We start from the raw sequence: 54,689 nt of genomic DNA, 5'->3' as shown, positions 1-54,689 counted from the left end.
GCCGGTGGCCCGGGTGGCCGGCGCGGCCTTGGCCGCGGAGGTGGCCTTCCGGCGGGCCGGCGCGGTCTTCCGGGCGGCGGTCTTCTTCGCCGCGGTGGTCTTCTTCGCCGCCGCCGGCCGACCGGCCGGGCCGGTGCTCCGCCGGGCCGCGCCGCCGCGCCCCTCCGCGCGCATGGTGCGCGCGAGCGTCTTCACCAGTTCCGGCTTGCGCAGCGTGGAGGTCCCGGAGACCCCGCGCCGGCGGAGCTGGCCCCGGATGTCGTCGACCTTCATCCGGGAGATCTCGGACTCCGACACCTTCGGGGTGTTCGGCGTCCGGTTACCGGTGTGCCGCTTGGTCCGGGTCGCGGTCGTGCCGCGACCTGAGCTGTTGCGCTGAGCCATGGGACACGCTCCTCGACAGTCCGTCCTCGGCGCGCGGCGGGTCCCGATGCTCCGCACCGCGCGAGGCGGCATACCCGTCAGGCGGGGCCTGAACCTCCGGCGGCCGGGCCGGCCGGGGTCGACGGCTCGAAGAGGTGGGCGAACGCGGCCAGGTTGGCGGTCGACTCACCGCGCTTCACCCGCCACTCCCACTCCCGGCGGATGGCGGTCCCGAAGCCGATCTCCAGCATGCTGTCGAACGACTCGTCGGCATAGGTCAGCACGGAGCCGAACAGGCGGTCCAGCTCGTCGGCGTCGAGCCCGGCCAGGTTGACCCGGCCGGTCAGGTAGACGTCGCCGACCGCGTCGATGGAGAACGAGACGCCGTACATCCGCGCGTTGCGCTGCAACAGCCAGGCCCACAGCTCCTCGCGGCGCTCGTCGGGCTGGCGCATCACGAACGCCTCGATCCGCAACGCGTGCTCGCCGACGATCAGGTTGCAGATCGTCTTGAGCTTGTGCGTGCCCGGCAGGGTCACCGCGTACGACGCCTCGCCGGTGGACTCCCACTCCAGCTCGCGCTCCGCGCAGACGGCCTCGATCAGCGCGGCGACCTCACTCGTACGGCTCATCGCGTCCACTCTACGGTCGGCCGGGCCTCCTCGCCCGACGGGCGGTCACCAGGAGCAGCTCAGCGCCGGGTCGCCGAGCCGGCCGGCCAGCCGGGCCCGGTGCTCGGTGATCGCCTCCCCGTAGACCGCGAGCAGCCCGGAGACGGTCCGGTGCCAGGAGAAGTCGCGGGCGTGCCGCTCGGCGCCCCGGGACAGCACGGCGCGCCGCCTCCGCTCGGGCAGCAGGCGGGCCAGGGCGTCGGCCCAGCCGACCGGGTCGTGCCCGTCGATCAGCATCCCGCTGACGCCGTCGCGTACCGCGGTGACCAGCCCGCCCACGGCGGCGGCCAGCACCGGCGTGCCGCAGGCCTGCGCCTCCAGCGCGACCAGCCCGAACGACTCGTTGTGCGACGGCACCGCGACCAGGTCGGCGGCGCGGTAGAGCGCGGGCAGGTCGTCGCCGGTCCGCGGCGGGAGGAAGCGGACCCGGTCGGCCACGCCGAGCGAGTGGGCCAGCTCGATCAGCGCGGTGGGCCGGTCCAGCCCGCTGCCGCTGGGGCCGCCACAGATCACCACCGTCAGCTCGTCGGCGAGTGCCGGGTCCCGTTCGCGCAGCGCGGCGACGGCGCGGACCAGCACGTCCGGGGCCTTGAGCGGCTGGATACGGCCGACGAACGCGACCACGTAGCCGTCGACCGGCAGATCGAGCCGGCGGCGGGCGGCCCGGGTCGCGGCCTCCCGGTCACCGGCGGCCGGGCGGAACCGGTCCAGGTCCACGCCGGGCTCCACCACGGCCACCCGGTCGGGGTCGGCGGCGTACCTGTCGAGCAGGTCGCGGGCCTCCACCCGGGTGTTGGCGACGAGCCGGTCCGCCTCGGCGACCACCTGCTCCTCGCCGATCACCCGGGCCTTCGGCTCCGGCCGGTCACCGGCGGCGAGCCGGGCGTTCTTGACCTTGGCCAGGGTGTGCGCGGTGTGCACCAGCGGGACGCCCCAGCGCTCCTTGGCCAGCCAGCCGACCTGGCCGGAGAGCCAGTAGTGCGAGTGAATCAGGTCGTAGTGGCCGGGCGGGCGGGCCGCCTCGGCACGCAGCACGCCGGCGGTGAACGCGCAGAGCTGCCCGGGCAGCTCCTCCTTGGTCAGCCCCTCCAACGGCCCGGCGGTGACGTGCCGGACGGTCACCCCGGGCGCCATCTCGACCACCGGGGGCAGGTCACCGGCGGTGGCCCGGGTGAAGATCTCCACCTCGACGTCGGCCTCGGCCAGCCGCCTTGCGACCTCCAGGATGTAGACGTTCATGCCGCCCGCGTCGCCCGTGCCGGGCTGGTGCAGCGGCGAGGTGTGCACCGACAGGGTGGCGATGCGACGTGGCCGGGGCCACGGCAGGGCACCTCGCTGACGACCGACACCGGTGTGCACATCCGCCACGTCCGCTCCCTCTGTCACGGTTGATGCCGTCCCGCACGACCGGCGCCTCTCGGTCAACCCGTACGCCGGGTGTCATCTTCCCCATCGGGGTTCGGAAATGCCTGTCGCGGGTTCCCGGGCGTGACGGACCTCATCACGTCGCGGGCCGCGACGGCGGGAGAGAATGACCGGATGACCTCAGTCGCCATCGTCACCGGAGCGTCCAGCGGGATCGGCGCGGCCACCGCCCGCCGGCTGGCCGCCGAGGGTTTCCACGTGCTGGCCGCGGCGCGGCGTACCGACCGACTGGCCGCGCTGGTCGCCGAGATCGAGGCGGCCGGCGGCGCGGCCACCGCGGTGGCCTGCGACGTGACCTCGGACGAATCCGTCGCCGGCCTGGCCGCCGCCGCGGACGCCGCGCCCGGGCCGGTCACGCTGCTGGTGAACAACGCCGGCGGCGCGCGCGGCCTGGACCCGGTCGAGACCGCCGACGTCGGCGACTGGCAGTGGATGTACGACGTCAACGTGCTCGGCACGCTGCGGGTCACCAAGGCGCTGCTGCCCGCGCTGGAACGCTCCGGCGCCGGCACCGTGGTGATCGTCAGCTCGACCGCCGGGCACGTCGTCTACGAGGGCGGTGGTGGCTACACGGCGGCCAAGCACGCGCAGACCGCGATCGCCGGCACGCTCCGCCTGGAGTTGTGCGGCCGGCCGGTCCGGGTGGTCGAGATCGACCCGGGCATGGTGCGGACCGAGGAGTTCGGCCTGGTGCGGTTCGACGGTGACGCGGAGCGCGCCGAGGCGGTCTACGCCGGCGTGGCCGAGCCGCTTGTCGCCGACGACGTGGCCGACTGCGTCGCCTGGTGTGCCACCCGCCCGCACCACGTCAACGTCGACCGGCTCGTGGTCCGACCGCTGGCCCAGGCCGCGCAGCACAAGGTGCACCGGGTCTAGCGTGAAGCGCGCGGAGTGAGCCGGGTCTGCGAGCCCCGCAGTCGCGAACCGGGGAGGCGCTGATGAAGCCCCTGGGCGTCGTCACCCGCGGCACGACGAACCCGAACCGGCTCCGGCGGGTGGACAACTGGATCGTCGGGGCCTGCGGCGACGCGCTCCGCGCCGCCGCCGACCCGCTCGTGGTGGACCTCGGCTACGGCGCCACCCCGGTCACCCCGGTCGAACTGCGGGCCCGGCTCGCGACCGGCGTCCGCGCGGACGTGCGGGTGGTCGGGCTGGAGATCGATCCGGTACGCGTGGCCGCCGCCCAGCCGGCCGCGGACCCGCCCGGGCTGACGTTCGCCCGGGGCGGCTTCGAGCTGGCCGGGTTGCGTCCCGCCCTGGTGCGGGCGTGCAACGTGCTGCGCCAGTACGACGAGCGCGAGGTCGCCGACGCCTGGCGCACGATCACCGGGCAGCTCGCGCCGGGCGGGCTGCTGGTCGAGGGGACCTGCGACGAGCTGGGCCGGCTCGGTGCCTGGGTGCTGTTGGACGCCACCGGCCCGCGCACGCTCACGCTGGCCGCGAAGCTGACCACGCTGGAGAGCCCGGCGTCGCTCGCCGAGCGGCTGCCGAAGGCGCTGATCCACCGCAACGTGCCGGGTGAGCGCGTGCACGAGTTGTTCGGCGCGCTGGAGCACGCCTGGCGCTCGGCCGCCGGCTACGCCCCGTTCGGCCCCCGCCAGCGCTGGCTGCGCACCGTGGCCGCCCTGAAGGAGGCCGGCTGGCCGGTCCAGGACCGCCCCCGAGCCTGGCGCCACGGCTACCTGACCCTCCCCTGGCCCGCCATCGCCCCCACCTGACCACCCCCGCCCCGCCCCGCCCCTCCCGTCCCTCCCGTCCCCGCCTCTCTCCGCGATCTTGCAGTTGCGGCCCTCGAAATGCGGCATTGACGACGATTGTCCGGGCCGAAAGTGCAAGATCGACGGGCGGGGTGGGACGGGAGGGGTGGGAGGGGTGGGAGGGGTGGGACGGGTGGGGTGGGTTAGAGGGTGCAGTTGATCAGGACGGGCTCGGGGTGGAGGGGGACGCCGAAGCGGGCGTGCACGCCGTCGCGGATCTCCCGGGCCAGCGCCACCAGCGCGGCGGTGCTGGCGGTGCCGGACCGGTTGGTGAGCGCCAGCGTGTGCTTGGTGGAGATGGCGACGCCCTCCGGGCCGGCGTACCCCTTGCCGAAACCGGCCTGCTCGATCAACCAGGCCGCGCTGATCTTCACCACGTCACCGGCGCCCGGCCAGGCCGGCGGCTCACCCACGCCCAGGTCGGCCGCGCGCGCCCGGAGCAGCTCGTACGCCTCGCGGTCGAGCACCGGGTTGGTGAAGAACGAGCCCACCGACCAGGTGTCCGGATCGGCCGCGTCGAGCACCATGCCCTTGCCGGCCCGCAGTCGACGCACGGTGGCCCGGGTGTCGGCCAGTGGCGCCCGGTCCCCCACCTCGACGCCGAGCGCGCGGGCCAGCTCGGCGTAGCGGATCGGGGCGGACAGCGGCGAACGGGTGAGCCGGAAGTCGACCGAGAGCACCACCCAGCGGTCGCTGTACTTGAAGATGCTGCCCCGGTAGGCGAAGCCGCAGTCGGCCGCCGGGATGCGGACCACCTCGCGGTGCGCGCGGTCGTACGCCTCGACCGCGACGATCGTGTCGGCGACCTCCTGGCCGTACGCGCCGACGTTCTGGATCGGCGTCGCGCCGGTCGAGCCGGGGATGCCGGAGAGGCACTCCAGGCCGGCCCAGCCGCGCTCGACGGTGGCCGCGACCAGCTCGTCCCACGGCTCGCCGGCGGCGACGCGTACCGTGACGGTGTCGCCGTCCTCGGCGACGACCGTGAGGCCCCGGGAGCGGACGAGCACGACGGTGCCGGGGAAGCCCTGGTCGCCGATCACCACGTTGCTGCCGCCGGCCAGCACCAGGACGGCCTGGTCGCGGGCCTCTGCCGCGCGCACCTTCGCCACCAGATCGGCGGCGTCGCCGGCGATCTCCAGCCGGCCGGCCGGGCCGCCGAGCCGCAGCGTGGTGTAGCGCGCCAGGCTGGCCGGATCGGTCGGCCCGGCGGCGGTCGTCGGTTCGGCGTAGACGTCTGGCACGCCTTTCACCCTAGGCTGAGGGGTAGCCGTGGCACCCACTGGTGGCCCGGTCACCCCCGGGAGGATGGCGATGAGCAGACTGCACCACACGAAGGACTTCTGGATCGGCGCGTTGCGGACGGAGGGGCCCGCGTTCGCCACGGCGGTGGCGGAGGCGCCTCCCGAGACACCCGTGCTGTCCTGTCCCGGCTGGACGGTCACCGATCTCGCCCATCACCTGAGCCGCGCCTACCTCTGGGTGGGCACGGTGCTGACCGCCGGTGGCACCGGCCGTCCGGAGCGGCACGAGGCGGAGCCGCCGGCCGGTCTCACCCCGGCCCAGTGGTACGCCCAGGAGTACGAGCGGCTGACCGCGCTCCTGGAGGGGCTGGACCCGGAGGCACCGGCGTGGAACTTCGCGCCCCAGCCGAAGAAGGCCGGTTTCTGGCCGCGCCGGGTGGCGCACGAGACGGCGGTGCACCGCTGGGACGCCCAGCTCGCCATCGGTGCGGGCGACCCGATCGAGGCCAAGCTCGCGGCCGACGGCGTGAGCGAGGTGCTGGACACCTGGCTGCCGGCGGGCCGGCGGGTGCGGTCCGGCCAGTGGCACGGGGTGGTCCAGTTGACCGCCACCGACGCCGCGCAGGAGTGGTACCTGCGGTTGCGGGGCGAGGGGGTCGCGCTGCTGGACACCGCGACGATCCTCGACCACGACGACCACCGGGCGCGGGCGCAGGTGACCGGCACGGCAAGTGATCTGCTGCTGGCGCTGATGGGTCGGATCAGCTTCGACACGCTGGGCGTGGCCGGCGACCGCACCCTGTTGGACGGGCTGCGGGTGGGCTGACCGAGGCTGCGATACCGGGCGGAGAGGGGCGGGAACGGCTCCTCTCCGCTTTTTTCGGGCAGCAAGAGAGCGCTCTCTTGACAGGATCGAGGGCATCGACCACGCTCTCGTGAGAGCGCTCTCTGAGTACCGGAACCGCCCTCCACCACCCGTTACGACCCCGAGAGGTCAGGACAGCATGCTCACCTTCACGCGCCGTCGAATGGCGGCGGTGGCCCTCGTCGCCGCCACCGCACTGCTCGGCACCACCGGCTGCGGCGGCGGCGACGAGTCCGCCGCCGACGGGCCGGTCACGCTCACCGTCGATGTCTTCGGCCAGTTCGGCTACGCGGACCTCTACCAGGAGTACATGGCCAGCCACCCCGACGTGAAGATCGTCGAGCGGGGCACCGGCAGCAACCTCGACGAGTACTCGCCGAAGCTCACCCAGTGGCTCGCCGCCGGCAAGGGCGCCGGCGATGTGGTCGCCATCGAGGAGGGGCTGCTGGTCGAGTACAAGGCCAACCCGCAGAACTTCGTGAACCTGCTCGACCACGGCGCGGCCGACCTGAAGGGCAACTTCCTCGACTGGAAGTGGAACCAGGGGCTCACCGCCGACGGCAAGCAGCTCATCGGTCTCGGCACCGACGTCGGCGGCATGGCCATGTGCTACCGCAAGGACCTGTTCGCCAAGGCCGGCCTGCCCACCGACCGGGAGGCCGTGTCCAAGCTGTGGCCCACCTGGCAGGACTACGTCAAGGTCGGCGAGCAGTTCACCGCGAAGAAGACCGGCGCCGCGTTCCTCGACGCCGCGACGAACACGTTCAACACCATCCTGCTCCAGACCGCCGGCAACACCAGCGGCTACAGCTACTACGACACCAGCAACAACCTGGTCGTGGGCAGCAACCCGGCGGTACGGCAGGCGTACGACACCACGATGGACATCATCGACTCCGGCCTCTCCGGCAAGTACGGCTCCTGGTCCGAGGAGTGGGTCTCCGCGTTCAAGCAGTCGAAGTTCGCCACCATCGCCTGCCCGGCGTGGATGACCGGCGTGATCGAGGGCAACGCCGGCCCGGCCGCCAAGGGCAAGTGGGACATCGCCCAGATCCCCGGCAACGGCGGCAACTGGGGCGGCTCCTTCCTCGCCGTGCCGAAGCAGAGCAAGCACCAGGCCGAGGCGATCGAGCTGGCCAAGTTCCTGACCAGCGCCAAGGGTCAGATCGGCGCGTTCAAGCTCAAGGGCCCGCTGCCCTCGTCCCCGCAGGCGCTGGCCGACCCGGCGATCGTCGACTCGAAGAACGCCTACTTCTCCGAGGCCCCGGTCGGCAAGATCTTCGCCGAGGGCGCCAAGAGCCTGAAGCCGGTCTACATGGGCCCGAAGAACCAGGCCGTCCGCACCGAGGTGGAGAACGCCGTGCGCACCGTGGAGCTGGGCAAGCGCTCCCCACAGCAGGGCTGGAGCGACGCCGTCGCCAACGCCGAGAAGGCCGCCGCCAAGTAACCCGAGCAGCGCGTGCGGGCGGTCCCGGCGACGGGTGCCGCCCGCACGGCGGAGAGGAGTTCTCAGGTCATGGCCGTCCAGCTCGACGCCCGCCCGCCGGTCGCACCGGCCCCCCGGCACAGCCGTCCCGTCCGGGGCGCCCGGCTCAGCCGGTTCGACACGAAATACTCGCCGTACCTGTACATCGCCCCGTTCTTCCTGCTCTTCGGCGTCTTCGGGGCGTACCCGCTGGCGTACACGTTCTGGGTCTCGTTGCACGACTGGGACCTGCTCGGCGCGGAGCACCCGTTCATCGGCCTCGACAACTACAGCCAGCTCCTCGCCGACCCGGACTTCTGGCACTCGGTGGTCAACACGCTGGGCATCTTCGTCATCTCCACGGTCCCGCAACTGCTGGCCGCGCTCTGGCTGGCCAACCTGCTCAACCGCCAGCTCCGGGCCCGCACCACCTGGCGGATGGCGGTGCTGGTCCCGAACGTCACCTCGACCGCCGCGGTGGCGATCGTGTTCGCGGTGCTGTTCGGCCGCGAGTTCGGCATGATCAACTGGCTGCTCGACCACGTCGGCGTGAGCGCGATCGACTGGAAGGCGAACAGGTTCGCCGCCTGGGTCGCCATCTCCACCATGGTCGACTGGCGGTGGACCGGCTACAACGCGCTGATCTTCCTGGCCGCCATGCAGGCCATCCCGCGCGACCTGTACGAGTCGGCGTCGATCGACGGCGCCGGCCGGGCCCGCCAGTTCTGGTCCATCACCGTGCCGCTGCTCAAGCCCACCATCATCTTCGCGGTCATCATCTCCACCATCGGCGGCCTGCAACTCTTCACCGAGCCGCGGATGTTCAACTCCGGCACCAACGCGATCCGCGGCGGGCCGCTGCGCGAGTCGCAGACCGTGACCATGTACATGTTCGAGAACGCGTTCGCGCCGCACTACAACTTCGGTTACGGCTCCGCCATCGCCTGGCTGCTCTTCGCGCTGATCGCGGTGGTCGCGGCGATCAACGTCCTGCTCCTGCGCCGGCTCGGCGGCGGCTCCCGCAAGGAGGTCTCCCGATGACCCGCGTCTGGTCGGCCAGCCGGCTCACCTATCTGGCCCTGGGGTTGTCGGCCCTGCTGTCGATCTTCCCGATCTACTGGATGTTCGTGGTGGCCAGCCGCACCAGCGACGCCATGGGCCAGGTCCCACCGCCGCTGACGCCCGGCGGCAACCTCGGCGCCAACATCGCCCGGCTGTTCGACAACACCGACGCGTACTTCCTCACCGGCCTGATCAACTCGACGATCGTGGCCGTCACGGTGACCGTCTCGGTGGTCTTCTTCGCCACGCTGGCCGGGTTCGCGTTCGCTAAACTGCGCTTCCGCGGTCGCAACGCGCTGCTGCTGGTCATCGTCGCCACCATGATGGTGCCCACCCAACTCGGCGTGATCCCGCTCTACCTGCTGATGACGAAGTTGAACTGGAACGACCGGCTGCCCGCCGTGATCGTGCCGGCGCTGGTCACCGGCTTCGGCGTGTTCATGATGCGGCAGTACGCCGGCCAGGCGGTCAGCACCGAGCTGATCGAGGCGGCCCGGATGGACGGCTGCAACACCGCCCGGATCTACTGGAACGTGGTGCTGCCCGCGCTGCGCCCGGCCGCCGCCGTGCTCGGCCTGCTCACGTTCATGACCACCTGGAACGACTTCCTGTGGCCGTACGCGGTGCTCAACGACCCGGAGAACCCCACCGTGCAACTGTCGCTGCGGGCCCTCTCCGACGGTTACTACCAGGACATGTCGCAGGTGTTCACCGGCACGGCCATCGCCACGTTGCCGCTGCTGCTGGTCTTCGTCCTGTTCGGCCGCCAGATCATCGGCGGGATCATGGAAGGTGCGGTCAAGGCATGAGCGCGAGGAGTGAGCCGGTTTTGCGAGCCCCGCAGTCGCGAGTGACAGGCGGCGCAGTAACGGATCTCCGATTTCCCGAGGGCTTCGTCTGGGGCGCGGCCACCGCCGCGTACCAGATCGAGGGCGCTGCCCGCGAGGACGGCCGCGGCCCGTCGGTCTGGGACACCTTCAGCCGTACGCCGGGCGCGGTGCACTCCGGCCACACCGGCGACGTGGCCTGCGACCACTACCACCGGTACGCCGAGGACGTCGCGCTGATGGCCGAGCTGGGGCTGCGCGCGTACCGGTTCTCGGTGGCCTGGCCCCGGATCCAGCCGGACGGCACCGGCCCGGTCGAGCCGCGCGGGCTGGACTTCTACGACCGGCTCACCGACGCGCTGCTGGCGCGGGGCATCGACCCGATCGTCACGCTCTACCACTGGGACCTGCCGCAGTCGCTGGAGGACCGGGGCGGCTGGACCGTCCGGGAGACCGCCGAGCACTTCGCCGACTACGCGGTCGCGGTGCACCGCTGCCTCGGCGACCGGGTCCGCACCTGGACCACGCTCAACGAGCCGTGGTGCTCGGCGTACCTCGGCTACGGCAACGGGGTGCACGCGCCGGGCCGGCAGGACGCCGGGGACGCGTTCCGGGCCGTACACCATCTGCTGCTCGGCCACGGCCTGGCCGCGCGGGCGCTGCGCGCGGCCGGCGCGGAGACGCTCGGGATCACGCTCAACCTGGCCGACGTGCAACCGGCCGACGCCGGCAGCGCCGCCGACGCCGAGGCGGTACGGCTCGTCGACGGGCTGCACAACCGGATCTTCCTGGACCCGCTGACCGGCGCCGGCTACCCGGAGGACGTGCTGGCGCACGTGAGCCGGATCGTGGCGACGGACTTCGTGCGGGACGGCGACGAGAAGATCATCGCCGCGCCGCTGGACCTGCTCGGCCTGAACTACTACTCGCCCACCTACGTCGCCGGGCGGGCGGACGGCGCGGGCGGCAGCGCGTACCCGGGCACCGAAGGCGCGGTCGAGTTCCTGCCGGCGGCCGGGCCGCTCACCGACATGGGCTGGGCCATCGAGCCGGCCGGGCTCACCCGGCTGCTGGAACGGGTGGCCGCCGACCACCCCGGGCTGCCGCTGATGATCACCGAGAACGGCGGCGCGTTCCCGGACGCCGCCCGGGACTCCTCGGGCCGGGTGGCCGACGCCGACCGCACCGCCTACCTCGACGGCCACCTCCGCGCCGCGCACCGGGCCATCGCCCGCGGGGTCGACCTGCGCGGCTATCTCGTATGGTCGTTGCTGGACAACTTCGAATGGGCCGAGGGTTACCGGAAGCGGTTCGGGATCGTCCACGTCGACTACCTGACCCAGCGGCGCACACCCAAGCAGAGCGCCCGCTGGTACCAGGAGGTGATCGCCCGGAACGGGCTGTGACGAGGTGGTGGTAACGGGGATGACGACGGCACAACGGCCGACCCTGGAGGCGGTGGCCCGGCGGGCCGGCGTCTCCCGGGCCACGGTCTCCCGGGTGGTCAACGGCTCGACCACGGTCGCCGAGTCGATCCAACAGGCGGTCCGTCTGGCGGTCGAGGAACTCGGGTACGTCCCGAACCTCGCCGCCCGCAGCCTGGTCACCCAGCGCACCGACTCGGTCGCGCTGGTCATGCCGGAGGCGGCCACCCGGGTCTTCTCCGACGACCAGGTCTTCCCCGGCATCATCCGGGGCGCCGCCCAGGAGCTGGAGGCGGCCGACAAGCAGCTCGTGCTGATGCTGGCCGGCTCGCCGGCCGGGCACGAACGCGTCGAGCGGTACACCACCGGGCGGCACGTCGACGGCGTGCTCTTCGCCTCGCTGCACGGCGAGGACCCGCTGCCCGGCCGGCTCGCCCGGCTCGGCATCCCGGTGGTGTGCAGCGGCCGGCCGCTCGACGGCGCCGACGTGCCCTACGTCGACGTGGACCACGAGGGCGGCGTCACCCGGGCGGTGGAGCACCTGATCGCCACCGGCCGCCGGCGGATCGCCACCATCGCCGGGCCGCAGGACATGGTCGCCGGCATCGAACGGCTGATCGGCTACCGGGCCGCGCTCACCGCCGCCGGGCTGCCGGAGCTGGTCGCGTACGGCGACTTCACCCGGGAGTCCGGCACCGCCGCGATGCGCGCACTGCTCGCCGCCGACCCGGAGCTGGACGCGGTGTTCGCCGCCTCCGACCTGATGGCGCACGCCGCCCTGCGGGCCCTGCGTGAGGCCGGGCGGCGGGTGCCCGAGGACGTCGCGGTGATCGGGTTCGACGACATCGAGACGGCCGCGTACACCGAGCCACCGCTGACCACCGTGCGACAGCCGATAGTGGAGCTGGGCCGGGCGATGACCCGGCAGCTCCTGCGCATCGCCGCCGGCGAGCACGTCGAGCAGGCGCTGATGCTCCCCACCGAGCTCATCCTGCGCGACTCCGCGTAAGGCGGGGCCCCCCGTCAACGCATTCTGCACAGCAGGGGGCCCCGCTCAACAAACCGGTCGCGGTGCCGGCGCGGGGTGGCTAGCGTCGCCCGGATGAGTGAAGCCCTGATCCGGCCCGCCCGCGTCGACGACGCGCCCGCCGTGGTGGCGCTGCGCGCGCTGGTCTTCCCCTACCTGGTACGCGGCGTCGAGTCGACCCGCCGGATGATCGGCCAGCCGCCGCCCGGCGAGGACTGGGCCGCCTGGGTCGCCGAGGCGGACGGGCAGGTGGTCGGCTGGACGTCGGCGTACCGCAACACGCAGACCTCGACGCCCGGGGTCGGTGAGATCTCCACGCTGCACGTCCACCCGGGCCATCGCGGCCGGGGCACCGGCACCGCGCTGCTCGACACCGCGCTCGACCATCTGCGGGCGCTCGGGTCGACCCGGGTCCTCACCCACGCCCGCGCCGAGTCGCTCCCGTTCGCGCAGCGGCACGGCTTCACGCCCAGCCGGGAACTGCGCTACTCCGCGCTCGACCTCGACCCGACCCCACCGGCGCCGGAGCCGCCGCCGGGCGTACGGCTGCTGCCGACCGCCGGGCTCGACCCGCGCCGGGTCCATCGGGTGGACTCCGAGTCGGCCCGCGACGAACCGGGTGACGTGCCGACGGACGCGCTCGGCTACGACCTGTGGCTCCACGAGTGCTGGGAGAACCTCGGGCTGGACCGGGAGGCCAGCACCGTCGCCGAGATCGACGGCGAACTGGTCGCGGTGAGCCTGGTGAAGCGCGACGGCGACCGGATGTGGTCGGACTTCACCGGCACGCTGGCCGCGTACCGGGGTCGGGGGTTGGCCCGGCTGACCAAGCAGGCCGCGCTGCACGCCGCCGCCGCGCGCGGGGTGCGGACCGCGTACACCTCCAACGACGAGGCGAACGCGCCGATGCTGGCGATCAACGCGGCGCTCGGCTACCGGCCGGTCGACAGCCAGTGGTCGTGCCGGCGCACGCTCACCTGAACCGACCGGCGGCCCGGTGGACGTGCCGGTGCGCACTCGGCGTCGTGCCGGTGCACGCTCAGCTCAGCGCCCGGCGGCGACCCGCACCGCGGTCGCGTACGCGTCGGCGCCGAACAGCACCAGCCGGGCCTCGACCAGGTGCGCCGGGTCGGCCGCGTGCAGCACGGTCAGCGCCTGCGCCACCGCGTCCTCGACCGGCCAGCCGTAGATCCCGGCGGAGATCAGCGGGAACGCGACGGTCAGCGCGCCCAGCTCGTCGGCGACGCGCAGGCTGTTGGCGTAGCAGTCACGCAGCAACGCCGAGCGGTCCTCGCGCGGCGAGAAGACCGGCCCGACGGTGTGCACCACCCAGCGCGCCGGCAGGTCGCCGGCCGTGGTGGCGACCGCCTGCCCGGTCGGCAGCCCTCGCCCGTAGCGGGACGCGCGCAGCGCCCGGCACTCCGCCAGGATCGCCGGCCCGCCGCGCCGGTGGATCGCGCCGTCCACGCCCCCGCCGCCGAGCAACGACGAGTTCGCCGCGTTGACGATCGCGTCGACCTGCTGGGCGGTGATGTCGCCCTGGATCAGCACCGTGTCCATGGTGTCAGCGCTCCTCGTCCATGGCGTCAGCGCTCCTCGACGTGCTGGCCGAGTGACCGGCGGGTCAGCAGGGCGGCCCCGGCGACGGCGGCCGGCATGACCAGCACCGCGCCGAGCGGGATCAGGAAACACAGGAAGACCGCCACCCCGAAGCCCAGCGCGGTCGGCCGGTCCGCCCGTAGCTTCGACCGCCGGTCCGGCAGCCGCATCCCGCGCCGCTGGAACGGCGCGCCGACCAGCTCCAGCGCCAGGAACCAGCCGCCGACCAGGGCGCCGACCACCGGCACCACCGTCTGCCCCACCAGCGGGATGAAACCGGCCACGAACAGGGGTACGCCGACCAGCGCGGAGATGGCCACCAGGCGCAACGAGTCGGCGATGCTGCGCCGCATCGAGGCCCAGAACGGCACCTCCACCATGCCCGGGGTGCCGCCGAGCCGGTCCTCGACCCGCTCGGAGATGGCCTCGTAGAACGGGTCGCCGACGGCCAGCGTGACAGCGGTGAACGTGAGCACCCCGACCAGTGCGGCCACCCCGACGACGGCCAGCCCGGCGGCGACCCGCAGCAGCCCGCGCGCGGTCGACGACCAGTCGTCGGCGAACGGGGTGAGCCAGGCGGCCAGGTCGTCCACGAAGTAGAGCAGGGTGGCGAAGAGGGCCAGGTAGAGCACGCCGGAGATGAGCGCCGGCACCACGCCGAGCAGCATCATTTTCGGACTGCGGACGTACATGCCGAAGCCACGCAGCAGCAGGCCGGCGCCGCCGAGGAAGCGGGTCGCCGCGCCGGTGACGGGCGCGACGGTACGGGAGGCGTTCACGACGGCACAGCCTAGTGGGCTCACGCACGCACAATGGGTGGGTGCGTGCGTCGCGGCTGATCTCGTTGGTGCTGCTGCTCCAGTCCCGGGAGACGATGACGGCGGCCGAGCTGGCCCGCGAGCTGGAGGTCTCGGAACGCACCGTCTACCGGGACGTGCTGGCGCTCTCCGCCGCCGGGGTGCCGGTCTACGCCGACCGGGGCCGGGCCGGCGGCTACCGGCTGCTCGGCGGCTACCGGACCCGGCTGACCGGGTTGAGCCGCGACGAGGCCGAGGCGTTGTTCCTGGCCGGGCTGCCCGGGCCGGCCGGCGACATGGGACTGGCCGACGCGGTGGCCGCCGCCGAGTTGAAGGTGCTGGCCGCGCTGCCGCCGAGCCTGCGGGACGCGCCCGCGCGTACCGGTCAGCGGTTCCACCTAGACGTGCCGGGCTGGTTCCGGGAGAGCACGCCGCCACCCCGGCTGGCCGAGCTGGCCGGGGCGGTCTGGCGGGACCGGGCCGTCGAGCTGCGCTATCGGCGCGGTGACCGGGAGGTGACCCGCACGCTGGCGCCGTACGGGCTGGTGCTGAAGAACGGCGTCTGGTATCTCGTCGGCCGCGTCGGCGACGGGTGGCGGACGTACCGGGTGGACCGGGTGGTCGACGTCGAGGTGGGCGCGGAACGCTTCGACCGGGACGAACGCTTCGACCTCGGCGCGTACTGGCGGGAGCAGGCCGCGGCGTTCCTGCGCGACCTGCTGCGGGACCGGGTCACCGTGCGGCTCGGGCCGGCCGGGCTGCGGGTGCTGCGGCACCTGGTGGACGCGCCGTTCGTGTACGAGGAGGCGGTCGCCGCGGCCGGCCGGCCCGACGGGCAGGGCCGGCTGGTGCTCCGGCTGCCCGTCGAGTCGGTCGACGTGGCGTACGCCCAACTGCTGGCGCTCGGGCCCGAGGTGGAGGTGCTGGCGCCGGTGGAGCTGCGGGCCCGGTTCGCCGAGGCGGCCCGCCGCGCGGCGGCGCTCTACGCCGACCCGCCGCAGGACGCCGGCCCACCCCGGGGCGCGGACCCGTCACCGGACGCCGGACCGCCCGGAGACGGACCGTCCGGGGACGCCGGTCAGCGGTAGCCGGTGTCGTCGGCCGGTTTGCCCGGCGCGACCACCTCGTCGTGGTAGCGGGCCCAGTGCGGGCGGGTGCCGTCGAGGTCGGTGAAGCCGTACACCTGGGCCAGCCCGCCGCTGTCCAGCGACTGCCCGTTCCAGCGGTGCCGGTCCGGGTCGGCGGCCAGCGCGACCACGGCCCGGCCCACGAACGCCGGCGTCTCGGACATGACGAAGTGCCTGTCGGTCTTCGCACCGTCGCGCCAGTTCGCCTCCGTGACGCCGAAGTGCTCCAGCATCGCCTCGGAACGCAGCCAACCGGGGGTGAGCGCGACCGCGGTGCCGCCGTGCGGGGCCAGCTCGTGCGCCTGGGTGAAGCCGAGCCGGTTCACCGACACCTTGGCCAGGTCGTAGAAGACGGAGAGGCGGTACGTCGTGTCGTTGTACGCCTTCGTGCCGTCGCCGATCTCGACGACCAGCCCGCCCGGGTTGCGGATCAGCAGCGGCAGCGCGAAGTGGCTGGTGATGATGTGGGTGTCGACGGCCAGCCGCAGCGTCCGGAAGCCGGCGTCGAGCGGCTGCTCCCAGACCGGCTTCTCCCAGGTGATCAGCGGATCCGCGCCCCAGATGTCGTTGACCAGCACGTCGAGCCGGCCCTGCTCGGCGTCGATCCGCTCGACCAGGCGGCGTACCTGTTCCGGGTCGAGGTGGTCGACGGCGACCGCGATGCCGGTGCCGCCGGCGGCGGTGACCAGCTCGGCGGTCTCCTCGATGGTCTCCGGCCGGTCCATCTCCGAGCGGCGGTCCCGGGTGGTGCGGCCGGTGGCGTAGACGGTGGCTCCGGCGGCGCCGAGCTGGACGGCGATCTGCCGGCCGGCGCCCCGGGTCGCGCCCGCGACGAGCGCGACCTTTCCGGTCAGTGGTGAGTTCATGGGTTCACCGTGTCACCGATACCTGACAGCCGAAGTCCGGTTTCCCGACGACTGTGGATCGGCGATCATGACGGCATGCACCTGCTGCTCTCCGGCATCGTCGGCTCGGTCGCGTACGGGCTGGCCGGCCCCGGCTCGGACACCGACCGGCTCGGCGTCTTCGCGGCGCCGACGGTGGCGTTCCACGGCCTGCGTCCGCCCCGGGAGTCGGTGGTCACCACCGAGCCGGACGTCACGCTGCACGAGGCCCGGAAGTACGCGCTGCTGGCGCTGAGCGGCAACCCGACCGCCACCGAGCTGATGTGGCTGCCGGACGACTGCTACGAGACCCGGACCGCGTTCGGCGATCGACTGATCGGCATCCGGGCGGCGTTCCTCAGCGCGCCCCGGGTCCGGGACGCCTATCTCGGCTACGCCGCCCAGCAGTTCCGGAGGCTGACCACCGCGCCGGCGGACGTGGGCGGCCGGCGACGGTCGGCCAAGCACGCCCGGCACCTGGCCCGGCTTCTGCACCAGGGCCGGGTCCTCTACGCCACCGGCGTGCTGGAGATCCGGCTGGCCGACCCGGAGTGGTTCCGGGCGTTCGGCGAGCGGGTGGCCGGTGGCGCGCTGGCCGAGGCGCAGACGCTGGTGGCGAGCGCCGAGGCGGACTTCGCCCGGATCCGCACGCCGCTGCCGGAGCGCCCGGACGAGGAGCCGGTGGAGCGGTGGCTGCTCGACGTCCGGGCGGCCCACCTGCCCCGCTGACTCAGTCCGCGAGGCGGACCCGGACCCGGCGGTTGGCCCGGCCCTTGCTCTCCACCTTGACCACCTGGACCTTGCCGATCTGGGCGGTGGAGGCGACGTGCGTGCCGCCGTCGGCCTGGACGTCCAGCCCGACGATGTCGACGATCCGCACCTCCTGCTCGTCCGGCGGGATCAGGTTGGACTGGGTTCGGATGATGTCCGGCAGCGCCAACGCGTCGGCGCGCGGCAGCACCCGGACCGCGACCGAACGGTCGGCGGCCACCTCGGCGTTGACCAGCTCCTCGATGCGGGTCTTGAAGTCCGACGGCACCTCGGGGAGGTTGAAGTCCATCCGGGCCTCGCCCGGTTCCATGTTGCCGCCGGTGACCAGCGCGCCGAAGTCCCGGAACACCACGCCGCAGAGCACGTGCAGCCCGGAGTGGGTCCGCATCAGCATGGTCCGGCGGGCGTCCTCCACCGCGCCGGTGACGTCGACGCCGACCGGCGGCACCGGGTCACCCTCGGCCGGGATCAGCCACAGGTCGTCGCCCTTGCGGGTGCCCACGATCCGGGTCTGTACGCCCTGCCAGAGCAGCACCCCGTGGTCCGGTGGCTGGCCCCCGCCGCCCGGGTAGAACGCCGACCGGTCCAGCACGATGCCCTGCTCGGGGTCGGCCGCCAGCACCCGGCACGTCCACTCGCGCAGCGTGGGGTCGGCGAGGTCGAGGCGGTGCGTACGGCCGTGGTGTGTGACGCCCATGCCGCCCGACGTTACCCGTTGAGGAACGACGAGACGCGCTCCCGTACGTCGGCGCGTTCGGTCCAGAGCACGCCGGGCCGGTCGTACACGTGCAGGGTGGCGGCCGGCAGCGCGGCGGCGAGCTGCTCGGCGACGGCGACCGGGTGCAGGTCGTCGTCGACGCAGCCGATCACCAGCGCCGGGGCGGTGACCGCGGCGAGCGCTCCGGCGTCGTCCAGCGGGACCTCGCCGGGCAGGCTGGCCAGGCCGGGCGCGAGCCCGTCGCGCAGCAGTTGGTCGAGCCGTTGCCGCAGGTAGGCCCAGCCGGCCGGGGTGTTACGGACCGACGGTGGCAGCTCCAGCGACACGACCTCGGCGAGCGCGTGCGCGTCGCCGTCGGCCACCGCGTCGAGCAGGCCGGTGAGGCGGGCCCGCGCCACCTCGCCGCGCGGCGCGTCCAGCACCGCGGGAAGGAAGAAGACGAGTTTCTCGAAGCGTTCCGGGCTCTCGGCGAGCAGCCGGCACAGCGCGCCCGCGCCGAGGCTGGCGCCGAACGCCCGGGTGGCGCCGCCCAGGTCGGCGACGGCCCGCAGGTCACGGGCGAGGTCGAGGTAGGTCCACGGCCCGGGTGGGGAGTCGGACCGGCCGTGCCCACGGAACTGGAAGAAGACCCGCCGGCCGGTGACGCCGCTGCCGAACGGCCGGGTGGTGGCGATGCCGTTGCCCAACCCGTGCGCGAACACGGTGACCGGATCGCCGACACCGGTGACCAGGCGTTCCAGGCTCACCCCGTGCGGGGTGTCGACAAGCTCGGTGTCCGGCTCGGGCAGCGCGGGCCGGCCGGTCCGTGGCCCGCCGGGGCCGGGACCCCAGGTGCGGGGGCCACCGTCCGGCGGCGGGGGCCAGCGGAAACCTCTCACCAGGACCCTCGGCCGTCGTGCAGGTCCCGTAGGCCGGGTCGCACGTCGAGCAGGTAGATGAGGCCGGCCGCGATGCCGACCAGTCCGAAGAGGCTGATCGGGCCGAAGCCCAGCAGGGTCAGCAGCAGGCAGACCGCCAGGATGGCGATCCAGCCGCCCTTGGGCAGCGTGCCGAGCGCGGCGAAGCCGTCGCCGCGCTGGGTGAGTGCGTGCACCAGGGCCACACCCTGGATGACCAGGGCGAAGACGAGCAGGATCAGCTGAATCACATTGCGGACTTCGAACGCGAAGATCGGCGCGGCGTAGGCCATGTCGGCAAGCTTATGCCGAGACCCCGGAAACGTCCGACAGGACGCTGTCCGGGGTCCCGGTGGAGAGTCGGGTCACTCGGCGGCCGGGCGGGTCCGCTTCGTGGCCTTCGGCAGCTTCGCCGACGGGGTGGCCGGCTTGCCGGCGGCGGCCCGGGTGGCGGTCGCCTTGGTGGCCCGGGTCCGCTTCACGGCGGCCGGCTTGGCGGCCACCGCCTCGGCGACCTCGGCCGGGCTCGGCACCTCGGTCTTCGGGGCCCCGGTCGTCCCGGTCTTCGGGGCCACCATCGACACGGCGGCCGGCGCGGTCTCGGCGGTCGCCTCGATGTCGGCGTTCACCGTGTCGGCGGCCTCCAGCACACCGGCGCCGACGACCCGCTCGCCCCGGGCGACCAGCTCGGCGTACGCGGCCAGGGCGCGCTCCTGCGCGGCGTACGCGCCGGACACCACGGCGGCGGCGTTACGCGTGGCGGCCTCACGGAGCTTGTCCAACTGAGCAGCCTCGCGCAGCTTGTCCAGCTGAGCAGCCTCGCGGAGCTTGGCCAACTGGGCAGCCTCGCGGAGCTGGTCGAGGTCGGTGGAGCGCAGCCCGGTGGCGGTCAGGTTGGCCGTCTTCAGCGTCTCGGCGGCCTTCTGGCGCAGCTCGTAGCCGGTGCCGACGGCCTTGCCGCCGAGGTCGGCCACGACCCGCGTGCCCAGGCCGCTGACCACGGTGGGCAGCTTGCGGAGCTGCTCCAGGGCCAGCTCACCGGCGCCGGCGGCGGCGTAGAGGGGGGCGGGGATGCGGCTGGTCTTCGGCTGGGTCATGACTGCTCCTCTTCGGCCGCACCGGCGGCCTTCCGGGCCGCCCGGCGGGCGGTCGTGCGTTCACGGGCGGCGGTGGTCGGCGCGGGCGCGGGGCCCGCCTCGGTGACGGCTACCGATTCGAGGACGGCCTCGGTCGGGGTGCCGTCGGGTGTCACGGGGCCGGTCGCGGCCGGCGCGACGGTGGCCGGGGCCTCGGGCGCGGCGGCCGGCTCGGCGGGTTCGGCACCCTCCGCCGGCTCGGGCGCGGCAGCCGTCGGCTCGGTGGGCTCCACCGGTCCGGCCGTGCCGGTCGCCTCGGCCAGGCGCGCGTTCTCCCGGCGGAACGTCTCGTAGATCTGGGTGAGCGACTGCTTCTGGGCCATGGTCAGCTCGGCGTCGACCGCGATGGCCGCGAGCACGCCCTGCCCCTCCTTGTCGTCCAGCAGTCCGGCCCGCAGGTACATGGCCGGGGTGGAGACGCGTAGCGCGCTGGCGAGCTGCTGGAGCACCTCGGCGCTCGGCTTGCGCAGCCCGCGCTCGATCTGGCTCAGGTACGGGTTGCTGACGCCGGCCTGCTCGGCGAGCTGACGCAGTGAGATCTTCGCGTTGCGCCGCAGGTCGCGAATGAACCCGCCGACATCGGGAAGGTCCTTGCTGGTGGCCATGCCTCAACGCTAGCGCGCGCCGCTAGCTACTGCAAGCAAAGTGCTAGCCAGAGTTAGCGACGTCACCCGAAGTCGGTTGCGGGGTCGGCGTCCGCCTCCGTACCGTTCCGTCGTGACGAAGATCGAGATCAACGGCGCGGCGCTCGCCTACGACGAAGCGGGCAGCGGCAGCGCCGTGGTGCTGCTCCACGCCGGCATCGCGGACCGGCGGATGTGGCGCGACCAGGTGCCGGCGCTCGCCGCCCGGCACCGGGTGATCGTCCCGGACCTGCGCGGCTACGGCGAGTCGGAGCTGCCGCCCGAGCCGTTCGCCCACCACGACGACGTGGTCGGGCTGCTCGACGCGTTGGGCGTCGAGCAGGCCGCGCTGGTGGGCTGCTCGTTCGGCGGCCGGGTCGCGGTGGACACCGCGCTGGCCCACCCGGATCGGGTGAGCGCGCTGGCGCTGTTCGGCGCCCCGCTCTCCGGCCACGAGTGGTCCGAGGAGACCGAACAGCTCTGGGAGAACCTGGTCGGCGATGTGGACCCGGAGGACTTCGGGGCCACCGCCGCCGGCGAGGTGCGGTTCTGGGTGGTCGGCCCGAGCCGGCAGCCGGCCGACGTCGACCCCGAGCTGATCCGGTTCGCCGAGGAGATGGACCGCCGGGCGCTCGCCGCCGAGCAGGCGCTCAGCGCGATCGAGGTGGGCGAGCTGGACCCGCCGGCCGTCGACCGCCTGGGCGAGCTGCGGATGCCGGTGCTGGCCGCGGCCGGCGCCGACGACATCCCCGACATCCGCCGACTGGCCGACCGCATCGCCGCCGAGGCCCCCCACGGGGTACGCCTCCCCGACATCCCGCACGCCGCCCACCTGTTCCCCCTGGAGCACCCCACCGAGGTCAACACCGCCCTCCTCGCCTTCCTCCCCTGACCGGACCCCGCGATCTTGCAGTTACTGCCCCGACGAATCGGGCGCAGCGGGCGAACCGGGGGCGGCAAGTGCAAGATCGCCGGGGTCACCAGAGGGGGCGGACGGCGCCTACCGGGAGGCCGCCGCCCAGCAGGGGCACCTCGGCGTACTCGGTGAGGATGGGGGCGGTCAGGCCCAGCCGGGTCAGGGCGGAGGTCAGGACCGGAATCCTCGGGCGGGCGGCGCCGTCGTCGATCTTGAGGGCGACCGCGCCGACGCCCGGGACCGCCGCCGCGATCACCCCCTCCGCGCCGATCTTGGCGAGCAGACCGGGTACGCCACGCATCAGCCGGGTGTCATCGGCCTGGGTGCCGCCGACCAGTTCCGGGTACGCGCGCATGGCGTCCGCCACGGTCCGCTCCACGGCGCCCGGCTCGGCGGTGACCAGCCGCAGGAAGGCGCGTGCCAGCCCGGTCACCGACACGGCGTGCACGGGTGCGCCGCAGCCGTCCACCCCCACCGCCGCCGCCCGCTCCCCGGTGAACTCCTCGACGGTGGCGGTCAGCCGCTGCTGGAGCGGGTGCTCCGGCCGCCAGTACCCATCCTGCGACCAACCGGCGGCCCGGCAGGTCAACAGCATGCCGGCGTGCTTGCCGGAGCAGTTCATCAGCACCCGGGACGGGCCGCCACCGGCCCGCAGCACCGCCTCCCGGGCGGCCTCACCGAACGGCAGGTCCGGCGGGCAGTGCAGCGCCTCCGGGGTCAGGCCGGCGCCCCGCAGCAGCGCGGTGACGCGTTCGACGTGGAACTCCTCACCGGCGTGGCTCGCGGCGACAAGCGCCACGTCGGCCGGGTCGGTCAGCGCGAGCCCGGCCCGGAGCATGCCGATCGCCTGCATCGGCTTGTTCGACGACCGGGGGAAGATCGGCGAGCCGACGTCGCCGGCGCCAGCGACCGGCGTGCCGGCGGCGTCCAGCACCACCACGGAACCACGGTGGACGCCCTCCACGAACCCGGACCGGACCACCTCGGCGAGCGGCACGCCGCCCTCGTACGTCTTTCCCACAGGGTGGACGGTACCGACGGGACTATCACGGACGGCAGCGGGGTGACCTGGGACGCCGGCCACCCGCGTACAGGTGCGGGTGCTTGTGCGCCGCTTACACGCCGAGCAGCGCGCGGGCCTCGGCGGTGGTCAGCGGCGGGCGCTGGGCGAGTTGGGCGAAGCCGACCGCGCGCGCGACGAGCTGCATGTTGGACTCCACCGGGCGGCCCTTCGCGTAGGTGACCGTGTCCTCCATCCCGACCCGCAGGTGACCGCCGGTGGCGAGCGAGGACAGCATCACCGGGATGGTGCTGCGGCCGATGCCGGTGGCCGCGAACGTGGTGCCGTCAGGCAGGTCCCGGAGCATCTGCTGGGCGGCGACGAGGGTGGCGGTGGTGCCCGGCATGCCGCCCGGCACGCCCATCACGAAGTCGACGTGGACGTGCCCGCCGTGCGGCAGGCCGTACTTGCCGAGCAGCCGCTGCAACGCGGTGAGGTGGCCCAGGTCGAAGATCTCGTACTCGGGGACGACGCCGCGCTCCTGCATCCGGGTGTGCAGGTCGACGATGAACTCCCAGCGGTTGAGGAACACGTCGTCACCGAAGTTGACCGTGCCCATGGTGCAGGAGGCCATGTCCGGCCCGGCGTCGAGCACCGCGAGCCGGTGCGCCTCCGGGTCGGTCACCGCGCCGCCGGAGGAGAGCTGCACGATCAGGTCGGTGCTCTCCCGCAGCGCCGACACGGTCTCCCGCAGCCGGCCCGGGTCGAGCGTGGGCCGCGCCTCGTCGTCCCGGATGTGCACGTGGATCACGGCCGCGCCGAGCGCCTCGCACTCCTTGGCGGTCAGCAGCAGTTCGTCGAGCGTCACCGGCAGCGCCGGCACCTCCGCCTTGGCCGACTCCGCACCGGTGGGGGCAACCGTGATCAACGTCCCTGTCGTCATGCCCCGGATCCTAGACCGGCCTCCGGCACCGGGTCGACCGCAGGATTTCCGGTGCGACCGGCGTCAAGAAGGGAACCTTTCTCTACCGGAGGCGTTAATAAGGGGCCCTTCCTTACACGTCGATGGCGGCGGCGGTGTCGCCCACCATCAGGCGGGCGTCGTCGGGGGTGTTGCGCTTGAGCACGGCGAGCGCGATCTGCCCCAGCTCGTAGTGGTGCACGGCGGTGCCGACGAAGCCGACCGTGCGGCCGTCAAGCGTGACCGGCGTACCGGCGGGCGGCGGCTGGTCGGTGGTCACGCCGTCCAGGTGCAGCAACGCGAGCCGGCGCGGCGGCTTGCCCAGGTTGTGCACCCGGGCCACCGTCTCCTGCCCCCGGTAACAGCCCTTGTCCAGGTGCACGGCCGGGGCGATCAGGTCCACCTCGGCGGGAATGGTGCGGTGGTCGGTGTCCACTCCGACCCGGACCCGCCGGGCGGCCACCCGGATCGCCTCGTACGCCCACAGCCCGGCCACCGGCACGCCCGCGCCGCGCAGCGCGGTCACCACCTCGGCCATGGCCGGACGGGGCACCAGCAGGTCGACGCCGAGCGCCACCCGCCGGGCCCAGCCGCCGGACGGCAGCGGCTTGACGTCGTACACCACGGAGGGCCGCGCGGGCAGCTCGCCGGAACGGAACTTCGGACCCGGCACCCCGACCAGGTCGGGTGCGGCCAGGCCGGTGACGCCGAGCGTGCCGAGCGCGTCGACCGCCTCCGGCCCGACCAGCGAGAGCACCGCGTGGTCGGCGGTCGCGTCGCGCGGGTCGACCTTGCTGAAGAAGCGCATCTTCTCCAGGTACGACAAAAGCCCGCCGGTCATCCCCGGCTCGGTGTCCAGCCAGGTGGTCTCGCCGTCCTCGGCGACCAGCGCGTGCTGCTCGACGTGCCCGTTCGGGGAGAGCACCAGCAGCTCGGTGCCCTGCCCGGGCGTCAGCGCGGCCAGGTGCTGGCTGGTCAGCGTGTGCAGCCAGCCGATCCGCTCCTCGCCGGGCACCGCGACGACGCCCCGGTGCGAGCGGTCGACCAGGCCGACGCCGGTGGCGAGGACGCGCTGTTCGCGCATCGGGTCGCCGTAGTGCGCGGCCACCGGCGCGACGCCGGCCGCCCGGTGGGCCGGCTCGGGCTGGTCCCGGGTCTCCTCGTCGATGGCGTCGGCGGCCACCGCGCCCGCGATGTCGATCATTTGCGTTCCCCGTCCTGTGCGCACCGGCCGCAGACCCCGAAGAGCGCCACGTGCCCGATGTCGACCTGAAATCCGCGCTGCCCGGCGAGCTGGTCGGCGAGCGGCCCGAGCATCTCCGGGGAGATCTCGTCGATCGCCCCGCACTCCCGGCACACCAGATGCACGTGCTGGTGCTCGCCGGCCGCGTGGTAGGTCGGCGAGCCGTGCGACAGGTGGGTGTGGGTCACCAGGCCGAGCCGTTCCAGCAGCTCCAGCGTGCGGTAGATGGTGGTGATGTTGACCCCGGCCGCCACCTCGCGGACCGCCGTGTGCACCTGCTCCGGGGTGGCGTGCCCCAGATCCAGGACGGCCCGGAGGACCAGCTGCCGCTGCGCCGTGAGCCGCAGCCCGCGCGAGCGGAGCAGTTCCGCGAGGGAGGATTCCGACACCCTCCGATCATAGTTCGGCCGCCGCGCCGGTCCCGGTCGCCGCCGGGGTACGCCGCTACGCTGCGCCGGTGGAGGGTGCTCGGCGGCAGCATGGCCGGCCTGATCGCCACCCGGGTGCTGAGCGAGGCGCGACCCGGGTGGCGGTGCCCGGCCGAGGGCTGGTCCCGGCCGGCGAGCCGGTGTTGCGCGGCGACGACCGGGGCGTCCTGCACGGCGACGGCCTGTTCGAGACGCTGCACCTGCGCGCCGGCCGGCCCTGGCTGCGCGACGCCCACCTGGCCCGGCTGCGGGCCGGCGCGGCGGCGATCGACCTACCGTTGCCGCCGGTCGAGGCGCTGGTGGAGCTGCTGGACGCGGTGCGGGTCGGCTGGCCGGCGGAGACCGAGGGCGCGTTGCGGCTGGTCTGCACGCGCGGGCCGGAGGACGACGGCCCGCCCACGGCGTACGCCACGCTCGGCGAGGTGCCGGCGGCGGTTCGGCGGGCCCGGCGGGACGGGGTGACGGTGGCCACCCTGCCGCTCGGCGTGGCCGCCCGGTCCCGCCCCGAGCTGGGCTGGCTGCCGGCCGGTGTGAAGTCCATCTCGTACGCGACGAGCACCGCGGCCCGACGGTGGGCGCGGCGCGCCGGCGTGGACGACGTGCTCTGGGTCTCGACGGACGGCTACGTGCTGGAGGCGCCCACCGCGAACGTGGTGTGGCTGACCGCCGGCACGCTGCTGACCGTGCCGGCGGCGGCGACCGGCGTGCTGCCCGGCGTGACCGCCCACCACCTGCTGGCAAGGGCCCCCGAGCTGGGCCTGACCGCGGCCGAGCACCTGCCCACCGTCGCCGACCTGTACAACGCCGAGGCGATCTGGCTGACCAGCTCCCTACGCGGCCCCACCGAGGTCAGGTCCCTGGACGGAACCCCCCGCCCCCGCTCTCCCCTGACTCCCCACCTGCAATCCCTCCTGGGCTTCCCCCACCCGCCCTTCCGGCGTTGATCAAGGAGTTTGCGTCGGAGTTGATCTCCCTGTTGACGCAAACCTCTTGATCAACGCCCCGGGAAAGGGGGTCAGCCGGCTACTCGGGTCAGGCGGGCGGAGAGGTGGGGGGTCAGGGGGTGGCCCACGGCGGCCATCTCCTGCGCGTAGAGCAGGGCGCCCTCCACGATGCCGAACAGGCGGGCCCCGGCGGTGACCTCCTTCGCGGTGGCCGTGCGGACCACCGCGTCGCTCGCGAACTCGATCTGGGTGCCCTTGCGCTTGCCGATGTGCAGCTCCATCACACCGGTCGGCACGCTCATCAGCGCCTCGATCTCGTCGGTGACCCGCTCGCCGTCCAGCACCGGACGCCACCAGCCCACCTCGCGACCGGCCGGGCGGACCGGGCGGCTCTCCTCGTCCAGGATCCACGCCCGGGACTCGTAGAACAGGAACGGCCGGCCGTCGTGGCTGATCCGGATCTCCTGCGCGTAGTCGAAGTCCTCGATCGTCGGGAACCCGCCCCGGCCCCGGCCGCGCCACACCCCGATGTACGGCAGCAGCCCGTCCAGGCTCGGGTGCAGCTTGGGACCGACGCGCAGGTCGTGGCTCTCCTCGTACGGGTACTCCTCGACCGGCGGCGCGTTCAGCCACGGCGGCTGGAGCGGATTCTCACTCACGGTTTCACCACTTACCTCTTGCTATCCGGACTGCGACGTAGACCAGACCGCCGGCGAGCGCGCCCAGACCGGCGACCAGCAGGCTGACGAACCCGATCTCGGTAACCATCCGGGCCATCCTATGCTGGGCGGCATGACGCGCACTCTCGTCGTCAAGGCCACCGCCGGCGCGGACGCCCCGGAGCGGTGCGCCCAGGCGTTCACCGTCGCCGCCACCGCGGCCGCGGCCGGGGTCGACGTGTCGCTCTGGCTGACCGGTGAGTCGACCTGGTTCGCGCTGCCCGGGCGGGCAGAGTCGTTCGAGCTGCCGCACTCGGCGCCGCTGGGCGAACTGCTGCACGTGGTGCTGGCCACCGGCCGGGTGACCGCCTGCACCCAGTGCGCGGCCCGGCGGGACATCGGCCCGGACGACGTGATCCCGGGCGTACGCATCGCGGGAGCGGCGGTCTTCGTCGAGGAGGCCGTCGCCGTCGGCGCGCAGGCCCTGGTCTACTGACCGCGCGCGGGGTCGTCCATTCTGACCGGTGCGCCGATCCTGACCCGATATGCCGGGACCCCGCCTACCATTCGGATGTGAGTGAGGCGATCGAACGGTTCTTCGCGTCGTTGCCGGCGCGCGCCCCCGCCGTGCTGCGCAGCCCGATCGGCGGCACGCTCCGGATCGACCTGGCCGACGGCAACCGCACCGAACACTGGTACGTGACGCTGGCGCCCGGGTCGGCCCGGGTGAGCCGGCAGGAGGAACCCCGCCCGCCCGACGCCGTGCTGACTGTCAGCACCGAACTCTTTGAGCGGCTGATCACCGGCCGGGAGGCCGGGATGGCGACGGTGCTGCGCAACGAGGCCACGTTCGGCGGGCACGTCGTGCTGTTCCTGGCGCTCCGACGCTTCCTGCCCGACCCGCCCGGCGTACGGGACCCGAGGGAGACCGCCCGCGAGCACGCCCGGCGGTCGGCGTGAAGGAACGGATCAGCATCCTCGACGGCAACACGTTCCTGGTCAGCGACCGGCGCGGCAACATCGAGCCGTCGTACGACTTTCCCACCGGGTTGTTCTCCTTCGACACCCGGTTCCTCTCCACCTGGATCCTCTCCCTGGACGGCCAACTGCTGCACGCGCTCTCCATCGACGACGCGCTGTCGTACAAGACGCGGTTCTTCATGGTCCCCGGCGAGCCGACGCACTACCTGGACGCCGACGTCTCGGTGATCCGCAGCCGCTCGATCGGCGGCAGCTTCGACGAGGAACTGACCCTGCTCAACCACTCCGGGCAGGAGAAGGAGTTCCGCCTCCGGCTCGACATCGCCTCCGACTTCGCCGACCTGTTCGAGATCAAGCACCAGCGGGAGAAGAAGGGCCGCACCACGCCCACCGTGGAGGAGGACGGGCTGCGGCTCACCTACCGGCGGCAGGGGTTCCACCGGGAGGCGAGGATCAGCAGCACCGCCCCGGCCGAGGTGGACCGGGGCGGGATGACGTTCCGCATCCGCATCGGGCCACACGGCGAGTGGACCACCCGACTGCACGTCGCCACCATGATCTACGGGGCCCGGGGCGAGGACATCCGGGCCACGCTGCCGCTGGGCGGCCACCGCTCGGTGGCGGCCATCGAGGCCGATCACCACGAGCTGATCGAGCGCGCGCCGACGCTGGGCTGCGACTGCGAGCCGCTGGCGGGCGCGTACCGGCGCAGCCTCGCCGACCTGGCCGCACTCCGGTACGAGTCGATCACGCTCGGCGTCCGGCTGGTCGCCGCCGGCCTGCCCTGGTTCATGACGCTGTTCGGCCGGGACAGCATCTTCACCTCGCTCCAGATCCTGCCGTTCCTTCCCGAGCTGATCCAGCCGACCATCCTCATGCTGGCCGGGCTCCAGGGCAGCCGGATCGACGACTTCCGCGACGAGGAACCCGGCAAGATCCTGCACGAGCTGCGCTACGGGGAGACCGCCGGTTTCGAGGAGCAGCCGCACTCGCCGTACTACGGCTCGGCCGACACCACCGCGCTCTTCGTGATCCTGCTCGACGAGTACGAGCGGTGGACCGGGGACGAGAAGCTGGCGCGGCAACTGGAGTACGAGACGCGGGCGGCGCTGGACTGGCTCGACACGTACGGAGACCTGCTCGGCACCGGTTACGTCTGGTACATGTCCCGCAACCCGGAGAGCGGGCTGCCGAACCAGTGCTGGAAGGACTCCCCGGACGGCATCTCCTACTCCGACGGCCGGCTGCCGGAGTTCCCGCGCGCCACCTGCGAACTACAGGGATACGCGTACGACGCCAAGCTGCGCGGCGCCCGGATGGCCCGCGAGTTGTGGGGCGACCCGGCGTACGCGGAGCGGCTGGAACGCGAGGCGGCGGCGCTGAAGGAACGGTTCAACCGCGACTTCTGGGTCCCGGAGCGGGAGTACTACGCGCTGGCGCTGGACCCGCAGGGGCGGCACGTGGACGCGCTCACCTCGAACATCGGCCACCTGTTGTGGAGCGGCATCGTCGACGAGTCCCGGGCGCCGGCGGTCGCCGCCCACCTGCTCGGCCCGCGCCTCTTCTCCGGCTGGGGCGTGCGCACGCTCGCCGACGACCAGGGCCGGTACAACCCGATCGGCTACCACGTCGGCACGGTGTGGCCGTTCGACAACTCGATCATCGCGTGGGGCCTGTGGAAGTACGGCTTCCGCGAGGAGGCCGGCCGGATCTGCGAGGCGATGCTGGACGCGTCCCGGTACTTCGACGGGCGACTGCCCGAGGCGTTCGCCGGCTACGAGCGCGGCCTCACCGACTACCCGGTGGAGTACCCGACCGCGTGCAGCCCGCAGGCCTGGTCCGCCGGCACGCCGCTGCTGCTGCTGCGCGTCATGCTCGGGCTGGAGCCGCAGGGCGAACACCTGATCATCGACCCGGCCGTGCCGCCGGGGATGGGCCGGGTGGAGCTGCTCGACATCCCGGGCCGGTGGGGCCTGGTGGACGCGCTGGGCCGCAGCCGCACCCAGGACGACGAGAACCGGGGGCACTGACCGGCCGGATCAGGCTCGGCAGGGGCTGGTGACCGCCACCCGGACCCGCCCGTCGACACGCTCGGCCAGCACCGCCGGGTCACCCGGGCGGGCGTACCGGTCGGCGGAGTCCACCACCGGCGCGGCGCCGGCGCCGAACGCGGCGGCCAGCGGCTGGTCGGCCGCCACGGCGGCCTCGCCCCGGGCGGTCCGGGCCGTCCCACCACCCCGGCACGGCGCGGCCAGCACCTGGACCGCCCCGGTCGGGCCGCCCCAGCGGCCCAGCGCGCGGGTCAGCGCGGCCGACTCGGCGGCGGCGTCGACGGCCGGCGCCCGGTAGCCGTCACCGACCGGACGGCAGCCGGTGTCGGCGGTCAGCAACACCCGACCGGGCCCGCCGGAGCGGCCCTCGACCGCCACGAAGTCGCCGGCGTCGGCGCGTAGCAACGGCTCACCGTCGAACGTCGAGACGCCCGCCCGCCACTCCGGCGGCAGGCGGTCGGCCACCCCGCGCAGCAGGTCGCGGACGTCACCGTCGGCGGTCGCCACCTCGATGCCGCGTTCCAGCGACGCGCCGGCGTCGATCGGCGTCACCCGGCAGCCCCGCTCCAGCCGGTCCGGCAGGAGCGCCGGCACCCCGGCCGACCCGATCGCGGCGGTCAACTCCCCGATCGCCCGATCCACCACCGGACCGGCCTGACTCAGCGAACGCTGCTCCTTGACGGTGGGCGGGTCGGTGCGCACCGACCACCAGGTCAGCCCCGCGAGCAGCACGGCCCAGACCACGGTGGCGACCAGCAGCCAGCGTTGCCGTCGCCGGCCGGACGGCCGGTCGGGGGCCTGCTGGTCGGGTCGGGACGGCGGGGCGTACCCCGGCTGGACGGCACCGCTCACCGGGCCATGGTGTCACGCCCCCACGACCCGCCGACCGTGACCGGTCACCCCGACGTTCAGATCTTGGATCGAAACGGCCCCACCGGGGCACTTTCGGCCCCGGCACGGCTCGGGCCGGTCACCCCTGGGCGGGGCGACCGGCCCGAGCCGATGCGCGTGGTGCGGAGTGGTCAAGCGGGGCCCCCGCCTATACCGGAGGCGTTAACAGGGGGCCCCTCCTTACGCCTTCACGGTGACGGTGACCTCGTTGATGCCGCGGGCCGCCGTCACGGCCGTGTCGCCGTTGCCGTGCCGGGAGAGCGCCCGCAGCGTCCACGAGCCCGGCGCGGCGAAGAACCGGAACTGACCGGCCGGGGACGTCACCACCTCGGCGGTGAACTCGCCTGTCGAGTCGAGCAGCCGGACGTACGCGCCCGGCACCGCCTCGCCGGACTCGGCCAGCACCTGCCCGGTGATGACGGTTTCCTTCTCCAGGTCGAGGCTGGCCGGAAGCGGGGCGGCCTGGTCCGGCGCGGCGCAACCGGCAGCGGTGGAAGCGGTCGGAGCGGTCATGTCAGGCCTCCCCGGGCTCGTCGCCGAGCGCCACCGGCACGCCGACCAGCGAGCCGTACTCGGTCCAGGATCCGTCGTAGTTCTTCACGTTGCGGTGCCCGAGCAGCTCCTGGAGCACGAACCAGGTGTGCGAGGAGCGCTCGCCGATCCGGCAGTAGGCGATGGTCTCCCGGCCGTCGTCCAGCCCGGCGTCGGCGTAGATCTTGCGCAGCTCGTCGTCGGACTTGAACGTGCCGTCCTCGTTGGCCGCCTTGGACCACGGCACGCTGATCGCGGTCGGCACGTGGCCGGCGCGCTGCGCCTGCTCCTGCGGCAGGTGGGCCGGGGCGAGCAGCCGCCCGGCGTACTCGTCGGGGCTGCGCACGTCGACCAGGTTCTTGGTGCCGATGGCGTCGACCACCTCGTCGCGGAAGGCACGGATGGAGGTGTCCGGCGCCTGCGCGACGTACTGCGTGGCCCGGCGGGTCACCGCGTCGGTGACCAGCGGACGGGCGTCCAGCTCCCACTTCTTGCGACCGCCGTCGAGCAGCTTGACGTCGCGGTGGCCGTAGAGCTTGAAGTACCAGTACGCGTACGCGGCGAACCAGTTGTTGTTGCCGCCGTAGAGGATGACGGTGTCGTCGTTGGCGATGCCCCGCTCGGAGAGCAGCTTCGCGAACTGCTCCTGGTTGACGAAGTCGCGGCGGACCTGGTCCTGGAGGTCGGTCTTCCAGTCGAGCTTGATGGCGCCGGCGATGTGGCCGGTGTCGTAGGCCGAGGTGTCCTCGTCGACCTCGACGAAGACGACGCCCGGGACGTCGAGATTCTTCTCGGCCCACTCGGCCGAGACGAGTGCGGTGTCGCGACTCATCAGATCACTCCCTGTGAGGATGGGTGGTGAGCCTGCGCGCGGAGATCGAAGCCGGTGGTAGTCGCACCACGCGCGGGACCCTGAGCTAGGAACGGATCACGGGTACGTGCGACGGCGCCGCTGCCGGGCGTTCGGGGGGTGAGAGGAAACCCTTGGTGCCGGTGGCCGCTAGGCGGCCGGAGACAGCCCCGCCGTCAGATGACGGGGCGACACAGGCAGGTGGCCACGCGGCACAGGTCGACCGCGCGCCGTTTGGTGAGGTGGGTCCCCATGGGAAGGCACACTACCAGCCGACCCGGCGTGTGCCACCGGGCCGACCAGCATGCGAGACGTCAGCGGGCGGAGTTGATCGGCACGTTCGCGGCGTCCGCGGTGACCACCAGGCCCTCCGGCCTCGGCTCCACCTTGCGGACGTTGAGCTGGAAGGGCAACTCCGGCAGTGGCACGTCGATCGAGATGCTCCGGGCGTAGTTGGCCAGCAGCGTCCGCGCCAGCGCCACGTTCGGCAGGCCGTCGGCGGTGAGGTCGCTGAAGCGCAGCGCCACCTTGCCGTCGGCCACCGTCACGGCGGCGGTGCCGTTGACGGTCAGCTTGACGCCGAGGATGTCCACCGGGGCGGTGACCGCCAGCTTGCCGTCCCGCTCGCCGAGCGTCAGGCCGGGCCGCTTCAGCAGCTTGGCCAGGCTGTCGTAGGTGACGGTGCCCCGCCCGTCGACGCGCTCGGCCACCACGTCGCCCCGGCCGGAGCGGATCGTGTCCAGCGACGCGGTCACGTCGCGGGCGTCCACGTCCAGCCGCGGCACGTCGACCGTGTCGCCCTGCACGCTGCCCTTGACGTCGGTCAACTGGATGGAGATGCGCTCGTACTTTCCGGCGAGCACCTGGTTGAGGAACGGGAAGCCGCCCACCTCGACCTTGGGCGCGGCGGACTGGGCGTCCTGCTTGGCGACCTCCTGCCGCACCTGGTCGGCGATCGCCCGCTCGGCCACCCCGGCGGCCACCCGGTCGGCGACGACCAGCAACCCGGCGAGCACCAACAGCAGCACGAGGAAACCGATCAGCACCTTCCGACCCCGGCGACGGGGCCGGCCCTCCGCCGGGTACGCCTCTGCCACGCCGCCTCCAGTCCTCGCCGCCGTCACCGCGCCTCGCGGCGCAACCGTACTTACCCGGGGCGAGCTTCCCGCAACCGGGCGCTCAGAGGAAGAGCACGCACATGGCGTACGCGGCCGGCGCGGCCAGCGCGAAGCCGCCCAGCGGCCCCTGCATGTGCCGGGCCGCCCACATGGTCGGCGCCTCCCCCGCCATCAGCCGGCCCGCCTCGGCGTACCCGACGGCGAGGTCGGCCAGCACGGCGGTGGCGGCGGTGACCACGCCGACCAGCGCGGCGCTGGTCGGGGTGAAGCCGACCAGGTAACTGCCGAGCACGGCGCTGGTAAGCGTGCCGAGCATGGCGCCCGCCACCACGCCGGCCGCGCCGCGCGGCACCTGGGGGGCGAGCCGGGGCCACGGAGCCACCGCGTCGGTCAGCCGGGCCACCAGCAGGGCCACCCCGGCGGCGGTGAGGCAGACCGTGATCGCCTGGGTGCCCTTGGGGATCCGGCTGAGCACGATGAGCGAGGCGAAGGCGACCACCCCGACCACGATGAGCAGGGTGCCGCCCAGCGAGTCGGTCACCCGGACCCGGTCCACCCGGCGGACGAGCTGGCCCAGCACGCCGAGCACGAGGCCGGCCACCGCGGCGTACCCGAGGGGGGCCAGGCCGGCGACGTCCGCCCGTACGGCGGCGACGTCGGCGATCGCCGCGGTGCCGGCGCTGACCAGCGCGACGACCAGCAGCGCGGGCGGTCGCATGGCCATCGTCCAGGCGAGCACGTAGAGCAGTTGGACGCCGAAGATGATGGCCGCGAACGGCAGCCGATGGCCCGGGCCGGCGGTCTGCGCGCCGAGCACCAGGCCGACGCCGAGCAGCGCGGCGAAGCCGGCCACGGTGAGCGCCAGCGGCCGGCGGAACTCCACCGGCGGCACCTCGTCCTCGGGCGCCTCGTCGGGGGCGTCGTCGGGGCGCCGGCTCGGGCCGCCCTTGCGGAGCCGACGGGGGCCCTTCCGCTCCCGCTGCTCCGCCTCCTCCGCACCCGTCCCGGCGCGCGGGGCGGGCGGGTAGCCACGGGCCGGGCCGGACGGCCCGGAGGACGGGTCGTCGTCGGCCCACGGTTCACGACCGGCGTCGCGCGAGGTGGAGGGAAACACGCCCCGATCGTGCCAGACCCGGGCGGCCCGGCGGAGGTCACGGTTTCGGCAACGTTAAAACCTGCGCCGCGATCGAGGGCAGAAGGGGCAAACGGGAAAAGGCGCGAAGGTGACGGCCGGACCATCGGTTACGCTCAACCCGTTACCCCGCCCGTCAGCGACGCCGGGACCCACGCAAGTTCACAGCGCCGCCCCCACCCGGGCGTGCCGCTGGTCGCGCGGCCGAAGGGCCGCCGGGACGGAGGTGATCGTGGAGCTCCTGCTGCTCGTGACCGCACGGGCCGGCGAGCCGTCGGCGGTGTTGCCGGCACTCGACCTGCTACCGCACTCGGTGCGCACCGCACCCCGTGACGTCCGCACGCTGGTCTCCGGCCCGACGCCGGACGCCGTCCTGGTGGACGCCCGCTCCGAGCTGAGCGAGGCGCGGGCCACCTGTCGCATGCTGCACGCCACCGGGCTCGGGGTGCCGCTTGTCGCGGTGGTCACCGAGGCCGGCCTGATCGCGCTGAACGCCGACTGGGGCGTGGACGACGTGATCCTCGCCGGAGCCGGCCCGGCCGAGGTGGAGGCACGGCTGCGGCTCGCGGTCGGCCGGCTGAACAACGCCGTGGCGGGCGCCGGCGGCTCGATCCGGGCCGGCGAGCTGAACATCGACCCGGACACGTACGCCGCCAAGCTGAAGGGCCGGCCGCTCGACCTGACCTACAAGGAGTTCGAGCTGTTGAAGTTCCTCGCCCAGCACCCGGGGCGGGTGTTCACCCGGGACCAGTTGCTGCGTGAGGTCTGGGGCTACGACTACTTCGGCGGCACCCGCACGGTCGACGTGCACGTCCGGCGACTGCGCGCGAAGCTCGGCTCGGAGTACGAGTCGATGATCGGCACGGTCCGCCAGGTCGGCTACAAGTTCGTCGTGCCGCCGTCGCGCTCGCTGCCGGAGTCGGAGCCCGCCCCGCTGCCGGTCTGACCACCACCCTCCGGGGACATTTTCCTTATATGCCCTATTTGAGCACTGAGCCGCTCATATCCTGACTGCCGGATTGGTCAGGTTGAGGGGGGCCACGGTGCGCGCGGTGACCACGGGGGCGGCGAACGGCCGGTACCACTGATGTCCGGCTCGACGCTCAAAGCGGTGGCGGTGGTGACGGCGGTGCTCATCGGGCTGCTGGCCTCGGCGTACGCGCTGGGCCGCAGCCTGGTGCCGCAGCGGCATCCGACCGCCACCGGCGTGACCACCTCCGCCAACGCCCCGCACTACGCCGACCAGCCGCCGGACACCGGCCGGCCGAGCCCGGACGCCACCGCGAGCGCGCCGGCCGCCACCGGCGACGGCGACGGCCCGTACGGCGCGCACGTCACCACCGGCTCGTCCCGGGTCGCGTTGACCTTCGACGACGGCCCCGACCCCCGGTGGACGCCACAGGTGCTCGCCCTGCTGAGCCAGTACGGCGTCAAGGCCACGTTCTGCGTCGTCGGCGAGAACGCGGAGAGCTACCCCGACCTGGTCCGCTCCATCGCGGCCGAGGGGCACACGCTGTGCAACCACTCCTGGAAGCACGACGTCAACCTGGGCCGGCGCACCCCGGAGACGATCCGGGCGGACCTGACCCGCACCAACGACGCGATCCTGGCCGCCGCGCCGGGCGCCCGGATCGCGTACTACCGCCAGCCGGGCGGCGCCTGGACCGGCCCGGTGGCGTCGACCTGCGCGGAGCTGGGCCTCACGCCGCTGCACTGGAGCGTCGACCCGTCGGACTGGCGGGCGCCGGGAGCGGCGACCGTGGCCGCACGGATCCGCGCGCAGATCGCGCCCGGCGCGATCGTGCTCATGCACGACGCGGGTGGGGACCGCTCCGGCACGGTCGCGGCGTTGCAGCAGCTCCTGCCCGAACTGCTCGCGCGGTACGAGCTGGAACCGCTGCCCACCCGCGTCCCGTGACGAGCGCCACCGCACGCCGTCGCCGCTCACCGGGAACGACCGCCCGCCGGCCGCTACCGTGACGGGGGTGAGCAGCACCGAGCCGACCAGCGGTCCCGTATCCGAGACAGCGACCCCGACCGGCCCTGTCACCTCCACCGACCGGCTGACCTCGGCCGAGGTCGCCGACGTGCTGGCGCTGGCAGGCGCGGCCGGCGACACCGACGGCGCCGATCCGCTCGACGAGCACGTGCTGCTGCGGCTGCGCGACCCGGCGGCGCCGGCCGTGCACCTCACCGCCCGCGCCGCCGACGGCACCCTGACCGGGTACGCGCACCTGGACACCACCGCCCCGGCCGAGGGCGTCGGGGTGGAGCTGGTGGTGCACCCGGCGCACCGGCGGCGGGGCACCGGCCGGGCGCTGGCCCGCGGCGTACTGACCGCCGCCACCGGGCCGCTGCGCGCCTGGGCGCACGGTGACCACCCGTCCGCCGCCGCGCTCGCGGTCGACCTCGGCTTCACCCGGGCCCGGGTGCTCTGGCAGCTCCGCCGCCCGCTGACCGAGGCGGTGCCCACGCCGGCCCTGCCGGAGGGTGTGGAGCTGCGCGCGTTCCGCCCCGGGGAGGACGACGAGAACTGGCTGGCGGTCAACAACGCGGCGTTCGCCCAGCATCCCGAGCAGGGTCGGTGGACGCTCGACGACCTGCGCGTACGCCTCGCCGAACCGTGGTTCGACCCGGCCGGCTTCCTGCTCGCGGTGGACGCCGCCACCGGCCGGCTGCTCGGCTTCCACTGGACCAAGGTGCACGAGCGGCCCGGCTCGGCCCGGATCGGCGAGGTCTACGTGCTCGGCGTCGACCCGTCCGTGCACCGGGGCGGGCTCGGCCGGGCACTCACCGCCGCCGGCCTGGCCCACCTGCGCGAGCAGCGCGGGCTGGACCGGGTGATGCTCTACGTCGACGAGAGCAACACCGGCGCCGTCTCGCTCTACGAGCGGACCGGTTTCGCCCGCTGGTCCGCGCACGTCAACTACCAGCGCGGCTGAGCACCGACAGGGCGCCGAGCGGCGGTCACGGGAGCATCACGCCAGGGGCTCGGCGCGATAACGGCCGCCCGGATAAATCACGCTAAAAGCGATAGCAGGTCGCGAGTTCACGAAATGGACAGGCCCACCTCAGCGGACGGCCATCTCGCTGGCCGGACGTGTTCATCCCGCGTTCACTTCCGACCGGCGAACCGTCCACCTGGTCCTCCTAACTTTCACGTCAAGCCGGTCAGCGCCGGCCCCCGGCAACCCCGGGCGACCTGACCAAAGACGTGAAGGGAAACCCCTCAAGTGAAGCTCCAGCGGCACGGCGCCATCGCCTGTCTCGCTCTTACCGCGGTTCTCGGTCTCAGCGCCTGCGGCTCGGACAACAACGAGCCGGCCGGCGCGTCCGCCTCCGGCTCCGCCGCCGCCGTCGACTGCGGCAAGGGCACGCTGAACGCGCAGGGCTCCTCCGCGCAGAAGAACGCCATGGCCGAGTGGATCAAGGCGTACCAGCAGAAGTGCGCGGGCACCACGATCAACTACGAGCCGAGCGGCTCCGGCGCCGGCATCCAGGCGTTCATCGCCGGCACCGCCGACTTCGCCGGCTCCGACTCCGCGCTCAAGCCGGAGGAGCAGCCGCAGGCCGACGCCAAGTGCGCCGGCGGCCAGGCCCTCAACCTGCCGATGGTGATCGGCCCGGTCGCGGTCGTCTACAACGTCAGCGGCGCGGACAACCTCCAGTTCAGCCCGGCCACCCTGGCCAAGATCTTCGCCGGCAAGGTCACCAAGTGGGACGACCCGGCGATCAAGGCCGACAACCCGGACGCCAAGCTGCCGTCGGCCGCGATCCAGGCGGTGCACCGCTCCGACGAGTCGGGCACCACCGACAACTTCACCAAGTACCTCGCCAAGACCGCCGCGTCCGACTGGACCTTCGAGAACTCGAAGGCGTGGAAGGCCCCGGGCGGCGTCGGCGCGGCCAAGTCCGACGGTGTGGCCAGCAAGGTCAAGAGCACCGACGGCACCATCAGCTACGTCGAGTGGTCGTACGCCGAGAACTCCGGCCTGAAGATGGCCAAGGTCAAGAACGGCGCCGGTGAGTTCACCGAGCTGACCGCCGAGTCGGCCGGCAAGACCATCGCCGGGGCCAAGTTCGAGGGCCAGGGCAACGACCTCAAGATGTCGATCGACTACAACACCAAGGAGGCCGGGGCGTACCCGATCGTCCTGGCGACCTACGAGATCGTCTGCAGCAAGGGCCTCGCCGCCGACAAGCTCCCGCTGGTCAAGGGCCTGCTCGGCCACGCGGCCAGCGCGGAGGGCCAGCAGGAGCTGGTCGAGCTGGGCTACGCCCCGCTCCCCGACGAGGTCCGCACCAAGGTCGAGGCCGCGGTCAAGAGCCTCTCCTGACGCCCTGATCGACACCACCTCAACGCGAAACGAGCGAGCAGATGGGTGACACCCCTCAGCGCTCGGCGCACGCCGGCACCGGCGGGACCCCCGTGGCCACGAGCCACGAGCGGCCCGCCGGTGCCTCGGCGCGTGTGGCCGAGCGCTCCGGCAACCCTGGCCGCCCCGACGGCGGCCTCGGCGGGGGCGGCGGCCTGCCCCGCGCCCGCGCCTTCGGCGCGGAACGGGCGTTCCGTGGCCTGACCCTGGCCGCCGGCAGCACCGTACTGATCGTCATCGCGGCCATCGCGATCTTCCTGATCGCGAAGGCCGTACCGGCGCTGCGGGCCAACACCGAGTCGTTCTGGACCTTCGAGGGCTGGTTCCCGAACGACAACCCGCCGAAGTTCGGCATCGGCGCGCTCGCCTTCGGCACCGTCCTGAGCTCGCTGCTGGCGCTGCTCGTGGCCGTGCCCGTCGCGCTGGGCATCGCCCTCTACCTGTCGCACTACGCCCCGCGCCGGCTCGGCAACAGCCTGGGCTTCCTGATCGACCTGCTGGCCGCCGTGCCGAGCGTGGTGTTCGGCCTCTGGGGCCGGGACTACTTCGCCGGCCCGGTCGCCGACCTCTCCGTCTGGCTGAACAAGTACTTCGGCTGGATCCCGATCTTCGGCGAGGGCCCGTACGGCAGTTCGATCCTGCTCGGCTCCGTGGTGCTGGCGATCATGGTGCTGCCGATCGTCACCTCGCTCTCCCGCGAGGTGTTCCGGCAGACCCCGACCGCCAACGAGGAGGCCGCGCTCGCGCTCGGCGCCACCCGCTGGGAGATGATCCGCACCGCGGTCCTGCCGTACGGCCGGCCGGGTGTCATCGCCGCGGTGATGCTGGGCCTGGGCCGGGCACTCGGCGAGACCATCGCGCTCGCGCTGACGCTCGGCTCGACGTACGCCATCTCGTTCAACATCCTCGAAGCCGGCGGCAACTCGATCGCCGCGAACATCGCCAACCGCTTCGGCGAGGCGAACGACACCGGCCGCGGCGCGCTGATCGCCTCCGGCCTGGTGCTGTTCGCGATCACGCTGATCGTCAACATCACCGCGCGGGCGATCATCTACCGTCGCCGCGAGTTCACGGAGTCGGCTGCCTGATGACCACCACACTCCCCACCCACCGCCCGCGCCCGCCGGCCCAGCCGGCCACGCTGCGGGCGAGGCGGCTTCCCGCGTACGCCGCGCCCGCCATCGCCGTCGCGGCGCTGCTGCTGTCGGCGGGCCTCGTCTACGGCGCCGGCATCGGCGGCCCGGTCCTGGTCGTGGTGGTCGGCGCGCTGCTCTACCTGGCCGGTCTCTTCGTCGCGGCGAACGCGGTGGAGGGCCGCCGGTCGGCCCGCGACCGGACCTGGAGCGCGCTGATCCACTCCGCGTTCGTGCTGGCCGTGCTGCCGCTGGCGTCGGTGGTCTGGACGCTGGTGAGCAAGGGTTCCGAGCGGCTGGACGCGAACTTCTTCGGCACCTCGATGAACAACATCGGGGCGCGGGACGCCAACGGCGGCGCCTACCACGCGATCATCGGCACGCTGGAGCAGGTCGGCATCGCCGCGCTGATCACCGTGCCGCTCGGCGTGCTCTGCGCGATCTACATCGTCGAGTACGGCCGCGGCCGGTTCGCGTTCACCATCCGCTTCTTCGTGGACGTGATGACCGGCATCCCGTCGATCGTCACCGGCCTGTTCGTGCTGGCGTTCTGGGTGCTGATCGTCTCGCCGTGGTTCAACGACGGCCGGCCGGGCTTCTCCGGCTTCGCCGCCGCGCTGGCGTTGAGCGTGCTCATGCTGCCCACCGTGGTCCGCTCCACGGAGGAGATGCTCCGGCTGGTGCCGGCGCCGCTGCGCGAGGGCGCGTACGCGCTCGGCGTGCCGAAGTGGAAGACCATCCTGCGGGTCGTGCTGCCGACCGCGCTGCCCGGCATCGTCACCGGCATCATGCTCGCCATCGCGCGGGCCGCCGGCGAGACCGCGCCGGTGCTGCTCGTCGCCGGCGGCGGCGCGGCGATCAACTTCAACCCGTTCGAGAACAACCAGTCGTCGCTGGCCCTCTTCGTCTACCAGCAGGCCGGCGAGGCGTCGAAGTACTCGCCGGCGCGGGCGTGGACCGCGGCGTTGACCCTGGTCGCGCTGGTGCTCGTCCTGACCGTCGCGGCGAAGCTGCTGGCCCGTCGAAACCGGCTCGGCCGATGAACCCCGGAGGTACCGCCACCATGGCCAAGCGCGTCGAAGCCTCGAACGTCACCGCCTACTACGGCGGGTTCAAGGCGATCGAGAACATCAACCTCACCGTCGAGCCGAAGACCGTGACCGCCCTGATCGGCCCGTCCGGCTGCGGCAAGTCGACGTTCCTGCGGTCGATCAACCGGATGCACGAGGTGCTCCCCGGCGCCCGGGTCGAGGGCAACCTGACCATCGACGGGCAGGACGTCTACGACCGCGACGTGGACGTCACCGCGGTCCGCCGGATGATCGGCATGGTCTTCCAGCGGCCGAACCCGTTCCCCACCATGAGCATCTTCGAGAACGTGGTGGCCGGGCTGAAGCTCAACGGCGTACGCCGCAAGTCGATCCTGGAGGAGGCGGCCGAGAGGGCGCTCCGCTCGGCCAACCTCTGGGACGAGGTGAAGGACCGGTTGGGCAAGCCCGGCGCCGGCCTCTCCGGCGGCCAGCAGCAGCGGCTCTGCATCGCCCGGACCATCGCGGTCGAGCCGCAGGTGGTGCTGATGGACGAGCCGTGCTCGGCGCTGGACCCGATCTCCACGCTGGCCATCGAGGACCTGATGTTCCAGCTCAAGGACAAGTTCACCATCATCATCGTCACGCACAACATGCAGCAGGCCGCGCGGGTGTCGGACCGCACCGCGTTCTTCTCGATCGAGAAGACCGGCGACCCGGGCCGCCTGATCGAGTACGACAACACCCAGAAGATCTTCAGCAACCCCACCCAGAAGAAGACCGAGGACTACATCACCGGCCGCTTCGGCTGAGGTGCAAGGCGGGGCCCCCTGTTAACGCATTGCGCATAGGAAGGGGCCCCGCTCAACAACCACGCTCAGCGCAACACGAAGCGCGGCTCGGCGCCGTCCAGGCCCTCGATGTGCGGCACGATCGGCGTACCCGGGTCGCGTTGCGCCGCGGCGCGCGCCACGCCCGCGAGGTCGCCGGCGGCGGCGATCTCGCCGAGCGTGACCATGGTCGGCGGCAGCATGGTCAGCTCGCCCGCCTCCGCCCGGGCCAGCGCGTCCGCCGGGCGGAGCCACAGCGTGTGGTCGGCCTCGCCGGAGACGTCCCGGGTCCGCTGCCCCTCGGGCAGCAGGGCGACGAAGAAGTACGTGTCGAAGCGGCGCGGCTCGAACTCCGGCGTGATCCACCGGGTCCACGGCAGCAGCAGGTCCGACCGGAGCGTGAGCCCGCGCCCGGCCAGCAGGTCGGCGAAGCCGGTACGCCGACCCACCAGGTCCTGCCGGGCGGCCTCCCAGTCGTCGCCGCTGACGTCACCGACCACGGTCGCCTCATCCGGGCCGGCCAGCAGCACGCCCGCCTCCTCGAAGACCTCGCGGGCGGCGGCGCAGACCACCGCCTGCGCGTCCGCCGGGTCGAGCCGGAACCGCTCACCCCAGGCCGCCGGTGTCGGCCCGGCCCAGCCGAGGTGCGCCTCCGAGTCGGACCGGTCCACCCCGCCACCGGGAAACGCGTACATCCCGCCGAACGTCATCGCCGCCACCCGCCGGATCAGGTAGACCTCGAAGTCGTCGCCGGCCGGGCGCAGCAGCAGCACGGTGGCCGCGACCCGGGGCACCGCGGGCTCGCCACCCTCGGCATGGAACCGGCGGGCGTGCTCCACCAGGGCGGGGGGTGCGGCGAAGCCGTCGATCGTCATGCGCCGAGCCTAGTTCCCGGTCCGGCAGCTCGACCGGGTCGGCTCCCGCCCTCGTCGTCGCGCTAAGTGACGGCTTCTCCCCCGCCCACCACATCGCTCGCCGCCTTTGCTCTGCAGCCAATCGCGCATCAGCGACCGGCAGTGACCGCTGCGTCGACGGCTGCAGAGCAAAGGCGGCGGAGGGGACCACCGACACCGGGGCACAGAGGGAGGGTTATGTCCGGTATGAGTCTTCCATGCACATCGGCCCCACACCACTAGGGTCGACAGCCATCACGCTACGCAACCCTGACGCTCCGTGTTCGACACCGGTGACCGGGGGACCGTGGAGCACGGCCCCCCGCACGCCCGGCAGACGGACCATCAGCCACCCACCCGGACCGGCGTGCGGCGGATCGGGGTCCGACGGCGGCGGATCGGGCATTCGGGAACGGCGGAATGTTTGAGCGCCTGGTGGCGAAGCTCGGTGCGCCTTCGTGGTTCCTGCCCTGGCTCGACGCAGAGCGGAGCGCGCGGCAGCTTCGGCTCTTCGAGCCGCTTCTGATCCCGGGCCTCCTGCAGACCGAGAACTACGCTCACGTGGTGATGCGCCTGAACGACCTCATGTCTGCGGCCGAGGTCGACCAACAGGTGAGCGCCCGCATGAGCCGTCACAAGATCCTGACCGGCGAGACGCCACCTCAGGTGGTGGCCGTCCTCGACGAGACCGCGCTTCGTCGCGGGAGCGAAGAGCACGCCGGCATCATGGCCGAACAGGTCGCCCATCTGATCGCGGTCGCCGAGCTTCCCCACGTTCACGTCCATGTGATCCCGGCGGCGGCGGGCCTCCACATCGGACTCTCGGGGCCGTTCGCCATGGCACGGGTCAGCGACGGGAATTGGGTCGGGCACCTCGAAAACCAGCTAGGCGGGATCGTGGTCGACGGCGAAGATGGGCTAGATACTCTTCACGCGAGGTGGGAGAACGTTCGGAACGAAGCGCTCCCGCGCCGGCCGTCCATCGAACTGATGAAGGAAGTGCACAGCGATCATGGACCTCACTAACGCCACCTGGCGCAAGTCCAGGCGCAGCGGTTCGAGCGGCGGCAACTGTGTCGAGGTCGCCGACAACCTTGCCGGCGTCGTTGGCGTACGCGATTCGAAGGACCCGACCGGGCCTGCGCTGGTCTTTCCCGCGACGTCGTGGCGGGCATTCGTCGCGGAGGTCGCCGGCCGGGCCTGACGTCCCGACGGGTGGATCATGCTGCCGGTGAGCGAGCCGGGCGGGATAGCGTTCCAGGCATGACGCGTTGGGGAATCCTGGCCACCGGACACATCGCCGCCTGCTTCGCCACCGACCTGCGCCTGGTGCCGGACGCCGAACTGGTGGCGGTCGGGTCGCGTACCCGGGAGAGCGCCGAGGCGTTCGCGCGGCGGTTCGACGTGCCGCGGGCGTACGCCTCCTGGGCCGAACTGGCCGCGGACCCGGACCTGGACGCGATCTACGTGGCCACGCCGCACGCCGCGCACCACGAGGCGGCGCTCGCCTGCCTGGCCGGCGGCAAGGCGGTGCTGGTGGAGAAGCCCTGCACGTTGGACCTGCCCACCACCGTCGAGTTGGTGGAGACGGCGCGCGCCCGCGGGCTCTTCTTCATGGAGGCCATGTGGATGCGGACGAACCCGCTGATCCTGCGCGTGCTGGAGCTGATCTCCGACGGCGCGATCGGCGAGGTCACCCACGTCCGGGCCGACTTCGGGGTGGCCGGGCCGTTCCCGCCGGAGCACCGGATGCGGGCCCGTACGCTCGGCGGCGGCGCGCTGCTGGACCTCGGCGTCTACCCGCTGAGCCTGGCCCATCTGGTGCTCGGTGTGCCACAGCACGTGCAGGCGTGGGCCCGGCTGAGCCCGGAGGCGGTGGACGAGAACACCGGCATGGTCCTGGGCTGGGACTCCGGCGCGGTGGCGACGCTGAGCTGCGGCATGGTCGGCGCCACCGCGATCACCGCGTCGATCACCGGCACCACCGGCCGGATCGATCTGCCGGAGCCGTTCTTCCGGCCCGGGTCGGCGGTGCTGCACCGGCTCGGCGCCGAGCCGGAGACGATCCCGGCGGACCTGACCGGTGGCGGCTACCAGTACGAGGCGATCGAGGTGGGACGCTGCCTGGCGGCCGGGCTGACCGAGAGCCCGCTGGTGCCGCACACCACCACGCTGGAGATCATGACTCTGCTCGACGACATCAAGGCCCGGATCGGCGTCTCCTACGCGTAAGGAGGGGCCCCTTCTCTACCGGAGGCGTTAAGAAGGGGCCCCTCCTTCGCGCTAGAACAGCGGGCGGACCAGCAGGTACGCGAGGCAGGCGATGGCCGCCGCCGCCGGGAACGTGATGATCCACGCGATCACGATGTTGCCGGCCACGTTCCAGCGGACCGCGGAGAGCCGCTTGGTCGCGCCGACCCCCATGATCGCCGAGGTGATCGTGTGGGTGGTGGAGATCGGGGCCTTGAGCACCAGCGCGTTGAAGTAGAGCACCGCGCTGGCCACGGTCTCGGCCGCGAAGCCCTCCGCCGGGCCCAGGTCGATGATCTTCCGGCCCAGCGTCCGGATGATCCGCCAGCCGCCCGCGTACGTGCCGAGCGCCAGCATCGTCGCGGAGGTCCAGAACACCCAGCCCGGGATGTGCGTCTTGCTCTCCTGGAAGCCGCCGGTGTAGAGCGCCAGCACGATGATGCCCATGGTCTTGGCGGCGTCCTGCATGCCGTGGCCGACCGACATGGCGGCGGCGGACGCGGTCTGCGCCCAGCGGAAGCCGCGGTTGAGCTTGCCCGGCTGCCCCTTCCGGAACAGCCACATGATCGCCAGCATCACCAGGAAGCCGAGGACCAGGCCGACCACCGGGGAGAGCACCATCGGGAGGAGCACCTTCTCCACGATGTTGCCCCACTGGACGATGCCGTCGGCGGCGAACAGGGTCGCGCCGACCAGGCCGCCGAAGAGCGCGTGCGACGAGGAGGAGGGCAGGCCGAAGTACCAGGTGATCAGGTTCCAGGCGATCGCGCCGAGCACGCCGGCGAAGACCACGCCGAGGCTCTCCACCCCGGTCGGGAGCGTGACCAGGCCGTCGCCGACCGTCTTGGCGACCCCGGCGCCGAAGTGCGCGCCGACGAAGTTGCCGACGGCGGCCAGGCCGAGGGCGATCCGGGGTGTCAACGCCCGGGTCGAGATGCTGGTGGCGATCGCGTTGGCCGCGTCATGGAAGCCGTTCGTGTAGTCGAACGCCATGGCGACCGCGATCACCGCCAGTACGGCGATGAGTTCGGGGCTCACAGGATCAGGACTCCTTGACCGCGATGGTCTCGACGGTGTTGGCGACGTGCTCGAAGGCGTCGCAGGCGGCCTCCAGCTCGTCGGCGACCTCCTTCATCTTCAGCACCGTGAGCGCGTCGTACTCGCCGGAGAAGAGCCGGACCAGCAGCATCCGGTACGCCTGGTCGCCGTCGTTCTCCAGCCGGTTGCACTCGATCCAGTAGTCCTCGAGGTCCTTCATCGACTTCAGCCGGGGCATCGCCTCGGCGGTGAGCTTGGCCTGCTGGTCGAGCACGTTGACCAGTTCGTGCAGCTCGCGCGGGAGCGACGGGAGCTTGGTCAGGCCGTACAGGTAGAGCAGGTTGCCGACCGCCTCCAGGTGGTCCATCACGTCGTCGAGCAGCGAGCCCAGCCGGTAGATGTCCTCCCGGTCGAACGGCGTGATGAAGGTGGAGTTGATCTTCTTGTAGAGGTCGTGCGTGATCTGGTCGCTGTCGTGCTCGACCTCGGTCAGCCGCTCGCTGATCGACTGCACGTCGGCGCCGGGCAGGCCCAGCTCGTTGAGCAGGTCGGTCCCCTTCACCAGGTTCTGCGCGGCCCTGGTGAAGAGCTCGTAGAAGGCGCCCTCGGTGGGACGGAAGGAAAACTTCACAGCACGGACCTCGTCGTGTCGGTGGAAGGGTGGCCGTCGCCTGGCAAGGCGCCTGCTCTGGGCATGCTAGGGACCCGGTGGAACCGGGCATCGACCGGCCCACCCCTGGTCAGACCCGATTCACCGCTCGTTCACCTACTGTTCACCTGAGCGCTCGAAGCCCTGGTCACGCAACCGGTCACGCTCCCGTTCCACGTCGAAATCGGCAGCCGGATACCCGAGATCCAAGCCGTCGAACGTCTCGCGCAGCAGGTGGGCCAGCGCCCAGTCGCGGTACCACTTGCGGTCCGCCGGCACCACGAACCAGGGCGCGGCGTCCGTGCCGCAGCGCTCCAGCGCCTCGGCGTACGCGGCCTGGTACTCGTCCCACCGGGCCCGGGTGTCCAGATCGCTCGGGTTGTACTTCCAGTGCTTCGTCGGGTCGGTCAGCCGCTCCATCAGCCGCTCACCCTGCTCGGCGTAGGAGATGTGCAGCATGACCTTGACCACGGTGACCGCCTGCTCGGTCAGCTCCCGCTCGAAGTCGTTGATGATCTCGTAGCGGGACCGCCAGGTGGCCTCGTCGACCAGCCCCTCCACCCGGGCGATCAGCACGTCCTCGTAGTGCGAGCGGTTGAACACGCCCACGTAGCCCGGGGGTGGCAGCGCCCGCCGGATCCGCCACAGGAAGTCGTGCCGCAGCTCCTCCTCGGTGGGCGGGCCGAACGAGCGGATGTGCAGCCCGAGCGGGTTCATCGCGCCGGCCACCCGCTTCACCGCGCCGTCCTTGCCGCCGCAGTCCATGGCCTGGAGCACCAGCAGCACCCGGCGCGGCCGACCGTCGCCCAGGTGCGTCCCGGCCTGCGCGGGGGCGCTGGTGGCGCCGCCCGGGCCGGCGGTGACCTGGGCGGCGGCGTACAGCATCTCCTGCTGCCGGGCCAGCTCCGCACCGACCAGTTCGACCTGGCCACGGGCCCATTCCTTGCGCGCCGAACCGCGACCGGCCGCCTTCGGCAGCCCCGGCGTCGAGCGGGGGTCCACGGCCGTCAGGTCCACCGACCCCGGCCCCACCCGCAGCAGTTCCCGCATCGACCCGTCCTCGGGCCTCACCACCCCAGTCATCCCCCGATCCTCACCCTTACGGCCCGATCATGGGCACGACGCGTCCGGTACGCCCGCTTTGCGGTTCCACCCCGGCCGCGCTCGCCCGCCGCCGGGCGGCGCGGAGCGAGATCTTGGTACGAAATGGCCCTCATGGGGGCCGATTTCTTCCAAGATCCACTACGAATCCTGCTATTCGGAAGATTGATCTCGTATTGCAGGAAGTGGGCAGGGGCGAGGGCGGCGAATGGAGTTGTGGGCGATCTCGCGGGGGAGTCCGGGTGGAACGCGGGCACCCGCTGGGGCCGGACGCCGGCCGGCCGCCGCGCTGGTGAGCGCGGCTCAGACCACCAGGGCCAACCACTTCCGGTACGAGGTGGCGAACGGCTCGGTGCCGTCGCCGAGCGCGCCGAGCAGCCAGCGGGACGCCGCCTCCGCCTCGGCGACCAGGTCGTCCGGGTAGTTCCACCGGGCCCGGTGCTCGGCGAACTCGTCCTCGTCGCGCAGCTCGACCAGGCCCGTCTCGCGGCGGCGCACCACGTCCAGGTCGAGGTCGACCAGGTGGACCGTCTCGTCGCCCTCCCACCGGGCCGGGGTGGCGATGTCGCAGTAGACCTCGCTGGTGCGCGGCGGCGGGTTGAACATGCCCGTCCACCAGGCGTTGCGGGGCACCAGCAGGACGAACGGAATCTGCTCGACCGACGGCCGGCCGTGGTAGACCGACTCGGTGCCGACCGGCACGCCGAGCCAGATGCCGAGGTCGTCCTCGGCGAGCCGACGGGCCGGGTAGTCGCGGTGGGCGCTGCCGTCGTACTTGCGGTAGATCACGCGGACCACGTCGCTCGGCATGCCTGGCACCCTAACCGATTCCGGCCACGCCACGCGATCGGCAGGTAACCGGACGCGACCCGGCACCGCGCCACGCCGCCGGAGCGGCCGGACCGGCGTCGGTGCCGGCGGGTACGGTCGCACGGTGAGCCCGTCCCGCACCGCCACCCCCGTCCCGAAGAAGCGCCGGAGTGGCCGCGCGAGCGGCACGGAGCTGCTGGCCGCCGCGGTCGGCGCGGTCCCGGGCGGCGCGACCCGGCCCGGCCAGCAGCTCATGGCCGAGGCGATCGAGCGCAGCATCGCCTCCGGCGAGCACCTGCTGGTGCAGGCCGGCACCGGCACCGGCAAGTCCCTGGCCTACCTGGCGCCGGCGCTGACCGTGGACGGCCCGGTGGTGGTCTCCACCGCCACGCTGGCGTTGCAGTCCCAGCTCGTCGACCACGACCTGCCCCGGTTGGCCGACGCGGTCGAGCCGGTGCTCGGCCGTCGACCCACGTTCGCCGTGCTGAAGGGCCGGCACCACTATCTCTGCCTGGCCCGGTTGGACAGCTCCGTCGAGGACGAGCCGGAGGACGCGCTGTTCGACGCGCCCCGGCCCGGCGGGACGAAGTGGCTCGGCGAGGCGGGCCGGCTGGGCAAGCAGGTGCAGCGGCTGCGCGACTGGGCGGAGGAGACCGCCACCGGCGACCGCGACGAGCTGGATCCGGGCGTCGACGACCAGGTCTGGCGCAGCGTCTCGATGCCGGCCCGGGAGTGTGTCGGCGCGAGCCGCTGCCCGTTCGGGCAGGAGTGCTTCGCGGAGGCGTCTCGGGCCCGCGCCCGGGAGGCCGACCTGGTGGTGACCAACCACAGCCTGCTCGCCGTGGACATGCTCGCCGGACGGCACATCGTGCCCCCACACCGGCTGCTCGTGGTGGACGAGGCGCACGAGCTGGCCGACCGGGTCTCCTCGGCGGCCCAGGCCGAGCTGGTGCCGGAGCTGATCGACAGGTCCACCCGCCGCGCCCGGCCGCTGCTGCGCCCCGACCACGCCGACCGGCTCACCGAGGCCGGCGACGCGCTGGCCGTGGGGCTGGCCGAGGCGCCCGCCGGTCGGCTCACCGCCGGCCTGCCGCCCGCGCTGCGCGAAGCGTGCACGCTGCTCGACTCGGCGACCCGGGCCGCGCTGGAGGCGATCGGCGACGTGAAGGCCGACGACCCCGACCCGGTCCGCAAACAGCAGGCCAAGGCGGTGCTGGACGAGCTGTCCGCCACCGCCCAGCGGTTGCTGGAGGAGGGCGACCACGACGTGGCCTGGGTGGAGAAGCCGGAGAACGGCAGCCGCCGGGCACTTGTGGTGGCGCCGTTGTCGGTGGCCGGCACGCTCGCCACCCACCTCTACGACGAACGCACCGTGGTCGCCACCTCGGCCACGCTGGCGCTGGGCGGGCGCTTCGACACGGTGGCCCGGGCGCTCGGGCTGGACGCGCCGCCACCGGCCCCGCCGTCGCCGGCCGCCGCCGCGGCGGCCACCGCTGCCGCCGCCGGCCGCGGCACCGACCCGGCGCCGGTGGCGAGCACCGAGGGCAGCCGGGCGGCGATCGGCACCGTACCGGCCACCGAGGGCCCGGGCTGGCGGTCGCTCGACGTCGGCTCGCCGTTCGACTACGCCCGGCAGGGCATCCTCTACGTGGCCGCGCACCTGCCCCGCCCCAGCGTCTCCGGGCTGCCCACGGCGGCCGGCGAGGAGTTGCTGGCGCTGGTCGGCGCGCTCGGTGGGCGTACCCTCGGGCTCTTCTCCTCCCGGCGGGCCGCGCAGCAGGCGGCGGAGCTGCTCCGCGCGCGGACCGACCTGCCCCTGCTGCTCCAGGGCGAGGAGGCGTTGCCGCTGCTGGTCCGCCGCTTCCGGCACGAGCGGGAGAGCTGCCTGTTCGGGGTGATGTCGCTCTGGCAGGGGGTGGACGTGCCGGGCGACGCCTGCCAGCTCGTGGTGATCGACCGGCTGCCGTTCCCCCGGCCCGACGAGCCGCTCGCCGCGGCCCGGGCGGCGGCGGTGGACGCCGGCGGCGGCTCCGGGTTCGCGGCGGTCAGCGTGCCGATCGCGGCGGTCCGGCTGGCGCAGGGCGTGGGTCGGCTGATCCGGGCCACCGGCGACCGGGGTGTGGTGGCGGTCCTCGACTCGCGGCTGGAGACGGCACGCGGCTACGGCCCGTTCCTGCGCCGGTCGCTGCCCCCGTTCTGGTACACGACCCGCCCCGAGGTGGCCCGGGGCGCGCTGGAACGGCTGGCCAAGAGCTGACGCCCGCGCCTCCCCGGGCGGGGTGACGCGGGCGTCGTCGGATCGGGCCGGGTCAGGGCGCCTGGGAGGCGACCACCACGGCGTCCGGCGGGGTGTCCGGCACGGTACGCGCGGCGAGCCGGCGGACCGCGGTGTTGAGCACGGCGATCAGCGGCACCGAGACCAGCGCGCCGGCGATGCCGGCCAGCACGACCCCGGCGGCGATGCCGATGATCACGGCGAGCGGGTGGATGGCCACCGCGCGGCCCATGATCAGCGGCTGGAGCACGTGGCCCTCGATCTGCTGCACGCCGACCACCACGCCCAGGATGATCAGGGCGGTCACCGGGCCGCTGTCGACCAGCGCGACCAGCACGGCCACCACGCCGGACAGGAACGCGCCGACGATCGGGATGAACGCGCCCAGGAAGACCAGCGCGGCCAGCGGGAACGCGAACGGGATGTCGAAGATGACCAGGAAGATGCCGATGCCCACGGCGTCGATGAACGCGACAAGCACGGTGGCCCGCACGTACGCGCCCAGCGTCGCCCAGGACGCGCGCCCGGCGTCGTCGACCTTCCAGCGCGCGGCCACCGGCAGCAGCCGGACCAGGAACCGCCAGATGTTGTTGCCGTCGCGGAGGAAGAAGAACGTCGCGAAGAGCACCAGGACGGTGCCGGTGAGCACCTCGGCGAGCGTCGCGGCGGTGCTGAGCGCGCCGCTGGTGAACCGCTCGGTGTTGCCGTTGATCCAGGCCTGCGCCTCGTTGATGTAGCGGTCGAGCTGGCTGTCGGACAGGTGCAGCGGCCCGGTCTTGAGCCAGTCCTGGATCTGCCGGACGCCCTGCGAGGACTTCTCGCTCAGCTCCGGCACGCCCTGGATGAACTCGTTGACCACCAGGGTGAGCGTGCCGATCACCGCGGCCAGGCCGCCGACCAGCACCACGCCGGTCGCCAGCGAGCGGGGGAACCGCGCCTTCAGCAGCCAGCCGACCGCCGGGGCGAGCAGCGCCGACAGCAACAGCGCGACGGTCAACGGGATGATCACGATGCTGATCGTGCCGACGATCTTCAGCAGGGCCCAGGTGACGATGCCGATCACGATCAGCCGCCAGCACCAGGCGGCGGCGATGCGCAGTGCGTGCGGCACCTCGGTGTCGTCCCGGCTGACCGTCGAGGAGTGCATCGCGGCCGGCGGCGGGGCACCCACCACGGTCGCCGACGGCGACGCCACCGGACCCGGCGAGGCCGGCGACGCCACGCCCGCGTCTGCCGGCGTCGGGTCGTCCTCGTACCGGCGGGACCGGGCCGACTCACGGCCTGTCTCGTACGCGCGGCGGAGCCGTCCGCGCATCCGCTCGAAGCGGCTCAAGCGCACCTCCCGCACAGTTGACCCACCCACGTCACAGGGGGGACAGGATACGTCCGACCGCCCCACCCTAGGGCGGTCCCGCCACACATTGCCCCGCCGCCGCTCCCGGCAACCACGACGGAAGCGGTCGATCGGCACGCGGTAGCGTCTGGCGTGTGACCGCCGACCAGAGTCTCGACGCCGGGCTGCCCATCCGCCTGCTGCACGATCGCGTGCTGGTGCGTACCGAGGGTGGTGAGGGGGAACGCCGCTCCACCGCCGGCATCGTGATCCCGGCGACCGCGGCGGTCGGCAAGCGGCTCGCCTGGGCCACGGCGGTAGGCGTGGGGCCACACGTGCGCTCGATCGTGTCCGGGGACCGGGTGCTCTTCGACCCGGACGACCGCTCCGAGGTCGAGCTGCACGGCCGGGCGTACGTGCTGCTGCGCGAGCGCGACGTGCACGCGGTGGCGGCGGAACGGGTGGAGGAGAGCGCGACCGGCTCCACCGGGCTCTACCTCTAGTTCCAGCCCTCCCCCGGCGCCGTTTGCGGCGCTGCCCGGCGGGAAGCCCAGGCACCTCAGTGCGCCCTGGGGAGGGACCATGCCGATCGTGATCAAGAGGATTCTCGCCTGGGGGTTCCTCGCGTTCCTGATCTACTTCATGGCGTTCCGGCCGGACGGCGCGGCGCAGCTGTTCCGGGGGATCGGGGCCGCGCTGATGGCCATCGCCCAGGGGCTCGGCGACTTCCTCACCGGCCTGATGGCCTGACCCCGCCCGGGCCGGCGCGCGCAAGGCGGCTCAGCCGCGCGCGACAGCGGGCCGGGCTCAGCCGTGCGGGTGCCAGGCGTGCGGGCCGTAGCCAGGGGGCGGGGGCGGCGGGGCCAGCACCACCGGGATCGGCACCACCGGCTCGTCCGGCGCCTCGACGGTCCGCCGGGAACCGTCCGGGAACCGCAGGTGGTAGCGCTGCCCGTCCCAGACCCCGACCGGCGCCTGCGGATCACGACCGACGAAGAACGACCGGTACGCGGCGATCGCCTCCAGCAGCTCCCGTTCCTCCCGTGCCGTCCGGTCCCGCTCGGCGGGCTTGCGGTCCAGCCCCCGGCGCATCCCGTCGCGCAGCAGCGCCAGCCGGGTCGCGGCGAACTGGTAGCCGCGCATCGCCTTCACGCCGCCGTCGCCGGCCACCCGCCGGGCCCAGGTGCGGGCCGCGTGCCGCCGGCCCAGGCTGCCCAGCGCCGCCACCTCGGGCGGGGTGAGCCAACCGGCCCGGACGTAGTCGGGCAGCGTGCGCTCGGTGAGCCGGCCCTCCCAGGCCCGCAGCCAGACGGCCAGCCCCACCATGCCGAAGAAGATGGGCACCATGACGCCGAGGTAGCCGTAGAGCACGATCACCTGCTGCCCGGTGGCCTGGGCCAGTGACGGCAGCAGGTTCCAGGTGCCGTGCAGCATCATGGCCAGCAGCAGGCCGGCGAGCGGGGCGAGGATCCGCACCCGCCGGTCGGCGGTCCGGGCGGCGACGCCCAGCCCGACGCCGGTCATCGAGGTGAACAGCGGGTGGGCGAAGCCGAAGAGCAGGATCCGCACGATGAAGATCGCGATCACCTGCTGCGCGCCGGTGGCCGGGCCGTACTCCTCCACGCCGGTGCGGTAGCCGTATCCGCCCAGGTAGAGGATGTTCTCGACCATGGCGAAGCCGACCGCGGACAGCCCGCAGTAGACCAGCCCGTCGGTGATCCCGGAGAACTCCCGGCGCCGGAAGATCAGCAGCAGGATCGGGCCGGCCGCCTTGGTCAGCTCCTCGATGAACGGCGCGACGAGCACGGCGGTCAGCGCGGCGGGCAGCCCGCGGTCCTCGAACAGTCGCGCGCCGGTCTCGTTGACCAGCAGCGAGATGGCGGTGGAGACGAACGCGCCCCAGGCGAAGCAGAAGATCAGGTATTTCAGCGGCTCGGGTTCGTAACGGTCGAGCCAGAGGAAGCAGGACACCAGCACCGGCACCGGCAGGATCGCCGCGATCACGCCGACCAGCAGCGCCTCCGCGCCCAGGCTCTCGCCCAGCGTGAAGACCATGAACAGCGCGCCGGCCGCGATCAGCAGCACCACCGCGGCCAGCGCCAGGAAGCGCCGCCAGCCGAGCCGGCGCAGCGGCATGCGCGGCGTCGACGCCCCGGGTGGCGGGACGGCGGGCGCGGGCGGCGGCGGTGCTCCGCCGGGCGGGGTGACGGCCATGCGGTCAGCGTAGCCACCCGCGCCCCACTGGTCCGGCCGCATCGTGACGGCTATGCTGCCGGGCAGGTCACGAGCGCCAGCGTCAAGCCCCGGCTTGCTGGCCGGCAACCCTCGTCGAGTTCGCGGTGGGGTGCCCCGGGTGATGACCGGGCCCAGCGCCGCGTCGCGTGCTGGGCAAGCGCGGACCCCGTCCCGGCACCCCGGGGTCCCCTGTGACCCGGAGGCTCCGCCATGACCGTCACCCTCGTACCCGCCCTCCCCACGCTGCCCGTTCCGGTCCGGCCGGACCCGCTCGGCGTGCTCGGCGTACCGGGAGAGATCAACCTGGACCACGCCGCCAGCGCGCCGTGCGCGCGGGCCGCGGCCGACGCGGTGG

The 54,689-nt window shown here is 73.1% G+C and carries 60 protein-coding genes, 1 pseudogene and 1 riboswitch (2 of these 62 only partly in view); of the genes and pseudogenes, 30 read left to right on the top strand and 31 right to left on the bottom strand.

Features of this window, described 5'->3' with window-relative positions; translation table 11 throughout:
• The 3 genes from AB0B02_RS13485 to mshA form a co-directional block, all read right to left on the bottom strand.
• Positions 1-384: the 5' end (the start) of a hypothetical protein gene (locus AB0B02_RS13485; RefSeq protein ID WP_357300158.1), read on the bottom strand. Its footprint begins 531 nt before the window's first position; the window shows 384 of its 915 coding nt (coding positions 1-384); it begins with the start codon at positions 382-384; the stop codon falls past the left edge of the window.
• A gap of 77 nt (positions 385-461) precedes the next feature.
• On the bottom strand, positions 462-995 hold the full coding sequence (locus tag AB0B02_RS13480; RefSeq protein WP_357300155.1) for a YbjN domain-containing protein: 534 nt from the start codon (positions 993-995) through the stop codon (positions 462-464).
• A gap of 45 nt (positions 996-1,040) precedes the next feature.
• Positions 1,041-2,402 (bottom strand): D-inositol-3-phosphate glycosyltransferase, encoded by a 1,362-nt coding sequence (gene mshA, locus AB0B02_RS13475; protein WP_281938352.1) that lies wholly within the window; start codon positions 2,400-2,402, stop codon positions 1,041-1,043.
• 171 nt (positions 2,403-2,573) lie between these two features.
• On the opposite strand from mshA, the gene AB0B02_RS13470 reads away from it, so the two are divergent.
• Positions 2,574-3,335, top strand: a complete 762-nt coding sequence (locus AB0B02_RS13470; RefSeq protein ID WP_281938353.1) for an SDR family oxidoreductase — start codon at positions 2,574-2,576, stop codon at positions 3,333-3,335.
• A 62-nt stretch (positions 3,336-3,397) separates the two neighbouring features.
• Positions 3,398-4,177, top strand: a complete 780-nt coding sequence (locus AB0B02_RS13465) for a class I SAM-dependent methyltransferase (protein WP_281938355.1) — start codon at positions 3,398-3,400, stop codon at positions 4,175-4,177.
• Between the two features lie 182 nt (positions 4,178-4,359).
• Here AB0B02_RS13465 and AB0B02_RS13460 read toward each other — a convergent pair whose 3' ends face one another.
• Positions 4,360-5,457: a UDP-N-acetylmuramate dehydrogenase gene (locus AB0B02_RS13460; RefSeq protein ID WP_357300150.1), complete on the bottom strand. Its 1,098-nt coding sequence runs from the start codon at positions 5,455-5,457 to the stop codon at positions 4,360-4,362.
• A gap of 70 nt (positions 5,458-5,527) precedes the next feature.
• On the opposite strand from AB0B02_RS13460, the gene AB0B02_RS13455 reads away from it, so the two are divergent.
• From AB0B02_RS13455 to AB0B02_RS13425, 7 genes are all read left to right on the top strand, one after another.
• Positions 5,528-6,283, top strand: a complete 756-nt coding sequence (locus AB0B02_RS13455; RefSeq protein WP_281938358.1) for a maleylpyruvate isomerase family mycothiol-dependent enzyme — start codon at positions 5,528-5,530, stop codon at positions 6,281-6,283.
• A 178-nt stretch (positions 6,284-6,461) separates the two neighbouring features.
• Positions 6,462-7,769 carry an extracellular solute-binding protein gene (locus tag AB0B02_RS13450; protein ID WP_357300147.1) on the top strand — a complete coding sequence of 436 codons (1,308 nt, stop codon included), beginning with the start codon at positions 6,462-6,464 and terminating at the stop codon, positions 7,767-7,769.
• 69 nt (positions 7,770-7,838) lie between these two features.
• Positions 7,839-8,828 carry a sugar ABC transporter permease gene (locus tag AB0B02_RS13445; RefSeq protein WP_107160442.1) on the top strand — a complete coding sequence of 330 codons (990 nt, stop codon included), beginning with the start codon at positions 7,839-7,841 and terminating at the stop codon, positions 8,826-8,828.
• Positions 8,825-9,658 (top strand): carbohydrate ABC transporter permease, encoded by an 834-nt coding sequence (locus AB0B02_RS13440; RefSeq protein ID WP_107160444.1) that lies wholly within the window; start codon positions 8,825-8,827, stop codon positions 9,656-9,658. The genes AB0B02_RS13445 and AB0B02_RS13440 overlap by 4 nt, the downstream gene beginning before the upstream one ends.
• Positions 9,655-11,082 (top strand): GH1 family beta-glucosidase, encoded by a 1,428-nt coding sequence (locus tag AB0B02_RS13435; RefSeq protein WP_357300141.1) that lies wholly within the window; start codon positions 9,655-9,657, stop codon positions 11,080-11,082. The genes AB0B02_RS13440 and AB0B02_RS13435 overlap by 4 nt, the downstream gene beginning before the upstream one ends.
• Before the next feature lie 19 nt (positions 11,083-11,101).
• Positions 11,102-12,109 (top strand): LacI family DNA-binding transcriptional regulator, encoded by a 1,008-nt coding sequence (locus AB0B02_RS13430; protein WP_281938364.1) that lies wholly within the window; start codon positions 11,102-11,104, stop codon positions 12,107-12,109.
• A gap of 93 nt (positions 12,110-12,202) precedes the next feature.
• Positions 12,203-13,108 (top strand): GNAT family N-acetyltransferase, encoded by a 906-nt coding sequence (locus AB0B02_RS13425; RefSeq protein ID WP_281938365.1) that lies wholly within the window; start codon positions 12,203-12,205, stop codon positions 13,106-13,108.
• Positions 13,109-13,171: 63 nt separating this feature from the next.
• Here AB0B02_RS13425 and AB0B02_RS13420 read toward each other — a convergent pair whose 3' ends face one another.
• Both AB0B02_RS13420 and AB0B02_RS13415 read right to left on the bottom strand, forming a co-directional pair.
• The gene (locus AB0B02_RS13420; protein WP_281938366.1) at positions 13,172-13,687 is read right to left on the bottom strand and encodes an O-acetyl-ADP-ribose deacetylase; all 516 of its coding nucleotides are present in this window, start codon (positions 13,685-13,687) and stop codon (positions 13,172-13,174) included.
• A 26-nt stretch (positions 13,688-13,713) separates the two neighbouring features.
• Complete coding sequence (locus tag AB0B02_RS13415) at positions 13,714-14,505, bottom strand: EI24 domain-containing protein (RefSeq protein WP_357300135.1); 792 nt, start codon at positions 14,503-14,505, stop codon at positions 13,714-13,716.
• Positions 14,506-14,546: 41 nt separating this feature from the next.
• Here AB0B02_RS13415 and AB0B02_RS13410 point away from each other — a divergent pair, with 41 nt between their 5' ends.
• Positions 14,547-15,611, top strand: coding sequence for a YafY family protein (locus AB0B02_RS13410; protein ID WP_357300132.1), 1,065 nt, complete (start codon positions 14,547-14,549; stop codon positions 15,609-15,611).
• Here the strand turns inward: AB0B02_RS13410 and AB0B02_RS13405 are convergent.
• Positions 15,602-16,516, bottom strand: a complete 915-nt coding sequence (locus tag AB0B02_RS13405) for an SDR family oxidoreductase (protein ID WP_357300129.1) — start codon at positions 16,514-16,516, stop codon at positions 15,602-15,604. The genes AB0B02_RS13410 and AB0B02_RS13405 overlap by 10 nt on opposite strands.
• Positions 16,517-16,591: 75 nt before the next feature.
• Here AB0B02_RS13405 and AB0B02_RS13400 point away from each other — a divergent pair, with 75 nt between their 5' ends.
• Positions 16,592-17,263, top strand: a complete 672-nt coding sequence (locus AB0B02_RS13400; protein WP_357300126.1) for a nucleotidyltransferase domain-containing protein — start codon at positions 16,592-16,594, stop codon at positions 17,261-17,263.
• A gap of 1 nt (position 17,264) precedes the next feature.
• Here the strand turns inward: AB0B02_RS13400 and AB0B02_RS13395 are convergent, their stop codons facing one another.
• The 5 genes from AB0B02_RS13395 to AB0B02_RS13375 all read right to left on the bottom strand — a co-directional run bounded on the left by AB0B02_RS13395 (position 17,265) and on the right by AB0B02_RS13375 (position 20,660).
• Positions 17,265-18,002, bottom strand: a complete 738-nt coding sequence (locus AB0B02_RS13395) for an alanyl-tRNA editing protein (protein WP_107160463.1) — start codon at positions 18,000-18,002, stop codon at positions 17,265-17,267.
• A gap of 11 nt (positions 18,003-18,013) precedes the next feature.
• On the bottom strand, positions 18,014-18,901 hold the full coding sequence (locus AB0B02_RS13390; RefSeq protein WP_281938375.1) for an alpha/beta hydrolase: 888 nt from the start codon (positions 18,899-18,901) through the stop codon (positions 18,014-18,016).
• Positions 18,898-19,212: a DUF2516 family protein gene (locus AB0B02_RS13385; RefSeq protein ID WP_281938377.1), complete on the bottom strand. Its 315-nt coding sequence runs from the start codon at positions 19,210-19,212 to the stop codon at positions 18,898-18,900. Before AB0B02_RS13385 ends, AB0B02_RS13390 begins: the two co-directional genes overlap by 4 nt.
• Before the next feature lie 72 nt (positions 19,213-19,284).
• The gene (locus tag AB0B02_RS13380) at positions 19,285-20,016 is read right to left on the bottom strand and encodes a hypothetical protein (RefSeq protein WP_357300122.1); all 732 of its coding nucleotides are present in this window, start codon (positions 20,014-20,016) and stop codon (positions 19,285-19,287) included.
• Positions 20,013-20,660, bottom strand: coding sequence for a helix-turn-helix transcriptional regulator (locus AB0B02_RS13375; protein WP_357300119.1), 648 nt, complete (start codon positions 20,658-20,660; stop codon positions 20,013-20,015). The genes AB0B02_RS13380 and AB0B02_RS13375 overlap by 4 nt, the downstream gene beginning before the upstream one ends.
• 112 nt (positions 20,661-20,772) lie before the next feature.
• Between AB0B02_RS13375 and AB0B02_RS13370 the strand changes: the two genes are divergently transcribed.
• Positions 20,773-21,570, top strand: coding sequence for an alpha/beta hydrolase (locus tag AB0B02_RS13370; protein ID WP_357300116.1), 798 nt, complete (start codon positions 20,773-20,775; stop codon positions 21,568-21,570).
• Positions 21,571-21,655: 85 nt separating this feature from the next.
• Here AB0B02_RS13370 and AB0B02_RS13365 read toward each other — a convergent pair whose 3' ends face one another.
• From AB0B02_RS13365 to AB0B02_RS13350, 4 genes are all read right to left on the bottom strand, one after another.
• Positions 21,656-22,615 carry an asparaginase gene (locus tag AB0B02_RS13365; protein ID WP_357300113.1) on the bottom strand — a complete coding sequence of 320 codons (960 nt, stop codon included), beginning with the start codon at positions 22,613-22,615 and terminating at the stop codon, positions 21,656-21,658.
• A gap of 94 nt (positions 22,616-22,709) precedes the next feature.
• Positions 22,710-23,537, bottom strand: a complete 828-nt coding sequence (locus AB0B02_RS13360) for a 3-keto-5-aminohexanoate cleavage protein (RefSeq protein ID WP_357300110.1) — start codon at positions 23,535-23,537, stop codon at positions 22,710-22,712.
• Positions 23,538-23,649: 112 nt separating this feature from the next.
• Positions 23,650-24,759: a folate-binding protein gene (locus AB0B02_RS13355; protein ID WP_357300108.1), complete on the bottom strand. Its 1,110-nt coding sequence runs from the start codon at positions 24,757-24,759 to the stop codon at positions 23,650-23,652.
• Positions 24,756-25,187, bottom strand: a complete 432-nt coding sequence (locus AB0B02_RS13350; RefSeq protein WP_357300105.1) for a Fur family transcriptional regulator — start codon at positions 25,185-25,187, stop codon at positions 24,756-24,758. The genes AB0B02_RS13355 and AB0B02_RS13350 overlap by 4 nt, the downstream gene beginning before the upstream one ends.
• 137 nt (positions 25,188-25,324) lie before the next feature.
• Here AB0B02_RS13350 and AB0B02_RS13345 point away from each other — a divergent pair, with 137 nt between their 5' ends.
• Positions 25,325-26,170, top strand: coding sequence for an aminotransferase class IV (locus AB0B02_RS13345; protein ID WP_357300102.1), 846 nt, complete (start codon positions 25,325-25,327; stop codon positions 26,168-26,170).
• A gap of 71 nt (positions 26,171-26,241) precedes the next feature.
• Here AB0B02_RS13345 and AB0B02_RS13340 read toward each other — a convergent pair whose 3' ends face one another.
• Both AB0B02_RS13340 and mtfM read right to left on the bottom strand, forming a co-directional pair.
• A complete protein-coding gene (locus AB0B02_RS13340) occupies positions 26,242-26,829 on the bottom strand; it encodes an FABP family protein (RefSeq protein WP_357300099.1) in 588 nt (195 codons plus the stop codon).
• Between the two features lie 4 nt (positions 26,830-26,833).
• Entirely contained in the window at positions 26,834-26,938 is a 105-nt protein-coding gene (mtfM, locus tag AB0B02_RS13335; RefSeq protein ID WP_013288813.1) for a small membrane protein MtfM, read from the bottom strand.
• Positions 26,939-26,950: 12 nt separating this feature from the next.
• Between mtfM and AB0B02_RS13330 the strand changes: the two genes are divergently transcribed.
• The 3 genes from AB0B02_RS13330 to AB0B02_RS13320 all read left to right on the top strand — a co-directional run bounded on the left by AB0B02_RS13330 (position 26,951) and on the right by AB0B02_RS13320 (position 29,840).
• Entirely contained in the window at positions 26,951-27,325 is a 375-nt protein-coding gene (locus AB0B02_RS13330) for a DsrE family protein (RefSeq protein ID WP_357300095.1), read from the top strand.
• 77 nt (positions 27,326-27,402) lie between these two features.
• Positions 27,403-27,789 (top strand): SCP2 sterol-binding domain-containing protein, encoded by a 387-nt coding sequence (locus tag AB0B02_RS13325; RefSeq protein WP_281938393.1) that lies wholly within the window; start codon positions 27,403-27,405, stop codon positions 27,787-27,789.
• Entirely contained in the window at positions 27,786-29,840 is a 2,055-nt protein-coding gene (locus AB0B02_RS13320) for a glycogen debranching N-terminal domain-containing protein (protein WP_357300092.1), read from the top strand. The genes AB0B02_RS13325 and AB0B02_RS13320 overlap by 4 nt, the downstream gene beginning before the upstream one ends.
• A 9-nt stretch (positions 29,841-29,849) precedes the next feature.
• On the opposite strand, the gene AB0B02_RS13315 is transcribed toward AB0B02_RS13320, so the two are convergent.
• The 6 genes from AB0B02_RS13315 to AB0B02_RS13290 form a co-directional block, all read right to left on the bottom strand.
• Complete coding sequence (locus AB0B02_RS13315) at positions 29,850-30,713, bottom strand: hypothetical protein (RefSeq protein ID WP_281938397.1); 864 nt, start codon at positions 30,711-30,713, stop codon at positions 29,850-29,852.
• 219 nt (positions 30,714-30,932) lie between these two features.
• Complete coding sequence (locus AB0B02_RS13310) at positions 30,933-31,265, bottom strand: DUF1416 domain-containing protein (protein ID WP_281938399.1); 333 nt, start codon at positions 31,263-31,265, stop codon at positions 30,933-30,935.
• 1 nt (position 31,266) lies between these two features.
• A complete protein-coding gene (locus AB0B02_RS13305) occupies positions 31,267-32,115 on the bottom strand; it encodes a sulfurtransferase (RefSeq protein ID WP_281938401.1) in 849 nt (282 codons plus the stop codon).
• A gap of 194 nt (positions 32,116-32,309) precedes the next feature.
• Positions 32,310-32,387 carry an Ms5788A family Cys-rich leader peptide gene (locus AB0B02_RS13300; protein WP_310503780.1) on the bottom strand — a complete coding sequence of 26 codons (78 nt, stop codon included), beginning with the start codon at positions 32,385-32,387 and terminating at the stop codon, positions 32,310-32,312.
• Between the two features lie 60 nt (positions 32,388-32,447).
• The gene (locus AB0B02_RS13295) at positions 32,448-33,230 is read right to left on the bottom strand and encodes a DUF2993 domain-containing protein (protein ID WP_357300087.1); all 783 of its coding nucleotides are present in this window, start codon (positions 33,228-33,230) and stop codon (positions 32,448-32,450) included.
• 82 nt (positions 33,231-33,312) lie between these two features.
• A complete protein-coding gene (locus tag AB0B02_RS13290) occupies positions 33,313-34,365 on the bottom strand; it encodes a hypothetical protein (RefSeq protein ID WP_357300084.1) in 1,053 nt (350 codons plus the stop codon).
• Between the two features lie 244 nt (positions 34,366-34,609).
• Between AB0B02_RS13290 and AB0B02_RS13285 the strand changes: the two genes are divergently transcribed.
• The 7 genes from AB0B02_RS13285 (at position 34,610) to pstB (ending at position 41,732) form a co-directional block, all read left to right on the top strand.
• Positions 34,610-35,329, top strand: a complete 720-nt coding sequence (locus AB0B02_RS13285) for a response regulator transcription factor (protein WP_199199901.1) — start codon at positions 34,610-34,612, stop codon at positions 35,327-35,329.
• Between the two features lie 141 nt (positions 35,330-35,470).
• Positions 35,471-36,301: a polysaccharide deacetylase family protein gene (locus AB0B02_RS13280; protein WP_281938407.1), complete on the top strand. Its 831-nt coding sequence runs from the start codon at positions 35,471-35,473 to the stop codon at positions 36,299-36,301.
• Positions 36,302-36,446: 145 nt separating this feature from the next.
• Positions 36,447-37,325 carry a mycothiol synthase gene (mshD, locus tag AB0B02_RS13275; protein WP_281938622.1) on the top strand — a complete coding sequence of 293 codons (879 nt, stop codon included), beginning with the start codon at positions 36,447-36,449 and terminating at the stop codon, positions 37,323-37,325.
• Between the two features lie 291 nt (positions 37,326-37,616).
• A complete protein-coding gene (gene pstS, locus AB0B02_RS13270) occupies positions 37,617-38,720 on the top strand; it encodes a phosphate ABC transporter substrate-binding protein PstS (protein ID WP_281938408.1) in 1,104 nt (367 codons plus the stop codon).
• Positions 38,721-38,761: 41 nt separating this feature from the next.
• Positions 38,762-39,847: a phosphate ABC transporter permease subunit PstC gene (pstC, locus tag AB0B02_RS13265; protein WP_281938409.1), complete on the top strand. Its 1,086-nt coding sequence runs from the start codon at positions 38,762-38,764 to the stop codon at positions 39,845-39,847.
• Positions 39,847-40,935 (top strand): phosphate ABC transporter permease PstA, encoded by a 1,089-nt coding sequence (pstA, locus tag AB0B02_RS13260; protein WP_281938410.1) that lies wholly within the window; start codon positions 39,847-39,849, stop codon positions 40,933-40,935. The genes pstC and pstA overlap by 1 nt, the downstream gene beginning before the upstream one ends.
• A 20-nt stretch (positions 40,936-40,955) precedes the next feature.
• The gene (pstB, locus tag AB0B02_RS13255) at positions 40,956-41,732 is read left to right on the top strand and encodes a phosphate ABC transporter ATP-binding protein PstB (protein ID WP_281938412.1); all 777 of its coding nucleotides are present in this window, start codon (positions 40,956-40,958) and stop codon (positions 41,730-41,732) included.
• A 65-nt stretch (positions 41,733-41,797) separates the two neighbouring features.
• On the opposite strand, the gene AB0B02_RS13250 is transcribed toward pstB, so the two are convergent.
• Positions 41,798-42,625 (bottom strand): NUDIX hydrolase, encoded by an 828-nt coding sequence (locus AB0B02_RS13250; RefSeq protein ID WP_357300078.1) that lies wholly within the window; start codon positions 42,623-42,625, stop codon positions 41,798-41,800.
• Between the two features lie 414 nt (positions 42,626-43,039).
• Between AB0B02_RS13250 and AB0B02_RS13245 the strand changes: the two are divergent.
• From AB0B02_RS13245 to AB0B02_RS13235, 3 genes and pseudogenes are all read left to right on the top strand, one after another.
• Positions 43,040-43,669: pseudogene (locus AB0B02_RS13245) on the top strand (DUF5753 domain-containing protein); the annotation flags it as partial.
• Positions 43,656-43,847: a DUF397 domain-containing protein gene (locus AB0B02_RS13240; protein WP_357300074.1), complete on the top strand. Its 192-nt coding sequence runs from the start codon at positions 43,656-43,658 to the stop codon at positions 43,845-43,847. The pseudogene AB0B02_RS13245 and the gene AB0B02_RS13240, both read left to right, overlap by 14 nt.
• Before the next feature lie 59 nt (positions 43,848-43,906).
• On the top strand, positions 43,907-44,875 hold the full coding sequence (locus tag AB0B02_RS13235) for a Gfo/Idh/MocA family oxidoreductase (RefSeq protein WP_357300072.1): 969 nt from the start codon (positions 43,907-43,909) through the stop codon (positions 44,873-44,875).
• A gap of 51 nt (positions 44,876-44,926) precedes the next feature.
• On the opposite strand, the gene AB0B02_RS13230 is transcribed toward AB0B02_RS13235, so the two are convergent.
• The 4 genes from AB0B02_RS13230 to AB0B02_RS13215 form a co-directional block, all read right to left on the bottom strand.
• The gene (locus AB0B02_RS13230) at positions 44,927-45,931 is read right to left on the bottom strand and encodes an inorganic phosphate transporter (protein WP_281938419.1); all 1,005 of its coding nucleotides are present in this window, start codon (positions 45,929-45,931) and stop codon (positions 44,927-44,929) included.
• 4 nt (positions 45,932-45,935) lie between these two features.
• Entirely contained in the window at positions 45,936-46,562 is a 627-nt protein-coding gene (locus AB0B02_RS13225; protein WP_089157475.1) for a DUF47 family protein, read from the bottom strand.
• A gap of 135 nt (positions 46,563-46,697) precedes the next feature.
• A complete protein-coding gene (locus tag AB0B02_RS13220; RefSeq protein ID WP_281938422.1) occupies positions 46,698-47,663 on the bottom strand; it encodes a PPK2 family polyphosphate kinase in 966 nt (321 codons plus the stop codon).
• Positions 47,664-47,984: 321 nt separating this feature from the next.
• A complete protein-coding gene (locus AB0B02_RS13215; protein ID WP_281938423.1) occupies positions 47,985-48,491 on the bottom strand; it encodes a DUF402 domain-containing protein in 507 nt (168 codons plus the stop codon).
• A 124-nt stretch (positions 48,492-48,615) separates the two neighbouring features.
• On the opposite strand from AB0B02_RS13215, the gene AB0B02_RS13210 reads away from it, so the two are divergent.
• Positions 48,616-50,748 (top strand): ATP-dependent DNA helicase, encoded by a 2,133-nt coding sequence (locus AB0B02_RS13210; RefSeq protein WP_357300066.1) that lies wholly within the window; start codon positions 48,616-48,618, stop codon positions 50,746-50,748.
• 52 nt (positions 50,749-50,800) lie between these two features.
• On the opposite strand, the gene AB0B02_RS13205 is transcribed toward AB0B02_RS13210, so the two are convergent.
• Positions 50,801-52,081 carry an AI-2E family transporter gene (locus AB0B02_RS13205; protein WP_281938623.1) on the bottom strand — a complete coding sequence of 427 codons (1,281 nt, stop codon included), beginning with the start codon at positions 52,079-52,081 and terminating at the stop codon, positions 50,801-50,803.
• A gap of 173 nt (positions 52,082-52,254) precedes the next feature.
• On the opposite strand from AB0B02_RS13205, the gene AB0B02_RS13200 reads away from it, so the two are divergent.
• Both AB0B02_RS13200 and AB0B02_RS13195 read left to right on the top strand, forming a co-directional pair.
• Positions 52,255-52,602 carry a co-chaperone GroES gene (locus AB0B02_RS13200; protein WP_281938426.1) on the top strand — a complete coding sequence of 116 codons (348 nt, stop codon included), beginning with the start codon at positions 52,255-52,257 and terminating at the stop codon, positions 52,600-52,602.
• Between the two features lie 79 nt (positions 52,603-52,681).
• The gene (locus AB0B02_RS13195) at positions 52,682-52,849 is read left to right on the top strand and encodes a hypothetical protein (protein WP_199199902.1); all 168 of its coding nucleotides are present in this window, start codon (positions 52,682-52,684) and stop codon (positions 52,847-52,849) included.
• Positions 52,850-52,906: 57 nt separating this feature from the next.
• Here the strand turns inward: AB0B02_RS13195 and AB0B02_RS13190 are convergent, their stop codons facing one another.
• A complete protein-coding gene (locus AB0B02_RS13190; protein WP_357300063.1) occupies positions 52,907-54,355 on the bottom strand; it encodes a PrsW family intramembrane metalloprotease in 1,449 nt (482 codons plus the stop codon).
• A gap of 23 nt (positions 54,356-54,378) precedes the next feature.
• Positions 54,379-54,500: riboswitch (SAM riboswitch) on the top strand.
• Between the two features lie 44 nt (positions 54,501-54,544).
• On the opposite strand from AB0B02_RS13190, the gene AB0B02_RS13185 reads away from it, so the two are divergent.
• Positions 54,545-54,689, top strand: the 5' portion of a protein-coding gene (locus AB0B02_RS13185; RefSeq protein WP_357300059.1) for an aminotransferase class V-fold PLP-dependent enzyme. 1,127 nt of this gene lie beyond the right edge of the window; the window shows 145 of its 1,272 coding nt (coding positions 1-145); it begins with the start codon at positions 54,545-54,547; its stop codon lies beyond the right edge, outside the window.

The organism is Micromonospora sp. NPDC049240, from assembly GCF_040647835.1.
Lineage (GTDB): Bacteria > Actinomycetota > Actinomycetes > Mycobacteriales > Micromonosporaceae > Micromonospora.
This window is presented reverse-complemented; position numbering and strand designations above follow the sequence as displayed.

Coding starts and splice junctions, on each gene's coding strand:
- AB0B02_RS13480 (WP_357300155.1), bottom strand. CDS start 995: ATGAGCCGTACGAGTGAGGTCGCCGCGCTGATCGAGGCCGTCTGCGCG.
- AB0B02_RS13470 (WP_281938353.1), top strand. CDS start 2,574: ATGACCTCAGTCGCCATCGTCACCGGAGCGTCCAGCGGGATCGGCGCG.
- AB0B02_RS13465 (WP_281938355.1), top strand. CDS start 3,398: ATGAAGCCCCTGGGCGTCGTCACCCGCGGCACGACGAACCCGAACCGG.
- AB0B02_RS13455 (WP_281938358.1), top strand. CDS start 5,528: ATGAGCAGACTGCACCACACGAAGGACTTCTGGATCGGCGCGTTGCGG.
- AB0B02_RS13450 (WP_357300147.1), top strand. CDS start 6,462: ATGCTCACCTTCACGCGCCGTCGAATGGCGGCGGTGGCCCTCGTCGCC.
- AB0B02_RS13445 (WP_107160442.1), top strand. CDS start 7,839: ATGGCCGTCCAGCTCGACGCCCGCCCGCCGGTCGCACCGGCCCCCCGG.
- AB0B02_RS13440 (WP_107160444.1), top strand. CDS start 8,825: ATGACCCGCGTCTGGTCGGCCAGCCGGCTCACCTATCTGGCCCTGGGG.
- AB0B02_RS13435 (WP_357300141.1), top strand. CDS start 9,655: ATGAGCGCGAGGAGTGAGCCGGTTTTGCGAGCCCCGCAGTCGCGAGTG.
- AB0B02_RS13430 (WP_281938364.1), top strand. CDS start 11,102: ATGACGACGGCACAACGGCCGACCCTGGAGGCGGTGGCCCGGCGGGCC.
- AB0B02_RS13425 (WP_281938365.1), top strand. CDS start 12,203: ATGAGTGAAGCCCTGATCCGGCCCGCCCGCGTCGACGACGCGCCCGCC.
- AB0B02_RS13420 (WP_281938366.1), bottom strand. CDS start 13,687: ATGGACACGGTGCTGATCCAGGGCGACATCACCGCCCAGCAGGTCGAC.
- AB0B02_RS13405 (WP_357300129.1), bottom strand. CDS start 16,516: ATGAACTCACCACTGACCGGAAAGGTCGCGCTCGTCGCGGGCGCGACC.
- AB0B02_RS13400 (WP_357300126.1), top strand. CDS start 16,592: ATGCACCTGCTGCTCTCCGGCATCGTCGGCTCGGTCGCGTACGGGCTG.
- AB0B02_RS13395 (WP_107160463.1), bottom strand. CDS start 18,002: ATGGGCGTCACACACCACGGCCGTACGCACCGCCTCGACCTCGCCGAC.
- AB0B02_RS13385 (WP_281938377.1), bottom strand. CDS start 19,212: ATGGCCTACGCCGCGCCGATCTTCGCGTTCGAAGTCCGCAATGTGATT.
- AB0B02_RS13380 (WP_357300122.1), bottom strand. CDS start 20,016: ATGACCCAGCCGAAGACCAGCCGCATCCCCGCCCCCCTCTACGCCGCC.
- AB0B02_RS13375 (WP_357300119.1), bottom strand. CDS start 20,660: ATGGCCACCAGCAAGGACCTTCCCGATGTCGGCGGGTTCATTCGCGAC.
- AB0B02_RS13360 (WP_357300110.1), bottom strand. CDS start 23,537: ATGACGACAGGGACGTTGATCACGGTTGCCCCCACCGGTGCGGAGTCG.
- AB0B02_RS13355 (WP_357300108.1), bottom strand. CDS start 24,759: ATGATCGACATCGCGGGCGCGGTGGCCGCCGACGCCATCGACGAGGAG.
- mtfM (WP_013288813.1), bottom strand. CDS start 26,938: ATGGTTACCGAGATCGGGTTCGTCAGCCTGCTGGTCGCCGGTCTGGGC.
- AB0B02_RS13330 (WP_357300095.1), top strand. CDS start 26,951: ATGCTGGGCGGCATGACGCGCACTCTCGTCGTCAAGGCCACCGCCGGC.
- AB0B02_RS13310 (WP_281938399.1), bottom strand. CDS start 31,265: ATGACCGCTCCGACCGCTTCCACCGCTGCCGGTTGCGCCGCGCCGGAC.
- AB0B02_RS13305 (WP_281938401.1), bottom strand. CDS start 32,115: ATGAGTCGCGACACCGCACTCGTCTCGGCCGAGTGGGCCGAGAAGAAT.
- AB0B02_RS13300 (WP_310503780.1), bottom strand. CDS start 32,387: ATGGGGACCCACCTCACCAAACGGCGCGCGGTCGACCTGTGCCGCGTG.
- AB0B02_RS13280 (WP_281938407.1), top strand. CDS start 35,471: ATGTCCGGCTCGACGCTCAAAGCGGTGGCGGTGGTGACGGCGGTGCTC.
- pstC (WP_281938409.1), top strand. CDS start 38,762: ATGGGTGACACCCCTCAGCGCTCGGCGCACGCCGGCACCGGCGGGACC.
- pstA (WP_281938410.1), top strand. CDS start 39,847: ATGACCACCACACTCCCCACCCACCGCCCGCGCCCGCCGGCCCAGCCG.
- pstB (WP_281938412.1), top strand. CDS start 40,956: ATGGCCAAGCGCGTCGAAGCCTCGAACGTCACCGCCTACTACGGCGGG.
- AB0B02_RS13250 (WP_357300078.1), bottom strand. CDS start 42,625: ATGACGATCGACGGCTTCGCCGCACCCCCCGCCCTGGTGGAGCACGCC.
- AB0B02_RS13240 (WP_357300074.1), top strand. CDS start 43,656: ATGGACCTCACTAACGCCACCTGGCGCAAGTCCAGGCGCAGCGGTTCG.
- AB0B02_RS13235 (WP_357300072.1), top strand. CDS start 43,907: ATGACGCGTTGGGGAATCCTGGCCACCGGACACATCGCCGCCTGCTTC.
- AB0B02_RS13220 (WP_281938422.1), bottom strand. CDS start 47,663: ATGACTGGGGTGGTGAGGCCCGAGGACGGGTCGATGCGGGAACTGCTG.
- AB0B02_RS13215 (WP_281938423.1), bottom strand. CDS start 48,491: ATGCCGAGCGACGTGGTCCGCGTGATCTACCGCAAGTACGACGGCAGC.
- AB0B02_RS13205 (WP_281938623.1), bottom strand. CDS start 52,081: ATGCGCGGACGGCTCCGCCGCGCGTACGAGACAGGCCGTGAGTCGGCC.
- AB0B02_RS13195 (WP_199199902.1), top strand. CDS start 52,682: ATGCCGATCGTGATCAAGAGGATTCTCGCCTGGGGGTTCCTCGCGTTC.
- AB0B02_RS13190 (WP_357300063.1), bottom strand. CDS start 54,355: ATGCGGCCGGACCAGTGGGGCGCGGGTGGCTACGCTGACCGCATGGCC.